The sequence below is a fragment of the Kitasatospora hibisci genome (genome assembly GCF_043950205.1).
Lineage (GTDB): Bacteria > Actinomycetota > Actinomycetes > Streptomycetales > Streptomycetaceae > Kitasatospora > Kitasatospora hibisci.
Genome location: NZ_CP171642.1, coordinates 5213200 through 5268779 on the forward strand (window position 1 = coordinate 5213200; position 55580 = coordinate 5268779).

At 73.5% G+C, this 55580-nt stretch carries 49 protein-coding genes, 1 tRNA gene, 1 other RNA gene, 2 pseudogenes and 1 riboswitch (2 of these 54 only partly in view); of the genes and pseudogenes, 40 read left to right on the forward strand and 13 right to left on the reverse strand.

Annotated features, from left to right (window positions below):
* From ACF9IK_RS22825 to ACF9IK_RS22850, 6 genes are all read left to right on the forward strand, one after another.
* Nucleotides 1-48, forward strand: the 3' end of a protein-coding gene (locus ACF9IK_RS22825; protein ID WP_395295984.1) for a S41 family peptidase. It extends 1098 nt beyond the left edge of the window; only the last 48 of its 1146 coding nucleotides appear in the window; the start codon falls outside the window, past its left edge; its stop codon occupies nucleotides 46-48.
* Nucleotides 49-92: 44 nt separating this feature from the next.
* Nucleotides 93-569, forward strand: coding sequence for an SsrA-binding protein SmpB (gene smpB, locus ACF9IK_RS22830; RefSeq protein ID WP_224282587.1), 477 nt, complete (start codon nucleotides 93-95; stop codon nucleotides 567-569).
* Nucleotides 570-677: 108 nt separating this feature from the next.
* Nucleotides 678-1059: a transfer-messenger RNA gene (gene ssrA / locus ACF9IK_RS22835) on the forward strand.
* Nucleotides 1060-1210: 151 nt separating this feature from the next.
* The gene (locus ACF9IK_RS22840) at nucleotides 1211-3514 is read left to right on the forward strand and encodes a HelD family protein (RefSeq protein ID WP_395295985.1); all 2304 of its coding nucleotides are present in this window, start codon (nucleotides 1211-1213) and stop codon (nucleotides 3512-3514) included.
* Nucleotides 3515-3837: 323 nt separating this feature from the next.
* Complete coding sequence (locus ACF9IK_RS22845; RefSeq protein WP_395295986.1) at nucleotides 3838-5310, forward strand: NAD-dependent malic enzyme; 1473 nt, start codon at nucleotides 3838-3840, stop codon at nucleotides 5308-5310.
* A gap of 508 nt (nucleotides 5311-5818) precedes the next feature.
* Nucleotides 5819-6100 carry an HU family DNA-binding protein gene (locus ACF9IK_RS22850; RefSeq protein ID WP_030059737.1) on the forward strand — a complete coding sequence of 94 codons (282 nt, stop codon included), beginning with the start codon at nucleotides 5819-5821 and terminating at the stop codon, nucleotides 6098-6100.
* 72 nt (nucleotides 6101-6172) lie between these two features.
* Here ACF9IK_RS22850 and murA read toward each other — a convergent pair whose 3' ends face one another.
* Nucleotides 6173-7513 carry a UDP-N-acetylglucosamine 1-carboxyvinyltransferase gene (gene murA, locus ACF9IK_RS22855; RefSeq protein ID WP_395295987.1) on the reverse strand — a complete coding sequence of 447 codons (1341 nt, stop codon included), beginning with the start codon at nucleotides 7511-7513 and terminating at the stop codon, nucleotides 6173-6175.
* A 314-nt stretch (nucleotides 7514-7827) separates the two neighbouring features.
* Here murA and ACF9IK_RS22860 point away from each other — a divergent pair, with 314 nt between their 5' ends.
* From ACF9IK_RS22860 to ACF9IK_RS22885, 6 genes and pseudogenes are all read left to right on the forward strand, one after another.
* Complete coding sequence (locus ACF9IK_RS22860; protein WP_313763989.1) at nucleotides 7828-8412, forward strand: YqgE/AlgH family protein; 585 nt, start codon at nucleotides 7828-7830, stop codon at nucleotides 8410-8412.
* A gap of 108 nt (nucleotides 8413-8520) precedes the next feature.
* Nucleotides 8521-8796, forward strand: a complete 276-nt coding sequence (locus ACF9IK_RS22865) for a DUF3039 domain-containing protein (protein ID WP_238862815.1) — start codon at nucleotides 8521-8523, stop codon at nucleotides 8794-8796.
* Between the two features lie 88 nt (nucleotides 8797-8884).
* Complete coding sequence (locus ACF9IK_RS22870; protein ID WP_395295988.1) at nucleotides 8885-10558, forward strand: beta-N-acetylhexosaminidase; 1674 nt, start codon at nucleotides 8885-8887, stop codon at nucleotides 10556-10558.
* Nucleotides 10559-10876: 318 nt separating this feature from the next.
* Nucleotides 10877-11743 carry an FAD binding domain-containing protein gene (locus tag ACF9IK_RS22875; protein WP_395298657.1) on the forward strand — a complete coding sequence of 289 codons (867 nt, stop codon included), beginning with the start codon at nucleotides 10877-10879 and terminating at the stop codon, nucleotides 11741-11743.
* A 71-nt stretch (nucleotides 11744-11814) separates the two neighbouring features.
* Nucleotides 11815-12387: pseudogene (locus tag ACF9IK_RS37065) on the forward strand ((2Fe-2S)-binding protein); the annotation flags it as partial.
* 671 nt (nucleotides 12388-13058) lie between these two features.
* The gene (locus tag ACF9IK_RS22885; RefSeq protein ID WP_395295990.1) at nucleotides 13059-15386 is read left to right on the forward strand and encodes a xanthine dehydrogenase family protein molybdopterin-binding subunit; all 2328 of its coding nucleotides are present in this window, start codon (nucleotides 13059-13061) and stop codon (nucleotides 15384-15386) included.
* 130 nt (nucleotides 15387-15516) lie between these two features.
* Here the strand turns inward: ACF9IK_RS22885 and ACF9IK_RS22890 are convergent.
* Nucleotides 15517-15591: transfer RNA gene (locus ACF9IK_RS22890), tRNA-Cys, on the reverse strand.
* A 279-nt stretch (nucleotides 15592-15870) separates the two neighbouring features.
* Nucleotides 15871-15936, forward strand: a riboswitch (guanidine-III (ykkC-III) riboswitch).
* Nucleotides 15937-15980: 44 nt separating this feature from the next.
* Between ACF9IK_RS22890 and ACF9IK_RS22895 the strand changes: the two genes are divergently transcribed.
* Nucleotides 15981-16295 (forward strand): DMT family transporter, encoded by a 315-nt coding sequence (locus ACF9IK_RS22895; protein ID WP_395295991.1) that lies wholly within the window; start codon nucleotides 15981-15983, stop codon nucleotides 16293-16295.
* 117 nt (nucleotides 16296-16412) lie between these two features.
* Nucleotides 16413-17849, forward strand: coding sequence for an MFS transporter (locus tag ACF9IK_RS22900; RefSeq protein WP_395295992.1), 1437 nt, complete (start codon nucleotides 16413-16415; stop codon nucleotides 17847-17849).
* Between the two features lie 2 nt (nucleotides 17850-17851).
* Here the strand turns inward: ACF9IK_RS22900 and ACF9IK_RS22905 are convergent, their stop codons facing one another.
* Nucleotides 17852-19177, reverse strand: a complete 1326-nt coding sequence (locus tag ACF9IK_RS22905) for a hypothetical protein (protein WP_395295993.1) — start codon at nucleotides 19175-19177, stop codon at nucleotides 17852-17854.
* Between the two features lie 390 nt (nucleotides 19178-19567).
* Here ACF9IK_RS22905 and ACF9IK_RS22910 point away from each other — a divergent pair, with 390 nt between their 5' ends.
* From ACF9IK_RS22910 to ACF9IK_RS22920, 3 genes are read left to right on the forward strand one after another with little or no spacing between them, the layout of a single operon-like run.
* Nucleotides 19568-20212 carry a class F sortase gene (locus ACF9IK_RS22910; RefSeq protein ID WP_395295994.1) on the forward strand — a complete coding sequence of 215 codons (645 nt, stop codon included), beginning with the start codon at nucleotides 19568-19570 and terminating at the stop codon, nucleotides 20210-20212.
* Nucleotides 20209-21525: an alpha/beta hydrolase gene (locus tag ACF9IK_RS22915; RefSeq protein WP_395295995.1), complete on the forward strand. Its 1317-nt coding sequence runs from the start codon at nucleotides 20209-20211 to the stop codon at nucleotides 21523-21525. Before ACF9IK_RS22910 ends, ACF9IK_RS22915 begins: the two co-directional genes overlap by 4 nt.
* Nucleotides 21522-24092, forward strand: a complete 2571-nt coding sequence (locus ACF9IK_RS22920) for a rhomboid family intramembrane serine protease (protein ID WP_395295996.1) — start codon at nucleotides 21522-21524, stop codon at nucleotides 24090-24092. Before ACF9IK_RS22915 ends, ACF9IK_RS22920 begins: the two co-directional genes overlap by 4 nt.
* Nucleotides 24093-24123: 31 nt before the next feature.
* Here the strand turns inward: ACF9IK_RS22920 and ACF9IK_RS22925 are convergent, their stop codons facing one another.
* Nucleotides 24124-24612 (reverse strand): SsgA family sporulation/cell division regulator, encoded by a 489-nt coding sequence (locus ACF9IK_RS22925; protein WP_395295997.1) that lies wholly within the window; start codon nucleotides 24610-24612, stop codon nucleotides 24124-24126.
* Nucleotides 24613-24934: 322 nt separating this feature from the next.
* Here ACF9IK_RS22925 and ACF9IK_RS22930 point away from each other — a divergent pair, with 322 nt between their 5' ends.
* The 5 genes from ACF9IK_RS22930 to ACF9IK_RS22950 all read left to right on the forward strand — a co-directional run bounded on the left by ACF9IK_RS22930 (nucleotide 24935) and on the right by ACF9IK_RS22950 (nucleotide 29585).
* Nucleotides 24935-26767: a DEAD/DEAH box helicase gene (locus tag ACF9IK_RS22930; protein WP_395298658.1), complete on the forward strand. Its 1833-nt coding sequence runs from the start codon at nucleotides 24935-24937 to the stop codon at nucleotides 26765-26767.
* Nucleotides 26768-27024: 257 nt separating this feature from the next.
* Nucleotides 27025-27270, forward strand: a complete 246-nt coding sequence (locus ACF9IK_RS22935) for a TM2 domain-containing protein (protein ID WP_395295998.1) — start codon at nucleotides 27025-27027, stop codon at nucleotides 27268-27270.
* Nucleotides 27271-27272: 2 nt separating this feature from the next.
* Entirely contained in the window at nucleotides 27273-27716 is a 444-nt protein-coding gene (locus ACF9IK_RS22940; protein ID WP_395295999.1) for a DUF2752 domain-containing protein, read from the forward strand.
* Nucleotides 27717-28090: 374 nt separating this feature from the next.
* Entirely contained in the window at nucleotides 28091-28741 is a 651-nt protein-coding gene (locus tag ACF9IK_RS22945; RefSeq protein WP_238862803.1) for an IclR family transcriptional regulator, read from the forward strand.
* Between the two features lie 37 nt (nucleotides 28742-28778).
* Nucleotides 28779-29585: a S16 family serine protease gene (locus ACF9IK_RS22950; RefSeq protein WP_395296000.1), complete on the forward strand. Its 807-nt coding sequence runs from the start codon at nucleotides 28779-28781 to the stop codon at nucleotides 29583-29585.
* A 57-nt stretch (nucleotides 29586-29642) separates the two neighbouring features.
* On the opposite strand, the gene ACF9IK_RS22955 is transcribed toward ACF9IK_RS22950, so the two are convergent.
* Complete coding sequence (locus tag ACF9IK_RS22955) at nucleotides 29643-30188, reverse strand: Lrp/AsnC family transcriptional regulator (RefSeq protein ID WP_395296001.1); 546 nt, start codon at nucleotides 30186-30188, stop codon at nucleotides 29643-29645.
* Nucleotides 30189-30387: 199 nt separating this feature from the next.
* On the opposite strand from ACF9IK_RS22955, the gene ACF9IK_RS22960 reads away from it, so the two are divergent.
* Nucleotides 30388-30915, forward strand: coding sequence for a VOC family protein (locus tag ACF9IK_RS22960; protein ID WP_395296002.1), 528 nt, complete (start codon nucleotides 30388-30390; stop codon nucleotides 30913-30915).
* Nucleotides 30916-30953: 38 nt separating this feature from the next.
* Here ACF9IK_RS22960 and ACF9IK_RS22965 read toward each other — a convergent pair whose 3' ends face one another.
* The gene (locus ACF9IK_RS22965) at nucleotides 30954-31514 is read right to left on the reverse strand and encodes a hypothetical protein (protein ID WP_395296003.1); all 561 of its coding nucleotides are present in this window, start codon (nucleotides 31512-31514) and stop codon (nucleotides 30954-30956) included.
* A gap of 178 nt (nucleotides 31515-31692) precedes the next feature.
* Here ACF9IK_RS22965 and ACF9IK_RS22970 point away from each other — a divergent pair, with 178 nt between their 5' ends.
* The 4 genes from ACF9IK_RS22970 (at nucleotide 31693) to ACF9IK_RS22985 (ending at nucleotide 37378) form a co-directional block, all read left to right on the forward strand.
* Nucleotides 31693-32433: a response regulator transcription factor gene (locus tag ACF9IK_RS22970; protein WP_395296004.1), complete on the forward strand. Its 741-nt coding sequence runs from the start codon at nucleotides 31693-31695 to the stop codon at nucleotides 32431-32433.
* The gene (locus ACF9IK_RS22975) at nucleotides 32430-33875 is read left to right on the forward strand and encodes a sensor histidine kinase (protein WP_395296005.1); all 1446 of its coding nucleotides are present in this window, start codon (nucleotides 32430-32432) and stop codon (nucleotides 33873-33875) included. The genes ACF9IK_RS22970 and ACF9IK_RS22975 overlap by 4 nt, the downstream gene beginning before the upstream one ends.
* A gap of 291 nt (nucleotides 33876-34166) precedes the next feature.
* Entirely contained in the window at nucleotides 34167-35777 is a 1611-nt protein-coding gene (locus ACF9IK_RS22980; protein ID WP_395296006.1) for a glycoside hydrolase family 18 protein, read from the forward strand.
* A 200-nt stretch (nucleotides 35778-35977) separates the two neighbouring features.
* The gene (locus ACF9IK_RS22985; RefSeq protein WP_395296007.1) at nucleotides 35978-37378 is read left to right on the forward strand and encodes a glycosyltransferase 87 family protein; all 1401 of its coding nucleotides are present in this window, start codon (nucleotides 35978-35980) and stop codon (nucleotides 37376-37378) included.
* A 117-nt stretch (nucleotides 37379-37495) separates the two neighbouring features.
* Here the strand turns inward: ACF9IK_RS22985 and ACF9IK_RS22990 are convergent, their stop codons facing one another.
* Nucleotides 37496-37912: an SsgA family sporulation/cell division regulator gene (locus ACF9IK_RS22990; RefSeq protein ID WP_395296008.1), complete on the reverse strand. Its 417-nt coding sequence runs from the start codon at nucleotides 37910-37912 to the stop codon at nucleotides 37496-37498.
* Nucleotides 37913-38297: 385 nt separating this feature from the next.
* Here ACF9IK_RS22990 and ACF9IK_RS22995 point away from each other — a divergent pair.
* From ACF9IK_RS22995 to ACF9IK_RS23005, 3 genes and pseudogenes are all read left to right on the forward strand, one after another.
* Nucleotides 38298-38399 (forward strand): annotated as a pseudogene (locus ACF9IK_RS22995) (hypothetical protein); the annotation flags it as partial.
* An 897-nt stretch (nucleotides 38400-39296) separates the two neighbouring features.
* A complete protein-coding gene (locus ACF9IK_RS23000; protein ID WP_395298659.1) occupies nucleotides 39297-39998 on the forward strand; it encodes an RDD family protein in 702 nt (233 codons plus the stop codon).
* A gap of 102 nt (nucleotides 39999-40100) precedes the next feature.
* Entirely contained in the window at nucleotides 40101-40859 is a 759-nt protein-coding gene (locus ACF9IK_RS23005; protein WP_395296009.1) for an RDD family protein, read from the forward strand.
* Nucleotides 40860-40897: 38 nt separating this feature from the next.
* Here the strand turns inward: ACF9IK_RS23005 and ACF9IK_RS23010 are convergent, their stop codons facing one another.
* Nucleotides 40898-41158 carry a hypothetical protein gene (locus ACF9IK_RS23010; protein ID WP_395296010.1) on the reverse strand — a complete coding sequence of 87 codons (261 nt, stop codon included), beginning with the start codon at nucleotides 41156-41158 and terminating at the stop codon, nucleotides 40898-40900.
* A 263-nt stretch (nucleotides 41159-41421) separates the two neighbouring features.
* Here ACF9IK_RS23010 and ACF9IK_RS23015 point away from each other — a divergent pair, with 263 nt between their 5' ends.
* The 4 genes from ACF9IK_RS23015 to mycP all read left to right on the forward strand — a co-directional run bounded on the left by ACF9IK_RS23015 (nucleotide 41422) and on the right by mycP (nucleotide 45597).
* Nucleotides 41422-42171 carry an endonuclease V gene (locus ACF9IK_RS23015; RefSeq protein ID WP_395296011.1) on the forward strand — a complete coding sequence of 250 codons (750 nt, stop codon included), beginning with the start codon at nucleotides 41422-41424 and terminating at the stop codon, nucleotides 42169-42171.
* Between the two features lie 129 nt (nucleotides 42172-42300).
* A complete protein-coding gene (locus ACF9IK_RS23020; protein WP_395296012.1) occupies nucleotides 42301-42747 on the forward strand; it encodes a hypothetical protein in 447 nt (148 codons plus the stop codon).
* Nucleotides 42748-42790: 43 nt separating this feature from the next.
* Nucleotides 42791-44230, forward strand: a complete 1440-nt coding sequence (locus ACF9IK_RS23025) for a WXG100 family type VII secretion target (RefSeq protein WP_395296013.1) — start codon at nucleotides 42791-42793, stop codon at nucleotides 44228-44230.
* A 116-nt stretch (nucleotides 44231-44346) separates the two neighbouring features.
* Nucleotides 44347-45597, forward strand: a complete 1251-nt coding sequence (gene mycP, locus ACF9IK_RS23030; RefSeq protein WP_395296014.1) for a type VII secretion-associated serine protease mycosin — start codon at nucleotides 44347-44349, stop codon at nucleotides 45595-45597.
* On the opposite strand, the gene ACF9IK_RS23035 is transcribed toward mycP, so the two are convergent.
* Nucleotides 45591-46163 carry a GNAT family N-acetyltransferase gene (locus ACF9IK_RS23035; RefSeq protein WP_395296015.1) on the reverse strand — a complete coding sequence of 191 codons (573 nt, stop codon included), beginning with the start codon at nucleotides 46161-46163 and terminating at the stop codon, nucleotides 45591-45593. The genes mycP and ACF9IK_RS23035 overlap by 7 nt on opposite strands.
* 369 nt (nucleotides 46164-46532) lie before the next feature.
* On the opposite strand from ACF9IK_RS23035, the gene ACF9IK_RS23040 reads away from it, so the two are divergent.
* Complete coding sequence (locus tag ACF9IK_RS23040) at nucleotides 46533-47117, forward strand: DinB family protein (RefSeq protein WP_395296016.1); 585 nt, start codon at nucleotides 46533-46535, stop codon at nucleotides 47115-47117.
* 96 nt (nucleotides 47118-47213) lie between these two features.
* On the opposite strand, the gene ACF9IK_RS23045 is transcribed toward ACF9IK_RS23040, so the two are convergent.
* Both ACF9IK_RS23045 and ACF9IK_RS23050 read right to left on the reverse strand, forming a co-directional pair.
* Complete coding sequence (locus tag ACF9IK_RS23045) at nucleotides 47214-47795, reverse strand: hypothetical protein (protein WP_395296017.1); 582 nt, start codon at nucleotides 47793-47795, stop codon at nucleotides 47214-47216.
* Between the two features lie 709 nt (nucleotides 47796-48504).
* Entirely contained in the window at nucleotides 48505-49065 is a 561-nt protein-coding gene (locus tag ACF9IK_RS23050) for a hypothetical protein (RefSeq protein WP_395296018.1), read from the reverse strand.
* A gap of 266 nt (nucleotides 49066-49331) precedes the next feature.
* On the opposite strand from ACF9IK_RS23050, the gene ACF9IK_RS23055 reads away from it, so the two are divergent.
* Nucleotides 49332-50399: a hypothetical protein gene (locus ACF9IK_RS23055; protein WP_395296019.1), complete on the forward strand. Its 1068-nt coding sequence runs from the start codon at nucleotides 49332-49334 to the stop codon at nucleotides 50397-50399.
* 219 nt (nucleotides 50400-50618) lie between these two features.
* Here the strand turns inward: ACF9IK_RS23055 and ACF9IK_RS23060 are convergent, their stop codons facing one another.
* Together ACF9IK_RS23060 and ACF9IK_RS23065 are read right to left on the reverse strand one after the other, a co-directional pair.
* Nucleotides 50619-51209 (reverse strand): isochorismatase family protein, encoded by a 591-nt coding sequence (locus ACF9IK_RS23060; protein WP_395296020.1) that lies wholly within the window; start codon nucleotides 51207-51209, stop codon nucleotides 50619-50621.
* Between the two features lie 185 nt (nucleotides 51210-51394).
* Nucleotides 51395-52711 carry a nicotinate phosphoribosyltransferase gene (locus ACF9IK_RS23065; protein WP_395296021.1) on the reverse strand — a complete coding sequence of 439 codons (1317 nt, stop codon included), beginning with the start codon at nucleotides 52709-52711 and terminating at the stop codon, nucleotides 51395-51397.
* Between the two features lie 154 nt (nucleotides 52712-52865).
* Here ACF9IK_RS23065 and clpS point away from each other — a divergent pair, with 154 nt between their 5' ends.
* The 4 genes from clpS to ACF9IK_RS23085 form a co-directional block, all read left to right on the forward strand.
* Nucleotides 52866-53159 (forward strand): ATP-dependent Clp protease adapter ClpS, encoded by a 294-nt coding sequence (gene clpS / locus ACF9IK_RS23070; RefSeq protein ID WP_395296022.1) that lies wholly within the window; start codon nucleotides 52866-52868, stop codon nucleotides 53157-53159.
* 98 nt (nucleotides 53160-53257) lie between these two features.
* Entirely contained in the window at nucleotides 53258-53833 is a 576-nt protein-coding gene (locus ACF9IK_RS23075; protein ID WP_395296023.1) for a DUF2017 domain-containing protein, read from the forward strand.
* 199 nt (nucleotides 53834-54032) lie between these two features.
* On the forward strand, nucleotides 54033-55484 hold the full coding sequence (locus ACF9IK_RS23080) for an amino acid permease (protein WP_395296024.1): 1452 nt from the start codon (nucleotides 54033-54035) through the stop codon (nucleotides 55482-55484).
* Between the two features lie 65 nt (nucleotides 55485-55549).
* On the forward strand, nucleotides 55550-55580 hold the 5' end (the start) of the coding sequence (locus ACF9IK_RS23085) for a Mov34/MPN/PAD-1 family protein (RefSeq protein WP_395296025.1). It continues 392 nt past the right edge of the window; only the first 31 of its 423 coding nucleotides appear in the window; the start codon lies at nucleotides 55550-55552; its stop codon lies beyond the right edge, outside the window.

Genomic DNA, 55580 nt, shown 5'->3' on the forward strand with positions numbered 1-55580 from the left:
GGGGCGCTCGCGCTGCGGGTGCTCGCCGGACTGGGGACGCGCACCTAAAGGGGCTGCCCCGACCCCGGCGGAGGTGCGAGAATGCCTGTGCTATGGCAAAGGAAACCGGACAGAAGCTGATCGCGCAGAACAAGAAGGCGCGGCACGAGTACACCATCCTCGACACCTACGAGTGCGGTCTCGTGCTCACCGGCACCGAGGTCAAGTCGCTGAGGGAGGGGCGGGCCAACCTGGTCGACGGCTACGCCTACATCCAGAACCACGAGGCGTGGATCGACAACGTCTTCATCCCCGAGTACACGCAGGGGACGTGGACCAACCACGCGGCGCGGCGCAAGCGCAAGCTGCTGCTGCACAAGCTGGAGATCCGCAAGATCGAGACCAAGGTCCGGGACGCCGGTCACACCCTGGTCCCGCTCTCGCTGTACTTCAAGGACGGCCGGGTGAAGCTCGAACTCGCCCTCGCCGTCGGCAAGAAGCTGTACGACAAGCGCCAGACGCTGCGTGAGAAGCAGGACACCCGCGAGACGGCCCGGGCCGTCGCGGCGGCCAGGCGGCGCCAGCGCTGACACCTCGGCGCCACGGAGTTAATCCGCTGGACCCTTGCCAGTCGCCTCGCGTACTATGGCGCCAGCAACACGGACGGACACCGTCCGAGCTGTTTCTCAACAAAACATGGGGATGATCGGTTTCGACAGGGGACGTCGAAACAGGAGAAGCGAGCCGAGGAACGCGGCAATGATCTCGTTAACCATCTGTCGCAAACAAATAATCGCCAACTCTAAGAGCGATTCCCAGCAGTTCGCTCTCGCTGCCTAATAAGCACCGATAGCGCTTGGGTGTCAGACCGGGGAGTTCCCGACCCGGACCCTGGCATAATCTAGGGAACTCAACCGTCCGCCCGGGCTGCGGGGGTGGATGGGAAATCAAACAGCAGCTGGGCCTGTTGGCGGCTTGTCCGCGTGACCGCCAGGGCCGAGAAACTCACAGCGGACTGCGCTCGGAGAAGTCCTGAATCCACTCCACTGGACCCGGGTTCGATTCCCGGCATCTCCACCACCCCATGTTCACAGTGAAGGCCGTCCACCGCACCGCGGAGGGCGGCCTTCGCGTTTCCGGCTCCCGGTGCGGCGCGCCAGGGGGGTGGCGGCGTAGGATCTTCCGTCCGCTCGTTTCCCAGAGCCGGACTCCCGTTTCAACCACCGAGGCCATGCAGAGCAATACGGACACCACCGCCGCCACCGACTCCGAGACCGTCCGCGAGCGCGAGATCGCCGGCGAGCAGCGCCACCTCGACACGGTCTACCACCGCCTGGAGGAGAAGCTCGCCGAGGCCGAGTACATCCTGGAGGACGCCGCCAAGCGCGTGCACGTCGGCACCCCGGGCGCGCTCGCCGAGCGCGACGCGCAGGTCTACCGGGCCGGCGCGCACCTCCAGCGGCTCAACAACGAGTTCGAGGACTTCCTGTTCGGCCGGATCGACCTCCAGCAGGCCGACGCCCCGGAGGAGCACGGGATCCCCTCCAACACCCCGCTCGACCCGGCCGACCCGGCCGTCGCCGAGACCCTGCACATCGGCCGGCTCGGGGTGCTGGACGCGGAGTACGGCCCACTGGTGATCGACTGGCGGGCACCCGCGGCCGCGCCGTTCTACCGCTCCACCCCGGTGGAGCCGGGCCGGGTCATCCGCCGCCGGGTGATCCGCTCCAAGGGCCGCAAGGTGGTCGGCGTCGAGGACGACCTGCTCCGCCCCGACCTCACCCCCACCCTCGACGGCCGGGAGCTGGCGGTGGTCGGCGACGGTGCGCTGATGGCCTCGCTCGGCCGGGCCCGCAGCCACTCGATGCGCGACATCGTCTCGTCCATCCAGCGGGAGCAGGACGAGGTGATCCGCGCCGCCGCGGCCGGCGCCACCCTGGTCACCGGCGGCCCCGGCACCGGCAAGACCGCCGTCGCCCTGCACCGTGCCGCCTTCCTGCTGTACCAGGACCGGCGCCGCTACGCCGGGGGCATCCTGGTGGTCTCCCCGACCCCGCTGCTGGTCTCGTACACCGAGGGCGTGCTGCCCGCGCTCGGCGAGGAGGGCCAGGTCGCCATCCGTGCGGTCGGCTCGCTGGTGGACGGCATCGAGGCGGGCACCTACGACACCCCGGAGGCGGCCCGGATCAAGGGCTCGGGCCGGATGGTGCAGCTGCTCCGCCGGGCCGCCCGGGGCGCGCTGGAGCTGCGCGCCCCGCAGGAGCTCAAGGTGGTCGCCCGGGGCGAGGTGCTGCGGCTGGACGCGGGCCGGCTGAAGGCCGTGCGCGGCCACGTGATCGGCTCCGGCGGGACCCCGCTGAACCTGCTGCGCCCGCGGGCCCGCCGGCTCCTGCTGGACGCGCTCTGGCAGGAGGCCACCCGCCACCTGCCCAAGCCCGCCGACCACTACGCCCGCGAGCAGCGCCAGGAGGAGAAGGAGGCGTTCGACGAGTACGTCTCGGACGAGGCGTCGTTCCTGGACTTCCTGGACGCCTGGTGGCCCGCCCTGACCCCGCGCGGGGTGCTCGGCACGCTGAAGCAGAGCCGTCACACCAACCGGATCGCCCGCCGCGCCGTCACCCCGGAGGAGGCGAAGGTGCTGGCCGCGTCCTGGCGTCAGCTGGACGGCCGCGGCGAGGGCGCGTTGTCGGCGCACGACGTGGCGCTGGTGGACGAGCTCCAGGTGCTGCTCGGCGAGGCGGCCCGGCCGAAGGTCCGCGAGGTGGACGCGGTGGACCTGCTGAGCGGCCTGGAGGAGGTCACCACCTTCGCCGACCGCAGCTCCAGACAGCGTGAGCGTATGCCGGTGGAGCGCACCGAGTACGCCCACGTGATCGTCGACGAGGCGCAGGACCTCACGCCGATGCAGTGGCGGATGATCGGCCGCCGGGCCCGGATGGCCACCTGGACCATCGTCGGTGATCCGGCGCAGTCCTCGTGGCCGTTCCCCCGGGAGGCGCAGGCCGCGCTGGACGAGGTGCTCTCCGGCAAGCCGCGCCGCCGCTACACGCTGACCGTGAACTACCGGAACCCGGCCGAGATCGCCGAGGTGGCGGCGAAGGTGCTGGCGCTGGCCGCGCCGGGCACGCCGTCGCCGAGCGCGGTGCGCCACGTCGGCGTGGAGCCGCGGTTCGCCGCCGTCACCGACCCGTCGCCGGAGGCCTTCGGCGCGGCGGCCCGGGCCGAGCTGGAGCGACTGCTGGCGGAGGTGGACGGCACCGTGGCGATCGTCGTGCCGATGGACCGCCGGGCCGAGGCGGCCGGCTGGACCGAGGGCCTGGGCGAGCGCGCGGTGGCACTGGGCAGCCTGGAGGCCAAGGGCCTGGAGTACGACGCGACCGTGGTGGCCGACCCGACCGGGATCGCCGGCGAGTCGGAGGCCGGCCTGCGGGTGCTCTACGTGGCGCTGACCCGGGCGACCCAGCGGCTGACCGTGCTCTCCGGCCCGGACGACCTGCCGGACGCGGCCGGAGTGCCGGCGCTTCTGCACGGCTGACGGTCGGTCCGCCGGGACGGCGAAGGCCCCTCACCGACGGTGAGGGGCCTTCAGACGTTGGATGACACCGACCCGCCATGCTCGCCTCGCGGCAAGTGGTCCCTCGAAGGGACGAAGGTTGGGCCCGGGGGCTTGGATCGAGCCGGTGTCCCGTCCAATGTAACGCATCGGCCCGGAGAGGCAAGAAGTTGTCGGATCCGCACACTCAATGAACGTTATTTCTGGCTACCGCTTGGAAGGTGCGACGATCGAGGTCTAGCATGCGCAGGCGATGCCTTCAACAAAATGTTGAGCCTGCCGATGGACGGAAGAAGGAAGCGTCGATGGCGACGGTGCCCAGTGTCTCCAACTCGATCACGGTGCGGCTTGAGGTCCCGGCCCGGGGCAACGCCGTCAGCGCGATCACCACGGCGGTCGAGTCCTCGGGCGGTTCGGTCACCGGCCTCGACGTCACCGCCTCCGGCCTGGAGGCGCTGCGGATCGACGTGACGGTCGCCGCCTCGTCCGTCGCCCACGGCGAGGAGATCGTCGAGAAGCTCCGCACCATCGACGGCGTGTCGATCGGCAAGGTCTCCGACCGCACCTTCCTGATGCACCTCGGCGGCAAGATCGAGATGTCCTCGAAGCTGCCGATCCGCAACCGCGACGACCTCAGCATGATCTACACCCCGGGTGTCGCCCGGGTCTGCATGGCGATCGCCGAGAACCCCGAGGACGCCCGCCGCCTCACCATCAAGCGCAACAGCGTGGCCGTGGTCACCGACGGCTCCGCGGTGCTCGGCCTGGGGAACATCGGCCCGGCCGCCGCGCTGCCGGTGATGGAGGGCAAGGCGGCCCTGTTCAAGCGCTTCGCGGGCATCGACGCCTGGCCGATCTGCCTGGACACCCAGGACACCGACGAGATCGTGGCCATCGTCAAGGCGATCGCCCCGGGCTTCGCCGGCATCAACCTGGAGGACATCTCCGCGCCGCGCTGCTTCGAGATCGAGGCGCGGCTGCGCGAGGCGCTGGACATCCCGGTCTTCCACGACGACCAGCACGGCACCGCGATCGTGGTGCTGGCGGCGCTCACCAACGCGCTCAAGGTGGTCGGCAAGGGGATCGGCGACATCCGGGTCGTCATGTCCGGCGCGGGCGCCGCCGGTACCGCGATCCTCAAGCTGCTGCTGGCGGCCGGCGTCGAGCACGCCACGGTCGCGGACGTGCGCGGCGTGGTCCACCAGGGCCGCGACGACCTCAACGAGAACCTGCGCTGGATCGCCGACCACACCAACCGCTCGGGCCGCACCGGCAGCCTCAAGGAGGCCGTGGCGGGCGCCGACGTCTTCATCGGCGTCTCGGCCCCGAACCTGCTGGACGGCGACGACATCGCCACGATGGCGGAGGGCGCGATCGTCTTCGCGCTGGCCAACCCGGACCCGGAGGTCGACCCGGCGGTGGCCCGGCAGACGGCCGCGGTGGTCGCCACCGGCCGCAGCGACTTCCCGAACCAGATCAACAACGTGCTGGTCTTCCCGGGCGTGTTCCGCGGCCTGCTGGACGCCCAGAGCCGGACGGTCAACACCGAGATGATGATCGCCGCCGCCCGGGCACTGGCCACCACCGTCGCGGACGACGAGCTGAACGCGAACTACATCATCCCCAGCGTCTTCCACAAGGACGTCGCCAAGACGGTGGCGTCGGCCGTCCGCGAGGCCGCGCTGGCGGGTGCTCAGGAGGCCCCCGCGGCGGCCCGTCCGACCCCGGGCATCGTCGGCACGCTCGACACCGCCTCCTTCCCCTCCGTCAAGCTCTGACGGGACCCCGCGGCCCGTGTCGCGGATCGACCAAATGTCCGAATAGCACGCATGGCGGCCCAGGCCCGCCCCGAACCCTTGCGACACAAGGGCGAGGGGCGTGTTTGGGCTTGTCAGTCCTAGGGCGTACGGTAGCCCTGCACGGGGCAGGCGTGTCCGACAAGTACGGAACGTCCCCCTGGTCTTCCGGCGAGTCGTCCCGACCGCCGTCCGCGCCCGGTCCGCCGGAGCCGACGGAGCGTCACACCTCCAACGGGCGGGCGATGTTCGGGTGGCTCGGTCGGGGCCCGATTGGCTTTCTCGGGGCCGGTCGGGGCAGGATTCGTATTCAGGCAGGCGGGCGGGCCTTCGAAGGCTCCGGCGCGCGGCATCGGGTACGGACCCGGCCTGCGACCACGCATTGCCTGCATGAGCACAGTGTGCGGACCTGCGGCCTATCCGGGTGCCCCCCGGTGGGAGCACCGATGGGCCCCCGCACACCGCAAGCGAACAGACCACAGGAGTACACATGAACCGCAGTGAGCTGGTGGCCGCGCTGTCCGAGCGCGCCGAGGTGACCCGCAAGGACGCCGACGCCGTTCTGGCCGCCTTCGCCGAGATCGTCGGCGAGGTCGTCGCCAAGGGCGACGAGAAGGTCACCATCCCCGGTTTCCTGACCTTCGAGCGCACCCACCGCGCTGCCCGCACCGCCCGCAACCCGCAGACCGGCGAGCCGATCCAGATCGCGGCCGGCTACAGCGCCAAGGTGAGCGCGGGCTCCAAGCTCAAGGAAGCCGCCAAGGGCGCCTGAGCAACCCCTTGAACGCCGAGAGGCCGGGTCCCCGGAAGGGGGCCCGGCCTCTCGCCGTGGGTCGGGTGCCGGTCAGGCGTCGATCAGCTGCTCGGTGGGCAGCTCGACGTGGGCGCCGAGGTCCCGCAGCTTCTCCATGAAGTTCTCGTAGCCGCGGTTGATCAGGTCGATGCCGTGCACGGTCGAGGTGCCCTCGGCCGCCAGCGCCGCGATCAGGTACGAGAAGCCGCCCCGCAGGTCCGGGATGACCAGCTCGGAGCCGATCAGCTTGGACGGGCCGGAGACGACCGCGGAGTGCAGGAAGTTGCGGGCGCCGAAGCGGCACGGGGTGGCGCCGAGGCACTCGCGGTAGAGCTGGATGTGTGCGCCCATCTGGTTCAGCGCGCCGGTGAAGCCGAGCCGCGACTCGTACACCGTCTCGTGCACGATGGACAGGCCGGTCGCCTGGGTCAGCGCGACCACCAGCGGCTGCTGCCAGTCGGTCTGGAAGCCGGGGTGGACGTCGGTCTCCAGCGCGATCGCCTTGAGCTCGCCGCCCGGGTGCCAGAACCGGATGCCCTCGTCGTCCACCTCGAAGGCGCCACCGACCTTCCGGAAGGTGTTGAGGAAGGTCATCATCTCCAGCTGGCGGGCGCCGCGGACGTAGATGTCGCCCTTGGTGGCCAGCGCCGCGCAGGCCCAGGAGGCGGACTCCAGGCGGTCCGGCAGCGCGCGGTGGGTGTAGCCGCCCAGCTCGTCGACGCCGGTGATCAGGATGGTCCGGTCGGTGCCCATCGAGATGATCGCGCCCATCTTCTGCAGCACGCAGATCAGGTCGACGATCTCCGGCTCGATGGCCGCGTTGCGCAGCTCGGTGACGCCCTCGGCGAGGACGGCGGTGAGCAGCACCTGCTCGGTGGCGCCGACCGACGGGTACGGCAGCTCGATCCGGGTGCCGCGCAGCCGCTGCTGGGCGACCAGGTAGGTGCCCTGCGGGTGCTTCTCGATGGTGGCGCCGAACTGGCGGAGCACCTCGAAGTGGAAGTCGACCGGGCGGCCGCCGATGTCGCAGCCGCCCAGGCCCGGGATGAAGGCGTGGCCGAGGCGGTGCAGCAGCGGGCCGCAGAACAGGATCGGGATGCGTGAGGAGCCGGCGTGCGCGTCGATGTCCGCGACGTTGGCGCTCTCCACGTGGGACGGGTCGAGGATCAGCTCGCCGTCCTCGTCGCCGGTGCGCACGGTGACACCGTGCAGCTGGAGCAGTCCGCGGACCACCTTCACGTCGCGGATGTCCGGGACGTTGCGCAGTCTGCTGGGGCCCTGCCCGAGCAGGGCGGCGACCATGGCCTTGGGGACCAGGTTCTTCGCACCACGGACGCGGATTTCGCCTTCGAGCGGGTTTCCGCCGTGGACCAGCAGGACGTCGTCGGTCATCGTTCTCGCAATCCGGGGTGCCAGAGGAGTGGGTGGGGCTCCGGAACGGGAGCCGGGCGGTGGACCGGTCGTACGGGCGCGTTCGGGCCCCCGGCGTGACCGAGTCGGCACCGCATAAGGGCGTCCACCATCAGTAGATGGTAGTGGGCGTCCAGGTGGTTCCCGTGAGCCTCTCCCGTGATGGTGCTCTCGCCGGGTGGTGTCGCGCCCGCCGGTGCGTCCGTACGGGTGTTCGTGCGGCGTGGCGGCGGCGGTCCGGACGGCCTTCGTGTTGCGGTGTCCGCCCCCGGCCGTTCTGCGGGATCATGTGAGGCATGACGGCGGCCCATTCGCACGGAGACCGGTCCCACACCGGCCGTTTGCTCGTCGCGACCCCCGTGCTCACCGACCCGAACTTCGCCCGGGCGGTGGTGCTCCTCCTCGACCACGACGCCGAGGGGGCGCTCGGTGTCGTCCTGAACAGACCGACCCCGGTCGAGGTGGGCAGCGTGCTGGACGGCTGGGGCGGGCTGGTCGGCCGGCCGGCCGTGGTGTTCCAGGGCGGGCCGGTGGCGCTGGACTCGGCGCTCGGCCTGGCGGTGGCACCGGGGGAGCCGGGCACCGTCGAGCCGCTCGGCTGGCGGCGGGTGCACGGCGCGATCGGCCTGGTGGACCTGGAGGCGCCGCCCGAGGTGCTGGCCGGCGAGCTCGGCGGGCTGAGGATCTTCGCCGGGTACGCGGGCTGGTCTCCGGGGCAGCTGGAGGCGGAGATCTCCTCCGGCGCCTGGTACCTGGTCGACTGTGAGCCGGGCGACATCTCCAGCCCGGAGCCGGAGCGGCTCTGGCGCTCGGTGCTGCGCCGTCAGCGCGGCCCGCTGGCACTCCTGGCGACGTACCCGGACGACCCCACGCTGAACTGAGCCCGGACGTCGCCGGCGGGCCGTTCCCCCGTTCGGCCGGGACGCGGCGACCGGCCGCCGGGCCCGACACTGGCCCGGTTTCCCGGACCGCCCATAGACTTGGCACTCATGAGCACTCTTGAGCCCGAGCGCGGCCTCGGCACCGGCACCCTGGTCGAGCCCGTCCCGCAGGTGTCCCACGGGGACGGCGACCACGAGCGCTTCGCGCACTACGTCCAGAAGGACAAGATCATGGAGAGCGCGCTCTCCGGATCTCCCGTGGTGGCGCTCTGCGGCAAGGTGTGGGTTCCCGGGCGGGACCCGAAGAAGTATCCGGTCTGCCCGATGTGCAAGGAGATCTACGACGGCATCGGCAAGCCGCAGGGCGGCGACGGCGACAAGTAGCGGACCGTCCGGCCGGGACCGTTCCGCATCGCGACACGTGCGCGAATTGGTCTATGCCAGTTGACCGCGCCGGGGGCAGGATGACGGGATGGACCTCATTCCCGCCCCCCTGGGCTCCGTCCGCCTCCCGGACCGGGACTTCCCGCTGGACCGCGCCACCACCCTCACCGCTCCGCCCGCACTGGCCGGGGCGGAGCGGTGGCTGCGGTCCGCACTGACCGCCGCGACCGGCCTGCCGCTCACCCCCGGGCGGCCCGGCGAGGGCATCGAGCTGGTCCACGACGAGGCGCTGGCCGGCGAGGCGTACCGGCTCTCGGTGCGTCCGGGCCGTGCCGTGATCACCGCCGGTGGCCCGGCCGGCGCGCTCTGGGGTGCCCAGACGCTGCGCCGGCTGCTCGGCCCGGACGCCTACCGGCGGGCGCCGCTGCGCGCCGGCGGCTGGGTGCTCCCGGGCACCGACATCGAGGACGCTCCGCGCTTCCGCTGGCGCGGCGCGCTGCTGGACGTCGCCCGGCACTTCCTGCCCAAGGCCGACGTGCTGCGCTTCGTCGACCAGCTCTCCACTCACAAGCTCAACGTGCTGCACCTGCACCTGACCGACGACCAGGGCTGGCGGGTGGAGATCAAGCGCTACCCGCGGCTCACCGAGCGGGCCTCCTGGCGGGAGCGCTCGATGGTCGGCTACCGGGCCGGGCGGCGTCGCGACGACCGGCCGCACGGCGGCTTCTACACCCAGGACGACCTGCGCGAGATCGTCGCGTACGCCGCCGAGCGGGCGGTCACCGTCGTCCCGGAGATCGACCTGCCGGGCCACACCCAGGCGGCCGTCGCCGCCTACCCGGAGCTGGGCAACGCCGACGTGGTGGACACCGCGGCGCTGGGCGTCTGGACCGACTGGGGCGTCAGCCACAACGTGCTCAACCCCTCCGAGGCCACCCTGCGCTTCTTCGAGGGCGTGCTGGAGGAGGTCCTGGAGGTCTTCCCGTCCGAGTTCATCCACCTCGGCGGCGACGAGTGCCCGAAGGAGCAGTGGAAGGAGAGCCCGGCCGCCCAGGCGCGGATCCGGGAGCTGGGGCTGGCCAACGAGGACGAGCTGCAGAGCCACCTGATCCGGCACTTCGACCGCTGGCTGGCCGACCGCGGCCGCCGGCTGATCGGCTGGGACGAGATCCTGGAGGGCTGGCCGACCGCCGCCGCGCCTCCGGCGGGCGCGGCGGTGCCGGCCGCCGAACGCCCCGGGGCGGGGTGGTGCTCGCGCGCGGCGGTCTCGTCCTGGCGGGGCTTCGGCGGCGGGATCGCGGCCGCGCGGGCCGGGCACGACGTGGTGATGTGCCCCGAGCAGCACGTCTACCTCGACCACCGGCAGGCCGACGGCCCGGACGAGCCGATCCCGGTCGGCTTCGTGCGCACCCTGGAGGACGTCTACCGCTTCGAGCCGGTGCCGGCGGAGCTGGACGAGGCCGCGGCCCGGCGGGTGATCGGCACCCAGGCCAACCTGTGGAGCGAGTTCATGGACAGTGCCCGGGACATCGACTACCGGGCCTTCCCCCGGCTCGCCGCCTTCGCCGAGGTCGCCTGGTCCGCCCTGCCCGCCGACCCGGCCGCGCGGGACTTCGCCGGCTTCGAGCGCCGGATGGCGTCCCACCTGGAGGTGCTGGACGCGCTCGGGGTGGAGTACCGCCCGGCCGGCGGTCCGCACCCCTGGCAGAGGTGGCCCGGCGTGGCCGGCCGGCCGATCGACGGGCCGCCGCCGGCGGTCTGAATCCCGGCCCGACCCCGGCGGTGGGGGCGGGGGAACTTCTGAGCGGCCGTCGGACGTCAAGAACAGATGAACATCTGCTCCGGTCCGGTCCGGATCGGAGCAGATACCGCCCGGTATCCGTCCCAATCGGGCAGTCCCGTTCGCCGGCCCCGAAATGATCATCGAGCATTGTGTGCCAGAGTTGCCCAACCCGGCCCGATCGCCCGTACCCTACGGGCCAGGCCGGGCTGCCGACGCGGACACCCGGCCGAGGGCCGCGGGCGGCAGGCGATCGATGAGCAAGTGGAGCACGGTGGGACCCAGGTGAACCGGACGATCATGCTGCCGGCCTCCCTCGACGAGGCCGTGGACGCGCTGGCCGCTCACCCGGCCGCGGTGCCGGTGGCCGGCGCCACCGACCTGATGGAGGCCGTCAACGCCGGACGCCTCCGCCCCGCCGCCCTGATCGGCCTCGGCCGGATCACCGAACTGCGCGGCTGGCGCTACGAGGACGGCGGCACCGCCGTGCTCGGCGCGGGGCTCACCCACGCCAGGATGGACCGCCCCGACTTCGCCGCCCTCATCCCCGCCCTCGCCGACGCCGCCCGCACCGCCGGCCCCCCGCAGGTGCGCAACGTCGGCACCCTCGGCGGCAACATCGCCACCGCCGCCCCGACCGGCGACACCCTCCCGGTGCTCGCCGCGCTGGAAGCCAGCGTCACCCTCGCCCGGGCCGGTGCCAGCCGCGAGGTCCCGGTCAGCCACCTGCTCACCGGCCTCGACCCGCTGCGCCCGGGCGAACTGCTCACCTGGGTGCGTGTCCCGCTGCTGCACGCCCCGCAGGTCTTCCTCAAGGCCACCGGCCGCAGCGGCCCGGCCCGCGCCACCGCCTCGGTCGCCCTCGTCCTGGACCCCGCCCGGCGCGCCGTGCGCTGCGCCGTCGGCGCCGTCGCCCCGGTGCCGCTGCGCCCGCTGGAGGCCGAGGCCTGGGTGGCCGGCTGCATCGACTGGGACGGCAGCCGGGAGATCGACCCCGCCGCGACGGCCGCGTTCGGCGAGTACGTGGCCGCCGCCTGCGTCCCGGACGGCTACGGCGCCGAAGGTGCCTGGGAGGCCGTGACCGAGGGGCCGAGCGCGGCCGCCGTCCGGCTGCGGCGTACCGTATCGGTGCTGGCCCGCCGGGCACTGGGAAGGGCGCTGAAGTGACCACTGACCCCATCGAGACCCTCGACGCGGGCGCGTTCGACCACGCGCCGCAGGTCAGCCGCGAGCTGCGCCCCTGCGCCTCGTACACCCTGCGGGTCAACGGTTTCGAACGGCCCGTCACCGACGCCTGGATCGGCGAGAGCCTGCTCTACGTGCTGCGCGAGCGCCTCGGCCTGGCCGGCGCCAAGGACGGCTGCGAGCAGGGCGAGTGCGGCGCCTGCTCGGTGCAGGTGGACGGCCAGCTGGTCGCCGGCTGCCTCGTCCCGGCCGCGCTGGCCGCGGACAGCGAGATCAACACCGTCGAGGGCCTGTCGGCCGGAGGCGGCGCCAGCGACGTCCAGCAGGCGCTGGCCGAGTCCGGCGCGGTGCAGTGCGGTTACTGCGCCCCCGGCATGGCGATGGCCGTGCACGACCTGCTGCAGCGCAACCACCGGCCCACCGAGGTCGAGGCCCGGCAGGCGCTCTGCGGCAACCTCTGCCGCTGCACCGGCTACCGGGGCGTGCTGGCCGCGGTGCAGAACGTCGCCGACGCGCGCGCGGTCGAGGCCGAGGAGGCGGAGGCGGAGGCGGCGCTCGCCGCGGAGGCGGCCGCCGAGGGCGCCGACCCGGCCGCGGCGCAGGAGCCGGAGCAGCCGGCCGACCCGCCGGTGTACACCGACGAGGACGCCTGGATCGAGCACGTCCCGCAACCGCCGGCCGAGGAGACGCCGACCACCGCGGGCACCGGCGTCGGCGTCGGCATGCAGTACGGCACCCCCGACGGCCTGGGCGGCTACGACACCGGCGTCTACGACACCGGGGTGCTGCCGCAGGTGCACGGCATCCCGGCGCAGGGCGGCGAGCCGTCCGGCTACTACCCGCAGCCCGGCTTCCCGGAGCAGGCCGGCTACCCCGAGCAGGCCGGCTACCCGGAGCAGGCCGGCTACGCGCCGGCCGGTCCGGGCAACACCCCGGCCCACGGCACCTACCTGCCCGGCGGCGGGCCCGAGGGCGGCTACCCGGACCAGGGCTACCCGCAGCAGCCCGGCTACGACGCCTCGACCTACGACGGCCCGGTCTACGAGCCGACCCCGGCCCACGGCACCCCGGTCCCCGGCTCCGAGGGCGCCGCCTTCGACGGCCCCGCGTTCACCGGCCCCGCGTTCGACGGCACCGGGTACGAGGGCACCCCCGCGCACGGCACGCCGTACGTCCCCGCGCCCCCGCTCGGCGCGCCGGCCGAGGGCGCCGCCCCCTACGGCGCCAACCCCGCCGGCGTCCCGTACGGCGCCACCCCCGCCCACGGCATCCGGCTCCCCGAGGACGACCACGCATCATGACGTCGCCTACCGACATCGGCGCAGCACCCCAGCAGGACGGCGGCGAGGGCGGCGCACCGGAGCCGTTCGGGCTCGGCAGCTCCCCGCTGCGCAGCGACGCGCTGCCCAAGGCGCTCGGCATCTACCCCTACGCCGCCGACCTCTGGGCCGAGGGCCTGCTCTGGGGTGCGGTGCTGCGCTCGCCGTACCCGCACGCCCGGATCAGGGGCATCGACACCTCCGCCGCGCTCGCCCTGCCCGGTGTGCACGCCGTGGTGACCGCCGCCGACCTGCCCGAGGGCCCGGACGGCAGCCCCGACGGCGCCCCGGCCGGGCCGATCGTCGCCGACCGGCCGGTCCTGGCCGCCGGAGTGGTCCGCCACCACGGCGAGCCGGTCGCGGCGGTCGCCGCCGACCACCCGGACACCGCCCGCCTCGCCGTCGGCCTGATCGCCGTCGACTACGAGCCGCTGGAGGCCGTCACCGACCCCGAGCAGGCCTTCACCGCCGCGCCGCTGCACCCGGACGGCAACCTGTTCCGGCACCTGCCGCTGCGCACCGGGGATCCCGAGGCGGCCGGCGAGATCGTGGTCGAGGGCCTCTACCAGGTCGGTCGGCAGGACCCGGCGCCGCTCGGCGCCGAGGCCGGCCTCGCCGTGCCGCGCCCGGACGGCGGCGTGGAACTGCACCTGTCCTCCACCGACCCGCACGGGGACCGCGACCGCACCGCCGGCTGCCTCGGCCTGGAGCCGGACCGGGTCCGGCTGGTCGTCACCGGCGTGCCCGGGGCCACGTCCGACCGCGAGGACCTCTCCTTCCAGGTCACCCTGGCGCTGCTGGCGCTGCGCACCGGGCGGCCGGTGAAGATGACCCTCACCCGCGAGGAGTCCTTCCACACCCACACCTCGCGCCACCCCGCGCTGCTGCGCTACCGCCACCACGCCGACGCCGAGGGCAGGCTGGTCAAGGTCGAGGCGCAGATCCTGCTGGACGGCGGCGCGTACGCGGACGTCTCGGCCGAGGCCCTGGCCGCCGCCACCGCGTTCTCGGTCGGCCCCTACGTCTGCCCGAACGTCTTCGTGGACGCCTGGGCCGTGCGCACCAACAACCCGCCGGCCGGCCGGATGCGCGGCGAGGGCGCCCTGCAGGCGTGCTTCGCCTACGAGTCGCAGCTCGACCAGCTGGCCGCCCGGGTCGGCATCGACCCGGTGGAGATCCGCCGCCGCAACGCGATGGCCACCGGCGACCCGATGCCCACCGGACAGGCCGTCACGTGCCCCGCACCGGTGGCCGCACTGCTGGACGCGGTCTCCTCCGAGCCGCTGCCCGCGCTCCCGGTGGACGACCCGGACGCCGAGTGGCTGCTGCCGGGCGGTCCGGGCGGCGCCGGCGACCCGGCGGCGGTGCGGCGCGGCATCGGCTACGCGGTGGGCATGGTGCACATGCTGGGCGCCGAGGGCGAGGACGAGGTCTCGACCGCGACGGTGCGGGTCAGCGGCGACCACGCCACGGTGATCTGCGCCGCCGTCGACTCCGGCCAGGGCTTCGCCACGCTGGCCCGGCAGATCGTGCAGTCGGTGCTGGGCGTCAGCGAGGTCTACATCGCCCCGGCCGACAGCGACCAGTCGATCGCCGGGCCCTCCGCGCGCGGCCGGCACACCTGGGTCTCCGGCGGTGCGGTGGAGCGGGCCGCGCTGATGGTCCGCCACCAGCTGCTGCAGCCGATCGCCGCCAACTTCGGGATGTCGGCCGAGCTGCTGCAGATCGCCGACGGCAAGATCACCTCCTACGACGGGGTGCTGGGCATGCCGGTCGCCGAGGCGCTGGAGGGCAAGGAGCTCTGGGCGACCGCGCAGTGCCGGCCGCATCCGACCGAGCCGCTGGACGAGGACGGCCAGGGCGACGCCTTCGTCTCGATCGCCTTCTGCGCGATGCGGGCGGTGGTGGACGTGGACATCGAACTCGGCGCGGTCCGGGTGGTGGACGTGACGGTCGCCCAGGACGTCGGCCGGGCGCTCAACCCGCGTCAGATCGAGGACCGGATCGAGGCGGGCGTCGCCCAGGGCATCGGCCTGGCCCTGCTGGAGGACCTGCGCACCGAGGGCGGCCGGCTGGTCAACCCCTCGCTCACCGGCTACCGGATGCCGACCTCGCTGGACACCCCGGAGGTGCGGATCGCGGCCCTGCTGGAGGAGCGGGACGTGGTGGCCACCTTCGGTGCCAAGGCGGTCAGCGCGGTGCCGGCCGTGGTCGCTCCGGCCGCGGTGGCGGCGGCGGTCCGTGCGGCCACCGGGCTGCCCGTCGGCCGCCTGCCGATCCGGCCCGAGGACGCCGTCACGGCCTGAGCGTGCAGGGCCGGGCGGAACCGCGCCCGGCCCGCCGCCCGCTCCCGGGCGGCCCGCGCGGGAATTCCTGGTCAATTGCACGAAGAATTGCCGGGCGGCGCATTTCGCGCCGACCGGCAATTCGTTTTCGTGGAGGCCACGACGGGATTCGAACCCGTGTAAACCGCTTTGCAGGCGGTCCCCTGAACCACTCGGGCACACGGCCGTGCGGTCGAGCTGGGGCGGAGCCGGGCCGGAGGTGGCCCGAACAGCTGGACTGCGGGCGCGTTCAGGCGCAGCGGCACCAGCCTCAGGCGCAACAGGCGCGACAACAGGCGGGAGCCGCGGCGCAGGTGCGGGGCGCAGCGGGGGCCACCGTCTTCCTGTCCATTTCCGACTCCTGTCGTCGTTCGCCGTTTTGGTGAATTCATCCTCGCGGACGCCGTGGCGGATCGTCAATATCTCCTCGTGAATTCTGCGTGGCGGGCTGTGCTACGGTCGGAGACAGGTGGCCCTTATCCGGCCGCCCCGGACGAGCGCGTCGTACCCGGTGACGACAAGACGGCGCAGTACAGCGGCAACCCGGCCGCTGCCGACTGCGGAGGTCCGATCGCCATGGCGTGGCTCGTTCTGATCATCTCGGGTGTCCTGGAGACCGTCTGGGCGGTGGCCCTGGAGTCCTCCAGGGGCTTCTCCCGGCTCGTCCCCACCCTCGTCTTCGGCATCGCACTGGCCCTGAGCATGGGCGGCCTGGCGTACGCGATGCGCTCGATCCCGATCGGCACCGGCTATGCGGTCTGGGTCGGCATCGGCGCCGTCGGCACGGCCCTCTACGGGATGGCGGTGCTGGGCGATCCCGGCACCCTGGCGCGGATCGGCTGCCTGCTGCTGATCGTCTCCGGCGTGGTGGGTCTCAAGGTGCTGCACTGACCCGGCGGCCGGGCCCGGCCCGCACGGGCGAAGGCCGCGCCAAGGGGCCGCATGAGGAGTCGATCAAGGACTGAAAGTCAGGGGTCATCCGATCGGATGGGTCTTACGATGTCACGTATGACCACAGCCTCCCCCACCTCGGTCGACTCCGTTCCGACACCCGGCGAAGAGACCGACTCGGGCGGGGTGCTCAGCGGCCCGTACCGGGCGCTGACCCTGGGCATCGTCTCCGTGGTCCTGCTGCTGGCCTTCGAGGCGACGGCGGTCAACACCGCGATGCCGGTCGCCGCCCGCCGGCTGGACGGCCTGGGCCTGTACGCCTTCGCCTTCTCCGGCTACTTCACCACCACGCTGTTCGCCCTGGTCGTCTCCGGCCAGTGGTGCGACCGGCGCGGGCCGCTGCAGCCGCTGTTCACCGGCGTCGCGGTGTTCGGCGCCGGCCTGGTGGTGGCCGGGGCGGCGCCCGGGATGTGGGTCTTCGTCGCCGGGCGCGCGGTCCAGGGCCTGGGCGGCGGGCTGGTCATCGTGGCGCTGTACGTGGTGGTCGGCCGGGCTTATCCGGAGCGGCTGCGCCCATCGGTGTTCGCGGCCTTCTCCGCGGCCTGGGTGCTCCCCTCGATCGTCGGCCCGGTGGTCTCCGGTGCCGTCACCCAGCACCTCGGCTGGCGATGGGTCTTCCTCGCCGTCCCGGTGCTGATCCTGCTGCCGCTCGCGGTGATGGGCCCGGCGTTGCGGCGTTCGGAGCGGGCGCAGCCGGCGGCGACGGGCGCGGCCTTCGACGGCCGCCGCACCCTGCTGGCGGCGATGGCCGCGGTGGGCGCGGGCCTGCTGCAGTACGCCGGCCAGCGGCTGGACCTGCTCGGGCTGCTCCCGGCCGCCGCCGGAGCGGCGCTGCTGGTGCCCGCGGTGCTGGGACTGCTGCCCGCCGGGACGCTGCGGGCCGGGCGCGGCCTGCCGACGGTCATCCTGCTGCGCGGGGTGGCGGCGGGGGCGTTCTTCGCGGCGGAGGCCTTCATCCCGCTGATGATGGTCACCCAGCGCGGTCTGTCGCCGACGCTGGCCGGGCTGACGCTGACCAGCGGCGGCCTCTCCTGGGCGCTGGGCTCGACACTGCAGGGGCGGCCGGGCGCGGAGCGGTACCGGGAGGCGATGATCCGCGGCGGGTTCGTACTGACCGCGGTGGCGATCGCGGGGGCGGCGTTGGTGCTGGTCCCGGCCGTGCCGGCCTGGGTGGCGGCGGTGGCCTGGGGCGTCGGCGGGATCGGGATGGGCCTGGCGGTGGCGAGCATCAGCGTGCTGATGCTGCGGCTCTCCGCGCCGGAGGACGCCGGGGCCAACTCGGCCTCACTGCAGATGAGCGACGCGCTCGGCAACGTGCTGCTGGTCGGCCTCGCCGGGGTGCTCTTCGCGGCGCTGGGCGGCGGCTCGCTGGCCGCCGCCCAGGAGGGGACCGGGGGCGCCGGCTCGTCCGGCGCGTTCGCGGCGATCTTCCTGACCATGACCGGGGTGGCGCTGCTGGGCGCCCTGGTGTCCGGCCGGGTGCGGAAGGCCTGACGTCACTTCCCGCCGGCGGGGATGTCGGCGGTCGACGGGGCGGTCGGCGGGGCGGTCGTGGGGCCGCCGGTGGCGGCGGCCGGGCCGGGGGAACCGAGGAACGCCTCCCAGCCGCCGGCCGGGGCCTGGCCCTGGGCGAGGCCCTGCAGCTTGCGCAGCACCGCCGGGTCCTGGGCGTCCAGCCAGTCCACCAGCTGGCGGAAGGAGACCAGCCGGACCTCGGGCCGGCCGGCGATCGCCCTGAGCACGTCCTCCACGGCGTTCATGTAGATGCCGCCGTTCCACTGCTCGAAGTGGTTGCCGATGATGTACGGCGCCCGGTTGGTGGTGTACGCCCGTTCGAAGCCCATCAGGTAGGCGTCCCGGGCCTGCGCCTGGTACGCCGGGTGGAGCGCCGGGTCCGCCTTGGTGTTGCTGCCGGACTGGTTGAACATGATGTTGTAGTCCATCGACAGCACCTGGAAGGTGTGCCCGGGGAAGGGGATGGACTGCAGCGGGAGGTCCCAGAGCGCCCCGCCCTGGATCTTCTGCGGCCAGACCTGGGTGCCGTTGCCGCTGCTGTCGTAGCGCCAGCCGCGTTTGGCGGCGGTCGGCAGCAGGTTGCGCTGGCCCTCCAGGCAGGGGGTGCGGCTGCCGATCAGCTCCCGGCGGTAGTCGAAGGGCAGCGCCGGCAGGTCGGTGAAGCCGGTGTTGGTCCGCCAGTTCATGACGAAGTCCATCGCCTGCTGGATCTCGCTGTCCCACTCCTCCGGCGACCACCTGCCGACGCCGGTGGCGCCGCAGAAGTGCCCGTTGAAGTGGGTTCCGATCTCGTGGCCCTCCAGCCAGGCCGCGTGCAGGTTCTCCAGCGTGTCGCGGATGTGCTGGTCGCTCAGGTAGCCGATGTCGGAGGCGCCGACCTTGTGCTGTGGCGGGCGGTAGAGGTCCTTCCTGGACTCCGGCACCAGGTAGAGGCCGCTCAGGAAGAAGGTCATCGACGCGTCGTGCTCCCGGGCGAGCCGGCGGAACCGGCCGAACAGGCGGTTGTCCAGTTCGCCGGCACCGTCCCAGGAGAAGACCACGAACTGCGGCGGGCGCTCGCCGGGCTTCAGCGGCTCGGCGGTGGGCTGGCGGGGCTGCGGGCCGGTGTCCGAGGTGGAGCCGTCGCCGATCAGGGTGGCCGGGGGCTTCGGGGTGTCGCCCGCTCCGGTCCGGTCCGCCGCCGGGGTGGTCGGCACCGGCGCCGCCTTCCCGCCGGTGCCCCCGCTGCTCCCGGCGCATCCGGCCGCGAGGGTGGCTGCGGTCGCGGCGCCGGCGGCCAGCAGGGACCGACGGGAGAGAGCGTCCATGGTCACTCCGTTCGTGGGGTACCGTCGCCCGGGCCCGTTCGGACAACTGCCCGGTCAGACAAGTGCGGTGATAGACCTTTGAGCGGGGTCAGCATGGCATGTGGGCGTGATCAGTCGTTGATTCACCACGAATGATCGGAATCGATCGCCCGATTGATGCAACCGGATCGCCGCCCTTGGTTGTCGATGGACATGCGGGGCGGGCCTGGCGGCTGTTGCTCCCTCCGGGCGATCACCGTCCCGGTCGGAGCAGACCCGGGACCCGCGACCCTGCCGATCGGCGGGTGCCGGTACGACCATCGTGTGGATGTGTCATAAAGTCCGGTCCGGTTGAATCGTTCCCAGGAAACTCCCAGGAACGGTCAAGACGTCGGCAGAGGGGAGCGCCGGGTGGGTGCCCAACAGAGCAGGAGTCCCTGGCCGGGCACCCTGGCGGTCGGCACCGCGGTCGTGCTCGGCGCCTGGCTGCTGCACGACGGCGGCCGGCTCGCCCTGCCGCCGGTCCCGGCCGCGGGGCAGGCGCTGTCGGGCTTCGCCCCGGTCTCCGTCGTCCCACCGCTCGGGCCCTCGGCGCCGATCCGGATCCGGATCCCGTCCGTCCGGCTCGACGCCCCCGTCACCGACCTCGGGCTGGACGGGGAGGGCCGGCTGCAGACGCCGCCGGAGAACGACCGCAACCTGGCCGGCTGGTACCGCGGGGGCGCCACCCCCGGCCAGCGCGGCACCGCGATCATCGCCGGCCACGTGGACAACCGCAGCGGTCCCGCCGTCTTCTACCACCTCGGGGCGCTGCACCGCGGTGACCGGATCGAGATCGTCCGCGAGGACGGTGCCACCGCCGTCTACCAGCTCTACGCCATCGAAGTGCACGACCGAAAGGACTTCCCGGACGACCGGGTGTACCGCCAGGCCGCCGACGCCCAGCTCCGGGTGATCACCTGCGGCGGCGGGTACAGCGAGGAACACGGCTACCAGGGGAACGTGGTGGCCTACGGCTTCCTGGCCGCCACCACCCGGCCGGGGAAGAACGTATGACGACCACCGAGCTCGCCCTCAACTGGAACCCGATCGACTGGCCGCTCACCCACGGCCCGATCCCGTACGCCGTCCTCGCGGCCGGCTGGATATCCGTCGCCGCGCTCGCCCTCTCCCGCGACCGGCGCTGGCTGACCCTGCGCCCGGTCGGCGCGGTGCTGCTCGGCGGCGCACTGACCGGCCTGGTCGAGGCCGTCGTCGACGGCTGGTGGCACCCGTTCCCCGAAGGCCTGCCCGACTACGTCATCGGGTGGATCGCGCTCGCCCTGTTCGGGATGTCCCTGGCGCTCTTCCGCGCACCGCTGCTCTCCCGCCGCCACCGGCTCTACGCCGCCGGCGCCGCCGCCCTGGTGGTGCTGGCGGCGGCCTCCCAGGTCAACCGGGGCTTCGACCAGTACCCGACCGCGCGGACGATGCTCGCGCCGAAGACCCAGGCGCTGACCGCCGGCCAGGCCTCCGACACCGTCACCACGCCGCCCGACCGGGCGCTGGCCGACGTCTGGCAGGCCCCGCCCGACCTCCCGACCAAGGGCACCGTCTCGAACACCCGAATACCCGGCACCAAGTCCGGCTTCGAGACCCGCGACGCCTACGTCTACCTCCCGCCGGCCTACCAGGCGAGCCCCCGGCCGCTGCTGCCGGTCATGGTCCTGCTGCCCGGCCAGCCCGGCGCCCCGTCCGACTGGATCACCTCCGGCGCCATCCAGGACACCCTGGACGCCTTCGCCGCCGAGCACCACGGCCTGGCCCCGATCGTGGTGGTCGCCGACCCGACCGGGGACTCCTGGACCAACACGCTCTGCCTGGACTCCCGGATCGCCAAGGCCCACACCTACCTGGCCGAGGACGTCCCGGACTGGATCCACAGCCGCCTCCAGACCGCCACCGGCCGCACCTCGCTGGCCGTCGGCGGGCTCTCCCTCGGGGGCACCTGCTCGCTCCAGCTGGCCGTCAACGCGCCCCGGGTGTACGGCACCTTCCTGGACATCTCCGGCCAGTCGGAGCCCACCCTCGGCAGCCATTCCGAAACCGTCGCCAAGGCCTTCGGCGGCGACGAGGCGGCCTTCGCGGCGGTCGATCCGCTGCACCTGATGGCCGCCCGGTCGTTCCCGGACACCGCCGGCGTCTTCGTCGTCGGCGCCAACGACCCGGACTTCCGTCCCCAGCAGGAGAAGGCCTTCGAGGCCGCCAAGCAGGCCGGCATGGCGGTCGACTACCAGACCCTGCCCGGCGGGCACAGCTGGTCCGTCTTCCGGGGGGCCTTCGAGCAGAACCTGCCCTGGCTGGCCAAGAGGATGGGGCTGATCCGGTGATCCAGCTCGGCACGGCGCCGACGGGCACCGCGCAGCGGCGCGCGCCCTCCGTCCCGGCACAGCCCGGACCGCCCCCCGGCCCGTCTCCCGACCCGCAGCCCACCCCGCGGCCCGGCCGGCGCCACGCCGCCCGGCTGGCGGGCCGGATCGCCGGCCGGCTGCGCGCGGCCCCGCTCACCCTCACCCTGCTCGGCGTCCTCTGGGTGGTCGGCGGAGTCACCGGGGCCCTCGCCCACGGTCCCTCCCGGGAACTGCTGGCCCGGATCGGCGTCGGCCTGCCCACCCTCGCCGAGGGCCGCTGGTGGACGCCGTTCACCTCGCTGATCTGGTGCTCCAGTGCCAGCTCGTACGTCTGCACCAGCCTGCTGCTGCTCCTGGTCGGCCCGGTCGCCGAGAACAGGCTCGGCCGGGCCCGCACGCTCGCCGTGCTGGTCGTCGGGCAACTGCTCGGCACCCTGCTCGGCACCGGGCTGGTCGGGGTCGGCGCGCGGGCCGGCGAGCAGTGGACCGGCGCCGTCGCCGACCAGACCGCGTGCGGCCCGGTCACCGGCCTGTTCGCACTGGCCGGGGTGCTCGGCTTCCGGCTCACCGTGCTCTGGCGGCGCCGGCTGCACCTGCTGGTGGTGCTGGTGCCGCTGGTGATGACCCTCTACGTCGGTCACCTGCAGAGCGTCCAGCGGTTCGCCGGCGCGCTGCTCGGCCTCGGCGTCGGCGCGCTGCTCGCCCGGGGGCGGCGCCAGCGCAGCCCGCTGCGCTCCTCGCACACCGAGACCCGGGTGCTGGTCGCGCTCTGCCTGGTGGCAGCCGCCTTCGGGCCGCTGATCGCCTCGCTCTACGACAACGCCACCGGGCTGTTCAACACCTTCTCCGAGCTGTACTTCTCGCACCGGCTCACCCCGGACGAGATCGCCGACTTCTGTGCGCTCTCCGCGCACGACTGCGCCCGCGCGAACGCGGTCGAGCGGATCTTCGACACCCCGGGCCGGCTGATGGCCGCACTCTTCCCGGCCCTGCTGCTGGTCCTCGCCGAGGGCCTGCGCCGCGGGCTGCGGCTGGCCTGGCGGATCACCGTCGCCACCGAGCTGCTCTGGGTCGCGCTGCTGGTCTGGCTGTTCACCGAGACCGGCTCCGCCGGCGGGGGCGTGCTGCAGTACTTCGTCGAGGCGCTGCTGCTGCCGCTGCTCACCACCGCCCTGCTGCTGGCGACCCGGCAACGGTTCGGTCTGCGGCTGCCCGGCGCGGTGCTCGCCCGGCTCGGCGCGGTGCTCGGCGGGGCGCTGCTGATCGCCTCCGCCGCCTACGCGGGCCTCGGTGCGGCCGCAGCCGGGCAGTTCGAGCCGTCCGCGACGTTCCGCGGGCTGGTCGCGGGCCTGCCCGCGCAGTTCCTGCCGCCCGCCTACAACGACCTGCTGCCCGACTACCCGATCGCCGTCGGCCCGTTCGCCCGGCTGCTGGAGGCCAACTGCGGCCTCGCCTTCTGGGCGGTCGCGCTGGCCGCGCTGCTGGTGGCCTTCCGCCGCCCGGTGGTGCACACCGACGCCGCGGACGCCGCCCGGGCCCGGGCGCTGCTCACCGCGCACGGCGGCGGCACCCTCTCGTTCATCTCCACCTGGGACGGGAACCACTACTGGTTCGACGAAGAGGGCCGGGCCGCCGTCGCCTACCGGGTGCTCTCCACCGTGGCGCTGACCACCGGCGACCCGTTCGGCGAGCCGGAGGCCCGCGTCCGCGCGGTGGCCGGTTTCGCCCGGTACTGCGACGCCCGCGGCTGGACGCCGTGCTTCTACAGCGTCACCCCGGAGACCGAGGCCGCCGCCGGGGCGCTCGGTTGGCGCTCCCTGCAGGTCGCCGAGGACACCGTGGTCGCCCTGCCGCAGCTGGCCTTCACCGGCCGCAAGTGGCAGGACATCCGCACCGCGCTCAACAAGGCCGGCAAGCAGGGCATCACCGCCGAGTGGTGGGCCTACCGCGACGCGCCGCTCGCGCTGCGGGACCAGATCCGCTCGATCTCCGAGGAGTGGGTCTCCGAGAAGGGCCTGCCCGAGATGGGGTTCACCCTCGGCGGGCTGGAGGAGCTGGACGACCCGGACGTCCGGCTGCTGGTCGCGGTCGACGCCGAGGGCACCGTGCACGGGCTGACCAGCTGGATGCCGGTCTACGAGAACGGTGCGCCGGTCGGCTGGACGCTGGACTTCATGCGCCGTCGCTCGGACGGCTTCCGCGGGGTGACGGAGTTCCTGATCGCCTCGGCCGCCCTGGGCTTCAAGGAGGAGGGTGCGCGCTTCCTCTCGCTCTCCGGCGCGCCGCTGGCCCGCTCCGGGCAGGACGCCCCGCCCACCGGGCTCCAGCGGATGCTCGACTGGATGGGGCGGGTGCTGGAGCCGGTGTACGGGTTCCGCTCGCTGCTGGCGTTCAAGGCGAAGTTCCAGCCGGAGTACCGGCCGCTGTACATGGCGTACCCGGACCCCGCGGCGCTGCCCAGCATCACCCGGGCGATCGGCAAGGCGTACCTGCCGCACCTGACGGCGGCGCAGGGGGTCCGGCTGATGCGCCGGCTCTCGTCCTGAGCCCCGTCCCCGCCGTGGGCCCCGGCCCCGCTCAGCCGAGCAGCTCGGCCAGCGCCCGGTCGGGGTCCAGGAACAGGTGCTCCTCGCCGTCGGGGACGACGACCCGGCTGCGCCAGAGGAAGCGCCGCAGGTCGGTGCTGTCGAACTGGATCAGCGCGGTCCCCTCGGGCGCCCGCAGCTCGACCATGGTGCGCCGGCCGGTCGCGGGCCGGATGTGGACGTCGCCGAGGCCGGCGGGCAGCTCCAGGCCGGCCGCCAGGAGGTGGCGGGCGAAGACCCAGACGATGTCCCGGCCGCCGTCCGGGTCCGGCCCGTCGCCGGGCCCGTCGGCCGGCCCACCGGCCGGTGCGTCGCCGGGCCCGTCGCCCGGCTCGTCCAACGAGAACTCGGCCGGGAACGCCATCCGGACGGCGAGCGGGTCGTCCGGGCGGTAGGACAGCGTGACCCGCAGCCGGGCGGAGCGGTGGGTGGAGAGGATCAGGCGGGCCTGGACGGTCTCGTCGACGGTGGGGGCGTGCACGGCGGTTCCCTTCTCGGTGCGGCGAGGCCTCGGCGACGGCTGTGGCGGTTGGGGCGGCCTCACCCTGGTGAGAGTCGTGCGGGAGAACGCTCTTACCCGGTTTCCCGGGACAGTCCACGTGATCCGCGTCACATCGATTTCCGGCCGCCGAATGTGCCGCGGCCGGCCCCGCGAGGGCCTGGCCTGGCCGCCCGATCGGCGCCGGGCCGGTACGCTGGGCGGGTTGCCCGATTGCCGCCCGACCGCGGTCCGGGGCCGCAATTCCGCCTCTGACCTGCGACGATCCCCCTCGGAGACCGTGAGTACTGCCGCCGCCTCCTCGATGCCGCTCTTCTCCGACGTGCCGGACCCGCACGCGCCCGTCCGGGCCGTGGCCCAGGCCGCACCGGCCTCCTCGCACCACCTCTCGCCGGCCTTCCCCGGCCGCGCCCCCTGGGGCACCGCCGGCAAGCTCCGGGCCTGGCAGCAGGGGGCGCTGGACAAGTACATCGAGAACCAGCCGCGCGACTTCCTCGCCGTCGCGACCCCGGGCGCCGGTAAGACCACCTTCGCGCTGACGCTGGCCTCGTACCTGCTGCACAACCACCTGGTGCAGCAGGTCACCGTGGTCGCGCCGACCGAGCACCTGAAGAAGCAGTGGGCCGAGGCCGCCGCCCGGATAGGCATCAAGCTGGACCCGGCGTACTCCTCCGGGCCGCTCTCCCGGGAGTACCACGGCATCGTGGTCACGTACGCGGGCGTCGGCGTGAACCCGATGCTGCACCGCAACCGGACCGAAGCGCGCAAGACGCTGGTCATCATGGACGAGATCCACCACGCCGGTGACTCCAAGTCCTGGGGCGAGGCCTGCTTCGAGGCCTTCGAACCGGCCGCACGCCGGCTGGCGCTGACCGGTACGCCGTTCCGCTCGGACACCAACCCGATCCCGTTCGTCCAGTACGAGGCGGGCGGCGACGGCATCCGCAAGTCGGTGGCCGACTACACCTACGGCTACGGGCACGCGCTGGCCGACCACGTCGTCCGCCCGGTGATCTTCCTCTCCTACAGCGGGAACATGCGCTGGCGGACCAAGTCCGGCGACGAGCTGGAGGCGCGGCTCGGCGAGCCGATGACCAAGGACCTGATCGCCCAGGCCTGGCGCACCGCGCTGGCCCCGCAGGGTGAGTGGATCCCGAGCGTGCTGCAGGCCGCGGACCGCCGGCTGACCGAGGTCCGCAAGGCCATCCCGGACGCCGGCGGCCTGGTGATCGCCACCGACCAGACCGTGGCCCGCGCGTACGCCAAGATGCTGCGCGAGATCAGCGGCGAGAAGGTCACCCTGGTCCTCTCCGACGAGGCCGAGGCGTCCAAGCGGATCTCCGACTACTCGGCCGGCACGTCCCGCTGGATGGTCGCGGTCCGGATGGTGTCCGAGGGCGTCGACGTGCCCCGGCTCTGCGTCGGGGTGTACGCCACCTCGATCTCCACCCCGCTGTTCTTCGCCCAGGCCGTCGGGCGCTTCGTGCGCGCCCGCAAGCGCGGCGAGACGGCCTCCGTCTTCCTGCCGACCATCCCGATGCTGCTGGGCTTCGCCAACGAGATGGAGCTTCAGCGCGACCACATGCTGGACCGGCCGAAGAAGGAGGGCGAGGGCCTCTTCGACGAGGAGGACCGGCTGCTCGCCGAGGCCGAGCGGGCCAACGACGGGCCGGACGGCGCCGGCGGCGAGGAGTTCTCCTACGAGGCGATCGGCTCCGACGCGGTCTTCGACCGGGTGCTGTACAACGCCATGGAGTTCGGCATGCAGGCGCACCCGGGCAGCGAGGAGGAGGAGGACTACCTCGGCATCCCGGGCCTGCTGGAGCCGGACCAGGTGCAGATGCTGCTGCAGAAGCGCCAGCACCGGCAGATCCAGCGCAGCAAGGGCAAGCCGGCCGACGAGGCCGACCTGCTGGAGCTGCCGGCCGAGCAGCGGCCGGTCGTGACCCACCAGGAACTCCGCGAGCTGCGCAAGGAGTTGAACGCCCTGGTGGCGGCCTGGCACCACCGCACCAGTCAGCCGCACGGCACCATCCACAACGAGCTGCGCCGTCAGTGCGGCGGTCCGCTCACCGCGCAGGCCACCGCCAACCAGTTGAAGGCGCGAATCACCCGAATCCGGGAATGGGCGAAGTAACGGTCCTTCGGGGATGGTCCGGCGGTATCCCGAAGGCGATATGACGTTCAGGTATACGCGGAGGATTCATAGAGACAGCGGCCTGATCATCCGCTAGTGTTCCGCGTGCCGCGCCGCCTCCGGGCCGTCAAAGCTGCGCTCCGCCCCGTTCGGGCGGCTGCCGCGGCCCCGGTGGACACGGCCGGCACCTCACCCCTGGAGGACGCGACCGCCTTCGTCGCGCCCTCGGACATGTCTTCACAAGGGGCACACCGAACGTGTCGTACCCGCCCTACGCCGCCCCGCAGCCCGAGCTGTCCGACAAGTCGAAGATCGTCGCGGGTATCCTGCAGCTCTTCCTGGGCGGGTTCGGTGTCGGCCGCTTCTACACCGGTCACGTCGGCATGGGCATCGCCCAGCTGCTGACCTGCGGCGGTCTGGGCTTCTGGGCCCTGATCGACGGCATCATGTTCCTCGTCAGCAACGACCGCACGGACGCCCAGGGCCGTCTGCTGCGCGGCTGACCTTGCGCCCACCGCACGCGGCGCGCCGCCCCGGCCGCGACGGCCGGGGCGGCTTCGCCGTTCCCGTCCGGGTGCGCACGGCCCTGCCGCCGCTGGCGGTGGCCGTCGGTGGGCTGGCCGGTGCCGCGTACCTGTGGTCGCGGAACCCGCACCTGCCGGGGCAGGCGCTGCCGTTCTGCCCCTGGCGGAGGGTGACCGGCCTGCAGTGCCCCGGCTGCGGCGGCACCCGGCTGGCGTACGACCTGCTGCACGGCGACGTCGCGGCGGCCTGGCACGACAACGCGGCGCTGCTGCTCGCGCTGCCGCTGGTCGCGCTGCTCTACCTCACCTGGTTGCGGCACGGCCTGGCCGGCCGGAGCTGGAGGCCCGTGCTGGGCCGGGCCGGCACCGCCGCCGTGCTCGGCGCCGCGGCGGCCTGGACGCTCGTGCGGAACCTGGCGCTCTGAGCCCGGCCCCCCGGCCCCCCTCCGCGGATTGCGGGTACCCCCCTCCGGCCCGGTGTCCGGACAGCGGACTGTGTTCGAACTGGCGCCCCCACCCGGCTCGCGGATTGTCGGCATTTGCCCGCATTTGACGGTCGCCACGCAATTGATCTTGACCGAATTTTGGACAACCACTTCCGCCGCGGGAATTCCTTCACTACCTTTCCCACACGCTCTCCCGCCGGGACACCCCCCGCGAGACGGGCTCCGCAGGACCGCCAGGGCGTCAAGGACGACACACCGCGGCCCGAGCGCGGCCACCCCACCTGCGCGCGACACCCGAGTCCCGGACCGGCGCCGCCGCTCCGGCGACCCCGCCGCGGAAAGGAATGCGCGTCGTGACTGCAGAGACATCCCAGACCCTGGACCGTGGCGTCCGGGTCCTCAAGCTCCTCGCCGACTCCGAGCGCGGGCTCACGGTGACGGAGCTCGCGGCCCGGTTGGCCGTGAACCGGACCGTCGTCTACCGGCTGCTGGCCACCCTGGAACAGCACGGGCTGGTCCGCCGCGACATCGGCGGCCGGGCCCGGGTCGGGCTCGGCGTGCTGCGGCTGGCCCACCGGGTGCACCCGCTGCTGCGCGAGGCCGCGCTGCCGGCACTGCGCAGCCTCGCCGAGGACCTCGGCGCCACCGCCCACCTCACCCTGGTGGACGGCAGCGAGGCACTGGCCGTCGCCGTGGTCGAGCCCAGCTGGACCGACTTCCACGTCGCGTACCGGACCGGGCTGCGCCACCCGCTGGGGGAGAGCGCCGCCGGGCGGGCGATCCTGGAGGCCCGCGGCTTCCCGAGCCAGCGCCGCCCGGAGCAGGGCTTCGTCATCACCCGCGCGGAGGAGCAGTCCGGGGCGTGCGGTGCCGCCGCGGCGCTGATCGGGCTGAGCGGGATCGAGGGCAGCGTCGGCGTGGTGATGCTGAACGGCCTGGTCCCGGAGCGGGTCGGACCCCGGGTGGTGGAGGCCGCCACCGAGGTCGCCGACGCCCTGCGGTAGTGCCGGGCACGGGCCCGGGTGTGTTTGGATTTCCCCTGTGTCCGACACCAAGCTGCCCCCGGCCCTGACCGCTCCCCGGACCCGCGCGCTGGCGCTGTGCGGGGCGCTGATCACCGCGCTGTTCGCCGTGGCCGCCTTCGTCCCGCTGCCCTACACGCTGACCTGGCCGGGCGTGACCGCGGACACCCTCGGCAGCTACCAGGGCAAGCCGGTGCTCACCATCACCGGCGCGCCGGTGCGCACCCCCTCGGGCGAGCTGCGGATGGTCACCATCTCGGCGACCAACCCGGGGGAGAAGACGACCTTCTGGCGCTCGCTGCGGGCCTGGTTCGACCAGGACGAGGCGATCCGGCCGACCGAGACCGTCTACCCCCAGGGCGACCCGGCCAAGGCGGAGGAGGTGACCGCCCAGCAGATGGTCGAGTCGCAGGACAGTGCCACCACGGCCGCGCTCTCCTACCTCCACCTCTCGCCGGACCAGGTGAAGGTGAAGGTCGACCTCGGCGACATCGGCGGGCCGAGCGCCGGCCAGATGCTCGCGCTGGGCATCGTCGACAAGCTGGCCGGCGACGGCAAGGGCGGTGACCTCACCGGCGGGCTGAAGGTCGCGGGCACCGGCACCATCGACGACCAGGGCGTGGTCGGCGCGGTGGGCGGCGTGCCGCTGAAGACCCAGGCGGCGGCCCGGGACGGCGCGACGGTGTTCCTGCTGCCGAAGGACGAGTGCGCGGACGCCAAGGTGAACACGCCCGCGGGGCTGCGGCTGGTGCCGGTGGGCACGCTGGGCGAGGCGGTCTCCGCGCTGGACGCGCTGCGCACCGGCGGGGCCGTCCCCGGCTGCTGAGCCGGACAGGGACCGGCCGGCGAGCCGGGCCGGGTGGGACCGGTCCGCCAGGGGCGGCTACTCCGCGGCGGCCTGGTCCACCAGCGGCAGGATCCGGTAGGGCACCGGGTTCTCCAGCGCGATCGCGGTCGAGGACCGGACGATCCCGTCGAAGCCCACGACGCGGTCGATCACCCGCTGCAGATCGGCATTGGACCGGGCCACGATCCGCACCATCATGTCCCCGCGCCCGGTGATCGTGTGCAGTTCCAGCACCTCCGGCACCGCCGCCAGGTGCGCCCGCACGTCCGCCCCCTGGCCCTGGGAGATCTCCAGGGTGGCGAAGGCCGTCACCGGGTAGCCCAGCGCGGCCGGGTCCACCTCCGGCCCGAAGCCGCCGATCACGCCCTTGGCCTGGAGCCGGTCGAGCCGCGCCTGCACCGTGCCCCGGGCCACCTGGAGCCGGCGCGAGCACTCCAGCACCCCGATCCGCGGCTCCTCGGCGAGCAGCCGGATCAGCCGGCCGTCCAACGCGTCGATCGCGTCGTTGGTGCCGCCCCCGGGAGCGGAAGTCCCTTGCCCCTCAGGGGAGTCGGGGTTGATCGGGGAGTGGGCGGGGGGCATCGCGGACTCCGTCCTCCGGTGGGCATTCTGTACAGCGGTGGGTCCGATTCTCCCGCCCCGGCGCACACCTTGACCAGGAGGAAACGGAACAGTTGCGCGGCGGTCGGCTCGGCGCCACCCTCCAGCCACACCCCTGTGCGCCGGGCCCCGCACCGGCTACCGGGGCACACGTGTCCCGTACGCCTACCGGGAGGCCGTCATGACCGACACCGCCGCCGAACCCGTGCTGAGCACCGCGGGCCGGGAGCCCGACCTCCTCCCGATGGGGCGCGCCGACGCGGTGGTCTTCGCGGTCGGCGACGCCGAGCGGGCGGCGCGCCGCTACGCGGGGGCGCTCGGCCTGCGCTGTACCGCCTACGCCGGGCCCGAGACCGGCGAGCCGGAGACCGTCTCGTACGTGCTGAACGCACCGGGCGCCCGCTTCGTCATCACCTCGCTGGTCCAGGTGATCGGGCCGCGCGGCCGGGAGCTCGCCTGGCACCTCGCCCGGCACGGGGACGGCGTGCTGGACCTCGCGGTCACCGTGCCGGACGTCTACTACGCCTTCGACTACGCCGTGGACCGCGGCGCCCGCGCGCTCGCCGAGCCGTACGAGACCGAGGACCGGTACGGGACGGTCGTGCTCGCCGCGATCGGGGTGCCCGGCGGCACCCGGCACACCCTGGTCGACCGGTCCCGCTACCGCGGCCCCTACCTGCCCGGGTTCGTGCCCTTCGAGCGGTGGTGACGGCCGGCTCCGCGGGGAGCCGGCGGTCGGTCGCCCGGTCAGCGGACCACCGTCTCCACCATGGGCGGGTGGCCGTTCCAGGTGGCGAAGACCGAGTTGGCCTGGCCGTCCTTGGTGAAGTCCACCCGGAGCCACTGCGGCTCGTTCCAGATCTGCATCTGCCAGCCCGGATCCGGCACCGCGGACACCAGCGAGGCGCCGTCCGGCCGGAGGTCCAGCGCGACCCGGCCGCCCTGGACCGGGTAGCTGTGGACCGAGGAGGTCGTGGTGGCGGCCGGGGCCGGACGGCGCGAGGACGGCTGGGCGCTCGACGGCGCCGCGGCGCGCGGCGACGTGGCCGAGGCGGTGGTGGACGGCGGGGCGGGCGACTCCGACGGCGGCCCGGCCGGGGCCGGCGTCCGGGACGGAGTCGGGGCCGGCGTGCCGGGGCCCTCGTCCGGCGCGGTCCGCGCGCCACCCGACGCGGAGGGCAGCGGCAGCGCGCTCGGCCGCTCGAACGCCGCGCCGGTCAGCACCGCGTGCACGCCGAACCAGGACAGCGCCACCGCTGCTCCGGTGGCCGCCGCCCAGGCGCCGAGCTGTACCAGTCCGTTCCGCATCGTCCGCACATCCTGCCGTACTCGGCGCCGTGGCAGGTGGGTACCCCTGCCGTTCTGCAGGGAACTTGCACAAACCGGCCGGGGCCGGAGCGAACCGGGCGGAGCGGGCCTGGCCGCCGCCCCGGACGGACCCCCGAGGTACAGACCACCGCGCGCCGATGGCGTACCGTGCAGGGCCATGGCAACAGTGCTCGTGGTCGAGGACGACCCCTTCGTACGATCCGCCCTCATCCGGCACCTGGCCGACACCGGTCACGCGGTCCGCAGTGTGGGCACGGCACTTGAGGCGCTGCGCGAGGTCGCCCAGGTCGGCTGCGACCTGGTGATCCTCGACCTCGGGCTGCCCGACCTGGACGGCAGCGAGGCGCTGAAGATGATCCGCGGCCTCACCAACGTGCCGGTGATCATCTCCACCGCCCGCGACGACGAGGCCGAGATCGTCCGGCTGCTCAACGACGGCGCCGACGACTACCTGGTGAAGCCCTTCTCCGGAGAGCACCTCAGCGCCCGGATGGCCGCCGTGCTGCGCCGACTCGGCGGCGGCGCCGCCCCGGTGGCCCAGGTGCTCCGGGTCGGCGGGCTCGCCATTGACCTCCAGCGCCGCGAGGCCGTCCTGGACGGCCGGCTGCTCGACCTGACCCGGCGTGAGTTCGACCTGCTGGCCTTCCTCGCCGCCCGGCCGGGTGTGGTGGTGCCGCGCAAGGAGATCCTGGCCGAGGTGTGGCGTCAGACCTACGGCGGCGACCAGACCATCGACGTCCACCTCTCCTGGCTGCGCCGCAAGCTCGGTGAGACCGCCTCCAACCCCCGTTACCTGCACACCGTGCGCGGCGTCGGGGTCCGGCTGGAGGCGGCCGGCCACCCGGCGGGGCCGGGGCCGGGTGGGCCGGGGCCGGACCCCGCGGAGCGCCGGACATGAGGCGGTTCGGGCACTCGCTGCGCTGGGCCCTGATCAAGGCCGCCGTGGCCGGGACCACCATGGTCGCGCTGGCCTTCCTCATCCCGCTCGGGCTGATGGTCCAGCAGACCGCGCGGGACCGGTCGTTCACGGCGGCCGAACGGCAGGCGGCGGCGCTCGGCCCGGCCCTCGCCATCACCACCGACCAGGACGCCATCGCCCGCGCGGTGGCCAGCACCGACGCCGGTGCCCAGCGGCGGATGGCCGTCCACCTGCCCGGACCGGCCCCCGCGGAGGCCGTCCCGGGGGCGGCCATGGTCGGGCCGGACGGCGGCGCGACCATCGGCGAGGCCCACGCGGCGTCCGCCGACGTCTCCACCGCCGGCGGCCAGGGCCGCTCGTTCACCGTCGGGGTCCCCGGCGGCTTCGCGCTGCTCCAGCCGGTCGCCGTCGACACCGGCCGGACCGCCGTGGTCGAGGTGTACGTGGCCGACGACGATCTCACCCGGGGGGTCGCCACCGCCTGGCTGGTGCTCTCGGCCGTCGCGCTCGCCCTGGTCGCCATCTCGGTGCTGGTCGCCGACCGGATGGGCGCGCGGATCGTCGCCTCCGCCCGTCGACTGGCCGCCGCCGCCCGTTCGCTGGGCGCCGGCAACCTCGCCGTTCGGGTGCCGGTGGACGGCCGGGCGGGTGCGGGCAGCCCCGAGGAACTGCGCGAGGCCGGCCACGCGTTCAACACGATGGCCGACCGTGTCGTCCAACTGCTCGCCGCTGAGAGGGAGTTGGCCGCCGACTTGTCGCACCGGCTGCGCACCCCGCTCACCGTGCTGCGGCTCAACGCGGCCTCGCTCGGCGAGGGCGATGCCGCCGACGCCACCCGGCACGCCGTCTCCCAGCTGGAGCGCGAGGTCGACCAGATCATCCGCTCGGCCCGCCGGGCGCCCGAGGACGCGCCCGCCGTCACCGTCGGCTGTGACGCCGCCGAGGTGATCCGGGAGCGGGTCGGCTTCTGGTCCGCGCTCGCCGAGGACGAGGGCCGCCGCTGGCAGCTGGCCGGCGCCGACCGGCCCGCCCAGGTGCCGGTCCAGCGCGGCGACCTGGCCGCAGCCGTCGACGCCGTGCTCGGCAACGTCTTCCGGCACACCGCCATCGGCACCGCCTTCTCGGTGGACGTGCTGGCCACCGAGAGCTCGGTCATCGTCCTGGTCGGCGACGCCGGCCCCGGCTTCACCGATCCCGAGTCCGCTCTGCAGCGCGGCCAGGGCCACGGCGGCGACGGCTCGACCGGGCTCGGCCTGGACATCGTCCGCAAGCTCGCCGAGTCCACCGGCGGTGACCTCGCGCTCGGCCGCTCGGCGGTGCTCGGCGGCGCCGAGCTGCGGCTGCGGCTGCAGACCCGGCCCGACGGCGCACCGGGCCGGGGCAGCCGGCGGCGTACCCGCAGCGCGCTCTTCCACCGCTGAGGCCCGGGGCGGTCGGGCCCGAGGCGGGTTCGGCGCTGCCGCGCGGCGCTTCCTGCCGGGGTGGCGCCCCCTTCTTCCTTAAGCGGGCCCTAAGAGACCTTCACCCCTCGCTCAGCAGCCCCGTTCGGGCTGGTCGGCGGCGCTAGCGTCGTCCGCGCCGGTCACCCGACCGAGCCGGGTCACGCCGCCCGCGACGGGTCCACGGACCCGTGCCCGGCGGCCGCGACCCCGTCCGGCCAGCCGCCCCCCGCCACCCGTCGGGCGGGGGAGCCCCCAACGGAGGTACGTCCCATGACGACTCAGCCCCACCGCCGTTCCCGTCGCCGGCGCAGCCGCAAGGGTGTCGTCCTCGGTGCCTCGGCGGTCGCCGCCGCGCTGGTCGCCGGCGGCGTCGTCGTCCTCGCCTCCTCGGCCAGCGCCGCCTCGCTCGGTGCGGTCTACAGCCGCACCAGCTCCTGGGACTCCGGCTACACCGGCCAGTACCTGGTCACCAACCCGGACGCCCGGGCGATCGAGGACTGGACGCTCTCCTTCGACCTGCCGGCCGGGGCGAGGATCGACTCGCTCTGGAACGCCACCTTCACGGCCGAGGGCCGGCACATCACCGTCAAGCCGGAGTCCTGGAGCAAGCGCCTGGAGCCCGGCAAGAGCGTCGTGGTCGGCTTCGTCGCCCAGGGCTCCGGCGGCGCCCAGGCCGAGCCGGGCAACTGCCTGATCAACAACGTGTCCTGCAAGGCCGGCGACGGCACCCCGCCCACGCCCTCCGGTCGGCCGACCGGCACCCCCACCGCCTCGCCGACCGCGACCGGCACCGCCCAGCCGACCGCGACGCCCACGGTCACCGCCACCGCCACCGCCACCGCGAAGCCCACCACCGCATCGCCCAGTCCCACCACGACCGTCCGGCCCACCACCCCGGCGCCGACGCCCACCGCCACCCCGACACCCACCACCACCGCGACCGGCACCCCCGCCCCGGTGGCCGGCGCCGGCTTCGCCCCCTACGTGGACACCTCGCTCTACCCGCCGTTCGACCTGGTCGCCACCGCCAAGGCCACCGGGGTGAAGCAGTTCAACCTCGCCTTCGTGGTCTCCGGCGGCGGCTGCATCCCCAAGTGGGGCGGGGTGAGCGACCTCTCGGCCGACGCGGTGGCCGCGCAGATCGGCGCCCTGCGGGCGATCGGCGGCGACGTCCGGGTCTCCTTCGGCGGCGCCAACGGCAGTGAGCTGGCCCTCGCCTGCACCTCGGCGGCCGACCTCACCGCCGTCTACCAGAAGACCGTCGACACCTTCGGGCTCACCAAGGTCGACTTCGACGTCGAGGGCGGTGCGATCGCCAACACCGCGGCCAACACCCGCCGCGCCCAGGCCGTCGCCAACCTGCAGAGGAACGCGGCCGCCAGGGGCAAGGCCCTGGACGTCTCCTTCACCCTGCCCGCGCTGCCCTCAGGTCTGACCCAGGAGGGCGTGAACCTGGTCGCCGACGCCAAGCAGAACGGCGTCGCGATCGGCGCGGTCAACATCATGGCGATGGACTTCGGTGACGGCGTCGCCCCGAACCCGCAGGGCCAGATGGGCAAGTACGCCATCGCGGCGGCCACCGCCACCCAGGCCCAGGTGAAGAGCGTGCTCGGTGTCGACGACGCCACCGCCTGGCGCAAGGTCGCGGTCACCCCGATGATCGGTGTCAACGACGTGGCCAGCGAGGTCTTCACGGTGGCCGACGCCAAGCAGCTCGCCGAGTTCGCGAAGACCAAGCACCTGGCCTGGCTGGCGATGTGGTCCGGCACCCGTGACAAGGCCTGCGCGGGCGGCGCCAAGGCGTACGCCGACGCCACCTGCAGCAGCATCGTCCAGCAGCCGCTGGACTTCACCCGGGCCCTCGGCGCCTACACCGGCTGACGCCGCAGCGGAGGCCCGCCACCGACCCCTCCCCGGGACCCCGGCCGTCCGTGCTCCGCCCGCAACGGAGCACGGACGGCCGCGGGCTTCCCACCGAGCCTGACGCCCATGTGGTCACGCTCCGTCACCTTCTCGGTCGGGGTGGCCCGCCGGGCATCCGGTATCGTCGCTGGTTGGCCGAACGGTGGACGGAGCGAACAGTGACAGCGGTGCAAGACGAGCGCAGCCCGGTGCGGACCGCACCAGACCCGGCGCCCGCCCCTCTGCCGGACCGCGTCAAGGACGCCCTCGGCGCACCCGTCCGGGCCCTGCGGCAGGCCCCGCGCCGTCCGCTGCTGGCGGTCTCGGCCGTGGCACTGCTGTCCCTCGTGGTCTACGCGGTGGTCCGGCACTTCGTCCACACCTCGATGGTGGACATGGTCGTCTACCGGGCCGAGGGCGCCGCGGTGGCCGACGGCGGCGACCTCTACGGGCTCCGGGTCACCGAGTGGAACCTGCCCGCCACCTACCCGCCGTTCGCCGCGATGCTGTTCGTGCCGACGACCTGGTTCCCGATCCCGTTCCTCCGGGTCGCGATCACGCTCGGCAACCTCGGGCTGCTCGCACTGCTGACCCATCTGTCGTTCAGGCTGGTCGGCTGGCCGCGCCGCGAGCTGCGCCCGCTGGGCGTGATCCTGGTGACCGGCGGCGGCGTCTGGCTCGAACCCGTCTTCACCACCCTGCGCTACGGCCAGATCAACCTCGCCCTCGCCTGCCTGATCCTCTGGGACCTCACCCGACCGGACTCCCGCCGCAGCAAGGGGGTCGCGATCGGCATCGCCGCCGGGATCAAGCTGACCCCCGGGCTCTTCGCCGTCTACCTGCTGCTCACCGGCCGGATCCGGGCCGCCTTCGTCGCCGGCTTCACCTTCCTCGGCACCTTCCTCCTCGGGGCGCTCGTGCTGCCCGACGCCACCTGGGGCTTCTGGACCAAGTACCTCTACGACTCGTCCCGGGTCGGCAAGACCGAGATCGTCGACAACCAGTCGGTCCGCGGCGCCTTCGCCCGCCTGCTGCACACCGCCGACCCCGGCACCCTGGCCACCGTGGGCTCGGGCCTGGTCGCGCTGGCCGGCCTCGCCGTCGCGGCCTGGGCGTCCGCCAGCTCGCGCTGGCTGCCGCGCGCGGAGGCGTGGGGCGTCTGCTGCGCCGCTGTCACCGCGGTGCTGATCTCGCCGATCAGCTGGACCCATCACTGGGTCTGGTGCGTGCCGGTACTCGCCCTGCTCGCCTGTGAGGCCGCGATCGAGCAGGCCCGCCCGGCCGCCGTGCGCAAGGTGCGCTGGCGGGCCGCCTTCGGAGCCACGCTGGTCGCCTTCTTCTCGTTCGCGATGTGGGTCGTGCCGCACCACGGCGACCTCGATCTGCACCTGCCGCCCGTCAGCCAGGCCCCGGCCGCGGTCTACCCCCTGGTCGGGATCTGCTTCCTGCTGGCGGCCGCGCTGCGGACGAGGGCACGCCGCCGGGCCGCCGGCGCTCCGCTGGTCCCCGTGCCGGGGCAGCGGGACGGCGGAAACCCGGGCACCGCACACGACCGTCAGCAGGCCCCCGCGGCCCGCTGAGTCGTGGCGGGCCGGTGACGGCCGCGGGACTGCCGGTCGGACGGGCGTGGTGGTACGGACGGGCGTGCCGGTACGGACGGGCGTGGCGGCGCCGGGGCCTCCGGTCGGCACCCACGCTCACGCGAGCAGTTCGGCGAGCGAGCCGTCCATGTCCAGGGCGGCCATCTCGCTGCCCGGCGGCACCAACCGGTGCGCCCGCTCCAGCCAGGCGGCCACCGCAGGCAGCGGCGCCTCCAGCAGCGCGTCCCCGGCCGGCGAGCTCAGCGCCAGGCAGAGCACGCTGCGCCGGCCCGACCGCGTCGGCCAGATCCGCACGTCCCCCTGCCCACAGGGCCGGAAGGTGCCCTCCACCAGCAGCTCGCGGGCGAACACCCAGGTCACCGGCGAGCCGCTGTCGAGGTGGAAGGTGACGTGCACCGCGTACGGGTCGTGGCTGCCGTAGGACAGCCGCGCCGGGACGGGAACGCTGTGCTCGGGGGAGAGCACCAGGTTGAGCTCCAGCTCCTGTTCGACCACGCTCGTCGCGCGCTCCATGATCGGGTTCCTCTCTGCCTGCGGTTCGTGCCCGGTTTCGGGCCGCGTGACCTTGAAGAGGCCGGTCGGCGGGCGCTCTTACACACGTTTCCGAGACTTCTTCGGGAACCTCCGCGGAAGCCGGGGCGCGGGAGGGGCGCGACCCGAGGCCAGGGGCGCAGGATGGTTGCCCGAGCGCCCCCTCCATTACCCCGGGCGGGCCCGGACTGTCCGGTGAATGGCCAACTTCCAACCTCTGGGCTTCCGAGGTACTACCCTTTGTGACTGCCCGGCGACTGTCCGCCCGTTCGGCGCTACCTTCGCGCGCGCCGGAGGCGAAGCCACCGCCGCGCGTACCGCCTGCCGGGCGTGCCGTCTCGGCCCCCTGCCAGGAAAGAAGACCCGCATGACGGACCGGCCCCTCACCAGCGGCGCCGACACGGCCGTCGGCCCTACGCCGGGTTACTACCCGGACCCCTCGATCCCCGGCTTCGTCCGCTACTGGGGCGGTTCGGCGTGGGTGCCCGGAACCAGCCGGCCCGCCCCGGCGGAGGGCGAGGTACTGGAGCCGCCCCGGTTCGTGGCCCGCCGCGGTGGAGCGGCCGAAGGCGGCGGAGGGGTCGGAGAGGGCGGACGTGCGGGCGCCGGGGCAGGGGCCGGTCCGGGCGTGGGCGTCGGCGCGCGGTTCGTGCCGCCGCCGGTGGTGCCGGCAACGGAGGCGCCGGCAACGGAGGCGCCGGCGGACTCCGGCCCGGAGCGGGCTCCGGAACGTGCGTCCGGGCCGCCCACCGGCGACACCGGGCCGGTGTACCTGGACCAGACGGCGGGCGGGGCCTCGTTCACCGTCGGGCCGCAGCTGGCCGCCGGGCCGGCCTTCCGGGGGGCCGCGGTCGGGGGGTCGGGCGAGGCGGGGAACGGACCGTCGGGCTCGGCTTCGGTTTCGCCCTCGGTTGCGGCCGAGGAACCGGACCCGGCGTCGGCCGAGGCCGGCTCTGTGGCCGGGGCCGGGCCTGCGCAGGAACCGTCCGGTTGGCAGGCGGACCCGCGGGCGCAGCGCGGGCTGATGGAGACGGGCGGATCGCAGCGCTGGGTCTCCTGGGGCGTGCTGCCGACGGCGCAGCCGTCGCCGGGCACGGACGGGGATGCGCGGGCCGAGGCGGATCGCGGGGCGGCGGGCCCGGCGGGGGGCGCCGGAGGCGAGCCGCCCGTGGTGGCCTTGAGGGTCGCCGGAGCGATGCCGGCGCAGTCGCCGGCTCCGGCGCGCGAGCCGGAGCCGGCTGCAGCGCCCGCCCGCGTTCCCGCTCTCGCTCCTGTCGCCCGGACGCTCGCCGCCGGTGCCGGGCCCGTCCGGATCGCCGGGCCCGCGCCCGCACCCGCGCCTGCGCCTGCGCAGGCGTTCGCGCCCGTGCCCGTACCGGCGCCGGTCCAGGAGGCCCCCGCTCAGGCATCCCCCGCACCCGCGTCCGCCCCCGCTCCGACCGCCCTCACCGCCACGGTCGCCGACCGCTCCTGGGCCGCCCCTCGCCCTGGGCCCGCCGCCCGCCCGGCCGCCGGGTCCGCCCAGCGCTCCGGGGCCGCGGCCCGGTCCGCCGCACGCCGCCGGGCCGCGGCGCCCGTCCCGGCCGGGCTGGGGCGCCGACTGGCCGCCCGGTTGGTGGACACCGTCGTGCTCGTCGTCGTCGCCACCGCCGCCGCCGTCCCGCTCGGCAGCTCCGCGCTGACCCACGTCCAGCAGAAACTCGACCAGGCCCGGATGGCCAGCTCGCTCACCCACCGCCAGGTCGACGTCTGGCTGGTGGACGGTGTCGTGGTGGGCAAGGCCGCCGTCCTGCTCGGCATCCTGGCCTTCGTCGGCCTGCTCTACGAGGTCCTGCCGACCGCGCGCACCGGCCAGACCTTCGGCAAGCGGCTGGCCCGGATCAAGGTGGTCGCCGTGGGCCCCGCCGCGACCGGGGCCCGGCTGCCGTTCGGCCGCTCGCTCGTCCGATGGCTGGTCAGGAACGTCTCTGCGGTGCTGCTGCTCGGCCTGGTCTGGCCGGTGTTCGACCGCCCCGCCCGCCGCGGCTGGCACGACCGCACGGCCGGCACCCGCGTCGTCCGGAGCTGACCCCGGGCGCCCGGGGGAGGGCTGCGGCTCCTCGGGCACGTTCGAGGGCAAAACGGACAGAATGTCCGAAGTTCGGTGAATGTGTGATGTTCTACTCGGGGCATGAGCACCTACAATCCCTCAGGCCCCGAACCGGAGGGGGGCGGCCAGCCCTCCTTCGACAAGCAGCCCCCGCAGCCGAGTGGCGGCACGCCGGAAGGTGCGCCGTCCGAGCCGGACGGAACTCCGCCGCCCGGCTCAACCCCGCCACCCGGACCGACCCCGCCGCCATCCGGCAGCCCGTACGACCGGCCCGGCGCGTACGGGGGCAACTACGGTGGTGCGCCCGGTGGTTCTCCGTACGGCCAGAGCCCCTACGGGCAATCGCCGTACGACCAGCCGCCGCCCGGCCAGGGCCCCACCGGCTACGGCACGCCCGGCGCCGGCCCGGTTCCCGGGATGCCGCCGCTCGGCAGCTGGCCGAACCGGATCCTCGCCACGGTGATCGACTACCTGCTGGTGCAGATCGTGGGCCTGATCGTGGTACTGCCCTTCGCCAGTCTCAGTGACCGCTCCGGCTCCGCCGGCGCCTTCTGGGTCGCCTGCGGCCTGTACCTGGTCTACCAGGGTGTGATGTTCAGCCGGGACGGCCAGACCTTCGGCATGAAGGCGATGAAGATCCGCGTCGCCATGCTGGTCGACGGCAACGTGCCGACGCCGGCCGCCGCCTGGACCCGCGCGGCCGTCTTCATCCTCCCGGCGGTACTCTGCTGCGCCGCCCTCTGGTGGGTGATCGACGGCCTGTTCGGCGTCTTCGACAAGCCGTACCGCCAGTGCATCCACGACAAGGCCGCCAAGACCGTCGTGGTCTCGACGGCCTGAGCGGGTCTCATCGTCCCGGGCGAGCGCCCGGTGGCGCCTCAGCGCTGCCGGGCGTAGCCGTGCCCGGCGGGCGCGGAGCCGGGCGCGGGCTTGGGCGAGGGCGCCGACCCGGACACGCCCCGCCGGGCGGCGGTGGACCGCGGCAACAGCGTCACCAGCGTCCCGAGCGTGAGCGCGAAGCCCACCAGTACCGTGACCTCCAGGACGCCTGCGGCGCCCGAGACGGCCAGCAGGGCCACGGTGGAGACGACGACGGTGAAGGTGCCGAGGCAGATCCGGGCGGTGGTCGGGCGCGGCATGGCGTCGGTCCTTCGCGCGTCGGGGGGAACGGGCGGGTGGTGTCGTGGGCAACTGGTGCCGTAATGGATGTCCTACCCGGTGGGGGAGCCCCGTAAGTGCAGCCTGACCCGTCGAACCCGGGGCACGGGGGGCGCACGGGCTCACCGCGGGGTCGTCCGCCCCGGTCGGTACGGTGAGGCGGGACCGGACCGTTCCGCGTCCCGCACCGTCCCGCACCGTCCCGCACCGTCCCGCACCGTCCAGGCACCCAGGGGGAGACACCGTGCCCGCTTTCGCATGGTCCACCGCCGATCGGCCCACCAACGAGGCCGCGGCGATCGCCGAACAGGAGCGGCTGCGCCCACTCGTCCGGCCCTACGGCCCGGCGCCGTCGCCCGACCCGGGTGTGGCGTCCGGCTCCGGGGCGACGCCGGACGACCGCCTGATCGCCGGGGTCGACGTCGCCTACGACGAGGAGCGGGACCTCGTGGTCGCCGCGGCCGTGGTGCTGGACCTCGACACCCTGGCCGTGGTCGAGCAGACCACCGCCGTCGACCGGGTCGCCTTCCCCTACATCCCAGGCCTGCTCGCCTTCCGGGAACTCCCCGCGGTGCTCGGCGCCCTCGGCCGGCTCGCCCGCACTCCCGGCACGGTCGTCTGCGACGGCTACGGTCTCGCCCACCCGCGCCGCCTCGGCCTGGCCAGCCACCTCGGTGTACTCACCGGCCTGCGGACCATCGGCGTCGCCAAGACCCCGTTCACCTTCGACCACCACGAGCCGGACGCACCCCGTGGCTCCTGGAGCCCGCTCACCGACCCGGCCACCGGCGAGGAGGTCGGGCGCGCCGTCCGCACCCGGGCCGGCGTCAAGCCGGTGTTCGTCTCGGTCGGACACCGCATCGGTCTGACGGAGGCCGTCGACACCACCCTGGCCCTCGCCCGCCGGTACCGGCTGCCCGAAACCACCCGTCACGCCGACTCGCTCTGCCGCCGGACCCTCGCCGGGCTGCAGCGGGGGACGCCCACGAACTGACGGCGCGCCAGGCGGCTCGCGGAACGTCCGGAGCCCCGTTCTGTCGGGGCGGGCCATGTGTTACACATGTCTCTCCGGCAGCAGTACGGGACAGTGGGCTACGGACGCACGAACGGGGGAGGCGCCGACATGGCTACGGGGACCGGATCGACCGGCGGGGGCGGCAACGGCTACCGCGTCGAGGTCGAACAGCTGAGGGCCTTCGCGGCCCAGGTGCGGCTGCTGCTGGCCGAGTTCCAGCGCCATGCCGACGGCACCACGACCCACGGCCAGAGCGCCGTCGGCAAGAGCGCCTTCGGCACCTTCGCCGAGGCCGCCGAGCTGCACAACCGCTACCAGGCCATGCGGGACGGCCTGCGCGACGTGCTCAACCAGCTCCAGGAGGCTGTCGACGACGCCCAGAAGAGGGCCGAACTCACCGCCACCAACTACGAGGAGCAGGAGCAGCGCACATCGGGCAAGCTCAAGCTCGGCGACGACGGCTGGTCGGTCGCCACCCCGTCCGCCACCAGCACCGCCGCCTACACCCGGACCGTGGCCCCGGCCCGACACCACGGCGGGAAGTCCGAGCGGTGAGCACTGAACGTCCGGACCCCGGAGAGAACGGAGGCGGCCGCCGATGAACGCGATGGACTACACCAAGTTCAACGACTACAGCCACGCCGAACTCCGGAGGATGGCCCAGGCCCTCGACCCCGGTGGGGTGATGGCCGCCAGTGACCCCTGGCGCCGCGCCTCCGACACCCTCAAGGCGATCCGGGCCACCCTCACCCGCGCCAGCACCGAGACGGCCCTCACCTGGGAGGGCGCCACCAGTGACGCCTTCCACAGCCGCATGCTCCACCTCGCCAACACCATCAACAATGCGGCCTCCTACGCCAACGACGCCGCCAACACCCTCAAGTCCCTCTCCGAGGCCATCGCCAAGGCCAAGCGCGACATGCCCGAAGAGCCCAGCGGCTGGGACCAGTTCACCGACGGCGTCGGCGACACCGTCTCCGCCCTCTTCGGCGGCGACGACGAGGACACCAAGACGGCGATCGCGCAGCAGAAGAAGGTCGAAGCCGCAGCCGTCATGCAGACCCTCGCCATGCACTACCGCGTGGCCGCCCCTATCCTCAAGCCCCCACTACCCCCACCCCCACCGCCGAAGTACCGCGACGACGTCCGTGATGTTTCGCCGACCGATTCTTCTGACGGTGCGCCCGCGCTGAGCGCCGTGATGACGGGAATCGGCTATGCCGGTACAGGATCAGTGCAGTCTCCTTCCAGTAGCCCTGTGCCTCGGTTGCAGAAGGCTGGCGGGGCGGAACCGAAGGCGCCGACTGTGAAGGCAACGTCGCCAGCACCGACAGACTCCGGCATCAAGGGGGGCACGGCGCAGTCCGCTCCCAAGCCGCTGTCCGTCGTCCACCATGGGCCAGGCACGGGAGCCGATGGGGCGAGGGCCACGGCTCCCCTCACGTCGGGGACCAACGTCCTCTCCACCACACCTGGGAGCCCTGCCACCCCTGGAATTCTTGCAGGTCCCGGCGGGAGCGGTCCGGGTGTCCCCGGACCCACCGGCGGTGGTGGACCAGTTTTTGGCCCGCCGGGTGGAGTTCCCGGAATCCAGGGAAAAGCTGGGGCACAGGGCGACGGGTCCGGCCGGACCAATGCCCCCGGACGGGCTTCTGCTCAAGCTGGTACGACGTTCGGCGCGGGCGAGGTCTATGAGGGGGGATACCGCGCGGGCGGTCGAGCTGCCGCCGGGGAGCGCTCTGCTGCATCTCTGCCGGGGAGGTCTGGAACAGCTTTCGGTGACGCCGGCCGTTCTGGCGGCGGCTCCGGTGCGAAGCAGGCCTTCACCGAGGGTGGATCCGGCCTCGGGGCTAGGAACCGGGTGAGGTCGGAGTCGAGCACGAATGCCGCGAGCGGTATGGGAACGGGGATGCCGCTCACCGATCGCCAGCGGCGTAAGAAGGATGAGGAGAGGGGCGGTAAGCGCCCGGACTATCTCACCGAGGACGAGGAGACCTGGGCGTCGGACAAGCCCGTGAACCCGAACGTGGTGGAATGACCCTGTCCGGCACAGGACAGACCGATGAACGGCCGTCCCGCAGACCATTTATGGGGACGCTTCGCTGAGTGGGGTGAGCGGGCTTGACGAGCAGTCGAGTAGGGCGCGGGACAGCCGTGCTTGCTGCTGGAGCCTTGTTGTGGGGAACGGCAACGTATCCGGCAGGCGCCGACCAGATTCGAGATTCGCAGTGGCCTCTGAAGAAGTACCAGGCCGAGACGAGGATATGGCCGGTCAGTCAGGGTGAGGGCGTCATCGTCGCAGTTGTGGACGGTGGTGTCATGGGAGAGCACCAGGACCTCGCCGGGCAGGTGCTGCCCGGCGGTGACTTCTCAGGGGGTCGAACGGACGGCCGGGTCGACAGTGATGGTCACGGCACCGGGATGGCGAGCCTGATCGCAGGCACTGGACATGGTTCCCGGGCCGGGATCATGGGCCTCGCACCAAAGGCGAAGATCCTGCCCGTCAAGATCAGGGCCAACGGCGAATCCCCCGAGCTGCAGCAGTCCGACGTTTCGCTGGCCGTGAGATTTGCGGTGGATCACGGGGCCAGGGTCATCAATATGTCGATCGGAGGCTCTGGGCGACTCGATTCCGAGGCGCGGGCTGCGATCGCCTATGCGGTTTCCAAGGACGTTGTTCTCGTCGCATCCACCGGGAACAACGGAGACAAGGGCGCGGGGGTCGAGTACCCGGCCGCCTACCCCGGAGTGATCGCGGTGGCAGCAGTGAATGAACAGGGAGTGGTGTGGGAGAAGTCCACATCCGGACCTGAAACCACATTGTCAGCACCAGGTGTCGAGGTCTACCGTGCGACGGCCAAGTCGGCCAGTAGTTATGGGATCGGTGATGGCACCTCCGATGCAACAGCCTACGTTTCCGGCACGGCAGCACTCATTCGCTCGAAGTATCCCAATCTGTCAGCCGGGCAGGTCATCAATCGGATGATCAAGAGTGCTTCTTCCCCGGCGGATGGCTCGTCGGTGCCCAATGCACACTACGGTTATGGGATTGTTGATCCCGCCAAGGCTCTGGAGCCCAATCCCGCCGTGGATGGTGGGCCCAAGGAGAATCCGCTGCTCGGGCGGGGGGAGTCGCAGGGGGCGCCGGCGGCCGGGGATCCTACCGATGACGCGGTCGCGTTGCCGCCGGTTGATGTGCCGGTGGCCGGGGCCGAGGGGAATCCCGGGATCACGTACACGCTGATCGGGGCCGGAGTGCTCGGGGTGCTGGTGGTCGCCGGGGTGGCCGTGGGGCTGCTGGTGCGGTCGCGGCGGCGGGCTGCTGCCGCCGCCTATCCGCCGCCGCCCGCCCACCCGTACGCGGGGGCGCAGTCTCCGCCGCGACAGGTGCCGCCGTATCAGTGAGGCGTGACGTCCGCGGCGAGCCATTCGTCGCGCAGGGCGGCCATGTGGAGGACGTCGTGGAAGCGGCCGTCCCAACGGTGGGCCTGGCGGGCGCGGCCTTCGAGGGTGAAGCCGGCCTTCTCGTAGGCGCGGGCGGCGCGCGGGTTGTAGTCGTAGACCTCCAGCGAGACGCGGTGGAGGCGGACCTCCTCGAAGGCGTGGCGGAGGAGGAGACGGGTCGCGGCGGTGCCGATGCCGCGGCCCGTGCTCTCGGGGGTCAGGGCGATCCGGAAGCTCGCGGACGCGTTGTCGCGGTCGAGGCCGTTCAGGGCGAGTTCGCCGAGGAAGCGGCCGGTGGCGGGGTCCTCGATGGCGAGGTCGAGGCGGTCCGGCTGATCGGGCCGGGTGGTGCACCAGTCTTGGATCTCGTCGCGGGTGAAGGCCCGGCGGTTGCCGGTGAGCCGGTTGGTCTCCTCGTCGAGGACCGCCTCCCACACGGACTCGCTGTGGCGGGCGCTCAGCGGGACGAGCGTGACCAACGGGCTGTGCAGGGTGGGCTTCTCGACGAGCGCGGCGTCGTTGATCACGGTGGTGTCCCTCGGGCTTCCCGGTCGATGGCGGGCGGCGATGGCCTGCGCCGCGGATGATCCTCGGGGTTAGCATGGCCCGCGCCTCCGGCCCCCGACCACGGATTTTCGGGGCCACGCGAGACCCGCCGCCCTCCCCCCCCACTACCCGGCGACGGCGATCTGCTCCCGGTGGTGGGTCGGTGCGGTGAGCCGGTCGACCAGTGCTCCGGCGAGGTCGGCCCGGGCGATGCGGTCGCCGATCACCTGGGGGGCCACCCGCGCCGCCTAGAACACGGCATGGGGCCGTGGCCCGGCTGGCAGGATTTCGGTGCCGGCTGGCGCTGACGCCGCTGGTGGCAGGGCGACCGGCCCGGCCATCCTGGACGCATGACCACCCCTGAGCAGCAGCCCGACGCCACCGACGGCACCGCCCCCTCCGAGGGCATCGTCCCCGACACCAAGGACTGGACCTGGGTCCTGGAGCGGCCCTGCCCGGACTGCGGCCTGGACTCCGGCGCCGTGACGCGCACGGCCGTCCCCGGGCTGATCCGGGCCAACGCCGAGGCCTGGGTGACCGTACTGGCCGGGGACGGGGCGGAGCTGCGCCGCCGGCCCGCTCCGGACACCTGGTCGGACCTGGAGTACGCCTGCCACGTGCGCGACGTCTTCCGCCTGTTCCGGTTCCGGCTGGACCTCATGCTCGACCAGGACGGCCCGGACTTCCCGAACTGGGACCAGGACGCGACGGCCGTCACCGAGCGGTACGGGGAGCAGGTGCCGAAGACGGTCGCGGCCGATCTGGCCGAGGCCGCGCGGGTCCTCGCGGACGCGTTCGAGCGGGTCGAGGGCGAGCAGTGGCTGCGCACGGGCAACCGCAGCGACGGTGCGCGGTTCACGGTCGAGTCGTTCGCCGGCTACCTGGTCCACGACCCGGTCCACCACCTCTACGACGTGACGGGTGAGCGCGCCTGAACCACCGCACCCGCCCTCCACGTCCCGCCCGCCACGCGATCACCCGCTACGCGACCACCTCCCACTCCCTCGCCCGCCACCCGGCCGTCCCCGGGGTCACCAGCCGGAGGCCTCGCGCAACATGGTGCGGCGGAGCCGGCCGGCCACGCTGGCGGTGTCGGTGCCGATGACGTCGGCGATCTCCGGAGCGGCGAGGCCGACCACGTAGTGCAGGATGGCGAGGTCGTCGTCCGGCGGGCGGTCGGCCCGGTCCACGGTGCTCAGGTACGCACCCAGCCCCGGACCGGTCCCGCCGTCCGCGGTGCGGCCGTCGGTGGTCCCGCCGTCCGCGGCCGGCCCGCCGGCGGCGAGGTCGTCCGTGGTCCGGCGGTCAGTGCCGGCGGAGCCGGCGCCCACCGCCCCGCCGGTGCTGTGAGCGGCGACGGTTTCGCGCAGGATCTGCCAGGCGTGCGCCGTCGGATTCGAACTTCCCAGCAACTCTCGCCAGTGGACGGCTATTTCGGCGAAGGCCTGTTGGACCGCTGCGGCAGCCTCGGCCCGCTCGGGCAGCCAGACCCGGGCATAGCTGAGGTAGCGCGGCCGGTGCAGCTCGCAGAACGCCGCGAACTCCAGCGGTACGGCCGGCGTTTCGCCGAGCCCCGGGGGAGGCTCGGCACCGCTGTCGTGACGATTGGTCATCTCGGCTTCTCGGCAAGTGAGATGGGAATCTGACGGTCGATCATCTGTGCTCACTCTACGGTAGGCGCTCGGTGCGCTGGGTGACCAATCGGATTGAATGCCCAGAAGGTGCCATCGCGCGGCCGGTTCCGGTGGTGGCCGGGGGCGGGGCCGGCGGCCGACGGGTCGGCGCGGGGCGCACAGGGTGGAGCGAGGGGAGCGGGGCGGCCGGCGGCGGGGTGGCGAGGCCGGTGGCCGAGGTGACGTGCGGAGCTGCCGGGAGCCTTGGCGTGTGGGCGTCGTGGCCGGTTGGCAGGGAGTGACCGGCGGGGGTGGGTGAGGAGTGGGCGCAGGGTGTTGAGGGGCCACCGTAGGCGGTCCGCCGGGTCGCGTCCACACCTACGGCGTGAAGCCGCACCCGCGCTCCCGGTCGCGCGCGGGGCGGTGGAGGCGGGTGCGGAAGTGGGCGTGCGGGCGTGAGGGCGCGCTCCCATGGGTGGTGGCGCGCCGGGTGGGTGGCACGGTCGGGGAGGAGGTGTGGCGCGGGCCGGGCGCGGGGCCGTGGCGCGAGCCGATGGCAGGGGCGGCTGGGTGTCCGCGGTCGCTCGCCGGTCGGCCCCGTGGGCGGCGGACTGCCGTCCGGTGCTGCCGCCGCGGAAGGACCGCGGCGGGGTCGGTGACGGGGGCGGCGGGGGCGGCGAAGGGTGTGCGCCCGCGGAGTGACGTTCGATCAGTGTGGCTGTCGGGCCTCCGCGGGGGATGCCAGGCCGTCCGTCACGGCGCACCGTTCGCGCTGGGTGGGGAACGCCTCGACGGCCCGCCGTCGGGCCAGCTCGGCCCTGGCGGTGGCCGCTGCCGTCGCCGCCGCTGCCGCCGCCGCGGTGGCCGCCGCCTCTACCGCGTCCGCCGCCGGAACGGCGTGCTTCCCGACCTTGCGGGCGGTTTCGCCGGTGCTGCGCCGGCCGCGGCCGGCCGCCCGGGTGGCGTGTTCCTCGGCCGCCTCTCTGGCGGCCAGGTAGGCCTGCACGGCGGCCATCCCGTACACCGGCTGGATGAGCTGATGGCCTTTGAAGAAGGGTCTGGCGGGGGCGAATCCGGCGGCGACCACCAGATCGCGGATCTCGGCTATCTCCGCTTCGCTGCGGGCGGTGAAGCGGACCTCCCAGCCCTTTTTGTACGTATGGCCCTCTGCGCCGCTGCGGCGGGCCGGGTCCGGCCGGCGGACGTATCCGGGCAGGCGGCCGAGGCGGAGCTGGGCCGCGCGGAGGCCGGCGGTCTCGTCACGTGACATGAACTAAGGGTAGGCAATCCAGGGAGCGGGAGTGACGCGCGGAGGGTGTTTTCCGTATGCCCTTGGTCACTCACGGTCAGACGACCTGGTCGTGGGAACAGCGGATGATGGGGCGGGAGTAAAGATGACAACCATATAAGCGCTAATACTCCGAATGGGTGAGGGTATGAGGACTTTAGTGCGGAGTGGTCCCGGTTTCGCGACGGTTGGGTAACAGTGCGTCAGGTGGCCGATGGGCCGCCGGAGCTGTTGGGGATGGTGTCCGCATGAGCTACCGGATTCCCTCGCCGCCCCCGTCCCTGGAGGAGCTGGCGAAGCGTCAGCAGAACGTCGTCACCGCCAGCCAGCTGCGGGCCCGGGGTGTGCCGGCACGGATCATCACCGAGCACTGCCGCCGGGGCGGCCCCTGGCAGCGCCTGCTGCCCCGGGTCTACCTGCTGCAGTCCGGCGAGCCCGCGCCGGAGCAGCGGATGTGGGCCGCCCTGCTCTACGCGGCGCAGAACGGCCGGGAGGAGGGGCGTCGGGAGGGGGCGGTGATCACCGGAACCGCCGCGCTCGCGCTGTACGGCTTCGCTGCGGTGCCCCGGTTGCCCGCCGTCACCGGGGTGGACGTTCTGGTGCCCCGTCAGCGTCGGCTGAAGGATGCCGGCGAGGTCCGGATCCGGCGCACCGAAAGGGAGTTGGTGGCCCGCTCGGTGCACGGCCTGGCCTGTGCGCCGGTCGCCCGGGCGGTGGCCGACGCGCTGGCCGAGTGGACGGCCGACGGGGTCACGGAGGGGGCTGCGGAGGGGGCCGTGGAGGGGGCCGCCCCCGCGTTCGGCGCGGGCGTCGCGCTGCCGATCCGCGAGGTGTTGCGGGAGGCCGTGAGCCGCCCCGAGATCCGCTGCACGGTAAGGGAGTTGGCCGCCGAGCTGACCGAGTCCGGCCTGGTCGGCGACGCCCGGGTGCGGGCCGCGCTGGACGAGCTGCTGGCCTCCGAGCGGGAGGCGGTGCTGGAGCGGCTCGGCGCCCTGGTGGACGAGTGGCTGCTGCCCGCCCCGCTGGCCGGGCCCGAGCTGCGGATGCGCGGCGGTACCTACATCGCGGTACCGGACCTCTACTGGCCGCAGGAGGGCGTCGCAGTGGAGGTGGACTCGGACCTGCGGTGCGTCAGCGAGGGGGAGGCCGCCTGGGTGCGCGGCGGCCAGCACCGGATGGAGTACCTGGGGATCCGGGTGGTCTACCTCTCCGGCGCCCGGCTGGCCGCGGAGCCCGACGCCGTCGGCGCCGAGCTGCGGGAGGCCTTCCGGGAGGGCGGCACCGACGTGGTGGAGCTGCTGGTCACCGAGGGCTGACCTGCGCGGATGCGGGGACCGGGGTGTTCGCCCCGGTGGCCAGGTCGCCGTCCCCACCGGCCAGGCCGCCCGCCCAGCCCGCCCAGCCGTGCCCCGCCCGCCCGCTCGATCCACCCGACCTGCCGCGCCATCCGCCCCACCCGCCCCACCCGCCCCACCGAATCCGGCGGTCAGGTGAGACCAGGTGTCAGGTGGCCGAGCGGCCCCGGCCCCGGCGGGTCAGCCCTGCACCACCGGCGCACCGACCAGCTCGACCCCGGCCGCCCGCAGCTCCGCCAGCGCGGCCGCCGTGGTCTCCGGCGCCACCCCGGCCGTGAGGTCCAGCAGGACGCGGGTGGTGAAGCCGGCCCGGGCCGCGTCCAGGGCAGTGGCCTTGACGCAGTGGTCGGTGGCCAGCCCGACCACGTCCACCTCGGTGACCTGACGCTCGCGCAGCCACTCGATCGGACCGCGGTTGTTCTCGTCCACGCCCTCGAAGCCGCTGTACGCCGCCGAGTAGGCGCCCTTGTCGAAGACCGCCTCGATCGCGCCGGAGGTCACGGACGGGGCGAAGTTGGGGTGGAAGCCCACCCCTTCGGTGCCAGCCACGCAGTGCACGGGCCAGCTGGTGACGTAGTCCGGGTCGTCGGAGAAGTGGTCGCCCGGGTCGATGTGGTTGTCCCGGGTGGCGAGGACGTGGTGGTAGCCGGGGCTGGACTCGGCGATCAGGTCGGTGATCGCGGCGGCGACCTCGGCCCCGCCGGCGACGGCCAGGCTGCCGCCCTCGCAGAAGTCGTTCTGCACATCGACGACGATCAGTGCCCGGTGCATGGCTCGCATCCTCGGTAGTGGGGGACGGTTGCGCTTGTTCTGTGCGCTTCCGGTGGGAACTCTAAGGTCGACTGTAGGCAGTGGCACCCGGAGGCGGAAGGCCCGGGAGGGCCCGGCGGTGCACGGACCTCCGCTTGTCGCGCCCGCCCGTCCCGCCGCCCGCCCGTGGCCACCGCCGCCGGCTGTCAGAGGATCAGCTCGGTCGCCAGCACCGGGTCGCCCTTGGAGAGCTGGGTGGCCGACAGTGGCAGGGCCGCCCGTGCCCGGACGTGCCGCTCGCGCGCCGCGCTCAGCGGCTCACGGCCGACGACCTCGCCGGCCAGCACCAGCGGCACCTGCAGCAGGTGCGGCTCCAACTCGGCCGGGACCGGCCCGGTGCCGACCACCTCGGCCTCGGCCACCCCGTCCGCGTCGGGCCGGCGGGCCGCCCACTTGCGCCCGCCGACGCTGGTCTTGCCGCCGGCCGCCCGCTTGGCGACGGGCACCAGCGGACCGTCCGCGGTCCCGGCCCGCGCGACCAGCTTGTAGACCATCGCGCAGGTCGGGTGTCCGCTGCCGGTGACCAGGCTGGTGCCGACGCCGTAGCCGTCGACGGGGGCGGCCGCCAGCGCGGCGATCGCGTACTCGTCCAGGTCCGAGGTGACGATGATCTTCGTCTGGTGGGCGCCGAGCTCGTCCAGCTGGCGGCGGACCCGGTGGGCGAGCAGGGTGAGGTCGCCCGAGTCGATCCGGACCGCGCCCAGCTCGGGGCCGGCCACCTCGACGGCGGTGCGCACGGCCTCGCGCAGGTCGTAGGTGTCGACCAGCAGCGTGGTGCCCTTGCCCATCGAGGCGATCTGCGCCTGGAAGGCGTCCCGCTCGCTGTCGTGCACCAGGGTGAATGCGTGCGCCGCGGTGCCGGTGGTCGGGATGCCGTGGGTGAACCCGGCCTGCAGGTCCGAGGTGGCGGAGAAGCCCGCCACGTACGCGGCGCGGGCGGCCGAGACGGCGGCCTGCTCGTGCGCGCGCCGGGCCCCCATCTCGATCACCGGCCGCCCGCCGGCGGCGGACGTCATCCGGGAGGCGGCGGCCGCGATCGCCGAGTCGAAGTTGAGGATCGACAGGATCACCGTCTCCAGGATCACCGCCTCGGCGAACGTGCCCGAGACCGTGAGAAGCGGCGAGCCGGGGAAGTAGACCTCACCCTCCGGGTAGCCGTGGACGTCCCCGGTGAAGCGGTAGTCGGCCAGGTAGCGCAGCGTGTCGTCGTCGACCACGCCCTGGCCGGCCAGCCAGTCGAGCTGCGCCGCGGTGAATCGGAAGTTCTCGACGGCGTCCAGCACCCGGCCGGTGCCGGCCATCACGCCGTACCGGCGGCCGCTCGGGAGGCGGCGGGTGAACACCTCGAAGACGGAGCGGCGGTGCGCCGCTCCACTGCGCAGGGCGGCCTGCAGCATGGTGAGCTCGTAGCGGTCGGTGAGCAGCGCGGTCGAACCGGCCGCGGGCAGTGAAGTGGCGTCCATGAAGATGATGCTACTACCACTTAGCGTCAGAGTGACGATTTCTCTCCCCGGGCCCTCGCGAGCCCCGGGGGTGGAATCGCCCGGAGGTCCCCCGGATGGCAGCATGGGGGCTGAAGGGGTATGTGCGAGAAGAGCGGCTGAGAGGAACCCGGCGGTGAGTGTCGCGCCCGTGGAGATCGAGCGCCCGGAGGTCGAAGGCCTGCCGGTGGCGGAGCCGGACACGCCCTGGGTGACCATCGTGCACAACGACCCGGTCAACCTGATGAGCTACGTCCAGTACGTCTTCCAGGCCTACTTCGGCTACCCGAAGGACAAGGCCCGGAAGCTGATGATGGAGGTGCACAACAAGGGCCGGGCGGTGGTCTCCAGTGGCTCGCGTGAGGAGATGGAGCGGGACGTGCAGGCGATGCACGGCTACGGGCTCTGGGCGACGCTGCAGCACGACTGACGCGCCCGGCGCGCCCGGTCGTGCCGGGCGGCTCCCGTGCGCCCCGCACACCACCACCGAAGACGACCGAGACGACGAAGACGGGCTGACCGATACAGATGGCTGGGTTGTTCGAGAGTGCCGGCGGCGGCAGCGCGGTGATCGCGCTGGACGAGTGGGAGGCCTCGATCCTCCGCTCCCTGGAAGTGCAGCTGCTGGAGCGGATCGGCCCGGGCCCGGGCGGAGGGGGCGGTGACCCGCTCGCCGCGCTGTTCGCCGAGGGGCCGACCGAGGCGCCCGCCGATCCGGCACTGGCCCGCCTCTTCCCCGACGCGTACGGGGATCCGGGGGAGCGGCCGGACGCCGAGAGCAAGGCGGCCTCCAGCGAGTTCCGCCGCTACACCGAGCTCGACCTGCGCGCCCGCAAGCGCGAGGACGCGCTCCAGGTGGTCCGGGCGCTGGACGGGCTCGGCGGCGAGGGCGGGGTGCTCAAGCTGCCCGCGGCCGACTGCCTGCGCTGGCTCGGCGCGCTGAACGACCTGCGACTGACCCTGGGTGTACTGCTGGACGTCACCGAGGAGGACGAGCAGGGCCTCTACAACCTGCCGGACTCCGACGAGCGCAAGCCGCTGGTGATGGCCTACCTGTGGCTGGGCGCCCTGCAGGAGTCGCTCCTGGAGGCGGTCGCGGACTGATCCCGAGGCCCGATCCTGCCCGGTCTCCCGGGCGCCCCGACCCCCCGTCCGCATGCTGGACGGGGGGTCGGGTCATATCCGTCCGAATCGGGCGAAACCATGCGACTCCATGCTCAAATATCGCTCAGATGGTCACCGGTATCCGGACCCTGCGTGGTACGACTGCTCCACTCCACGAGAACCACCAGGACGGTGCACCATGGCCGAGCAGCTGTACGACCAAGAGGTCCATACCGGGCCCGCCGCGCAGGACGAGGAGGGCTACCAGCGGGGGCTGGGCAGCCGCCAGATCCAGATGATCGCCATCGGCGGCGCCATCGGAACGGGCCTCTTCCTCGGCGCCGGCACCGCGATCTCCAAGTCCGGTCCGAGCCTGATCCTGTCGTACGCCGTGGCCGGCGTGGTGATCTTCGCGATCATGCGGGCGCTCGGCGAGCTGCTCACCTACCGACCGGTCTCCGGCAGCTTCGCCGAGTACGCGCGGGAGTTCCTCGGCCCGTTCGCCGGCTACGTGACCGGCTGGACGTACTGGCTGTTCTGGGTCGTCACCGGCATGGCGGAGACCACCGCGGCCGCCGTCTACGTGAAGTTCTGGGCGCCGGGCATCCCGCAGTGGGTCAGCGCGCTCACCTTCCTGGTGGTCCTCTACGCGGCCAACCTGATCTCGGTGAAGCTGTTCGGCGAGATCGAGTTCTGGTTCTCCATGGTCAAGGTCACCGCCATCATCGGCATGATCCTGATCGGCATCGGCGTGCTCACCCTCGGCTTCAGCGACGCCGGTGACACTGCCTCGGTCACCCACCTCTGGGCGGACGGCGGCTTCTTCCCCAAGGGCATCGGCGCCACCGTGATGACCCTTCAGATCGTCATGTTCGCCTACCTGGGCGTCGAACTCGTCGGCGTCACCGCGGGCGAGAGCGAGGACCCGCAGAAGACCCTGCCGCGCGCCATCAACACCCTGCCCTGGCGCATCGCGCTGTTCTACATCGGCGCCCTGGTGGTCATCCTCTCGCTGGTCCCGTGGACCGAGTTCCAGCCCGGCGTCAGCCCGTTCGTCGCCGCCTTCGGCAAGATCGGCATCCCCGCCGCGGCCGGCATCATCAACTTCGTGGTGCTCACCGCCGCGCTCTCCTCCTGCAACTCCGGCATGTACTCCACCGGCCGGATGCTGCGCGACCTCGCGCTGCGCGGCCAGGCCCCCAAGGGGCTGACGACGCTCAACTCCCGCCGCACGCCCGCCGCCGCGATCACCCTCTCCTGTGCGCTGATGGGTCTCGGCGTGCTGCTCAACGCCTTCGTCCCGGCGCGGGCGTTCGAGTACATCACCTCGGTCGCCACCGTCTGCGGCCTCTGGACCTGGGCGATGATCCTGATCAGCCAGATCCGCTACCGCCGGGCCTGGACGAGCGGCCGGCTGCCGGCACCCACCTTCAAGGCGCCCGGCGGCGTCTGGGGCAGCTGGGCCGCGCTCGCCTTCCTCGCCATGGTGGTCGTGCTGATCGCGCTGGACGAGGACAACCGGATCTCGCTCTACGTCTTCCCCTGCTGGGCCGTGGTCCTGGTGATCGGCTACCAGGTGCTCAAGCGCCGCCGCCCGGAGGCCGTCGACGCCGTCGCCCACGGCCAGCTGCACGCCGGGAGCGGCAGCTGACCGACAGGTGGACCACGCCGTGGACACCCGGCGGGCGGCCGCCGCGGCGTGGCTATCCTGACCGCATGCTGACCATCACACGAGAACTGCGCGACG

Excerpts from the sequence above, each read along its gene's own strand:
- ACF9IK_RS22850 (WP_030059737.1), top strand. The coding sequence starts at position 5,819 with ATGAACCGCAGTGAGCTGGTGGCCGCGCTGTCCGAGCGCGCCGAGGTG.
- ACF9IK_RS22885 (WP_395295990.1), top strand. The coding sequence starts at position 13,059 with ATGACGTCGCCTACCGACATCGGCGCAGCACCCCAGCAGGACGGCGGC.
- ACF9IK_RS23045 (WP_395296017.1), bottom strand. The coding sequence starts at position 47,795 with ATGACCAATCGTCACGACAGCGGTGCCGAGCCTCCCCCGGGGCTCGGC.
- ACF9IK_RS22915 (WP_395295995.1), top strand. The coding sequence starts at position 20,209 with ATGACGACCACCGAGCTCGCCCTCAACTGGAACCCGATCGACTGGCCG.
- murA (WP_395295987.1), bottom strand. The coding sequence starts at position 7,513 with ATGACCGACGACGTCCTGCTGGTCCACGGCGGAAACCCGCTCGAAGGC.
- ACF9IK_RS22955 (WP_395296001.1), bottom strand. The coding sequence starts at position 30,188 with ATGCCCCCCGCCCACTCCCCGATCAACCCCGACTCCCCTGAGGGGCAA.
- ACF9IK_RS22860 (WP_313763989.1), top strand. The coding sequence starts at position 7,828 with ATGACGGCGGCCCATTCGCACGGAGACCGGTCCCACACCGGCCGTTTG.
- ACF9IK_RS23055 (WP_395296019.1), top strand. The coding sequence starts at position 49,332 with ATGAGCTACCGGATTCCCTCGCCGCCCCCGTCCCTGGAGGAGCTGGCG.
- ACF9IK_RS22875 (WP_395298657.1), top strand. The coding sequence starts at position 10,877 with ATGCTGCCGGCCTCCCTCGACGAGGCCGTGGACGCGCTGGCCGCTCAC.
- ACF9IK_RS23065 (WP_395296021.1), bottom strand. The coding sequence starts at position 52,711 with ATGGACGCCACTTCACTGCCCGCGGCCGGTTCGACCGCGCTGCTCACC.
- ACF9IK_RS23020 (WP_395296012.1), top strand. The coding sequence starts at position 42,301 with ATGGCTACGGGGACCGGATCGACCGGCGGGGGCGGCAACGGCTACCGC.
- ACF9IK_RS22840 (WP_395295985.1), top strand. The coding sequence starts at position 1,211 with ATGCAGAGCAATACGGACACCACCGCCGCCACCGACTCCGAGACCGTC.
- ACF9IK_RS22970 (WP_395296004.1), top strand. The coding sequence starts at position 31,693 with ATGGCAACAGTGCTCGTGGTCGAGGACGACCCCTTCGTACGATCCGCC.
- ACF9IK_RS22870 (WP_395295988.1), top strand. The coding sequence starts at position 8,885 with ATGGACCTCATTCCCGCCCCCCTGGGCTCCGTCCGCCTCCCGGACCGG.
- ACF9IK_RS22905 (WP_395295993.1), bottom strand. The coding sequence starts at position 19,177 with ATGGACGCTCTCTCCCGTCGGTCCCTGCTGGCCGCCGGCGCCGCGACC.
- ACF9IK_RS23025 (WP_395296013.1), top strand. The coding sequence starts at position 42,791 with ATGAACGCGATGGACTACACCAAGTTCAACGACTACAGCCACGCCGAA.
- ACF9IK_RS23005 (WP_395296009.1), top strand. The coding sequence starts at position 40,101 with ATGAGCACCTACAATCCCTCAGGCCCCGAACCGGAGGGGGGCGGCCAG.
- ACF9IK_RS22865 (WP_238862815.1), top strand. The coding sequence starts at position 8,521 with ATGAGCACTCTTGAGCCCGAGCGCGGCCTCGGCACCGGCACCCTGGTC.
- smpB (WP_224282587.1), top strand. The coding sequence starts at position 93 with ATGGCAAAGGAAACCGGACAGAAGCTGATCGCGCAGAACAAGAAGGCG.
- ACF9IK_RS22975 (WP_395296005.1), top strand. The coding sequence starts at position 32,430 with ATGAGGCGGTTCGGGCACTCGCTGCGCTGGGCCCTGATCAAGGCCGCC.
- ACF9IK_RS23050 (WP_395296018.1), bottom strand. The coding sequence starts at position 49,065 with ATGTCACGTGACGAGACCGCCGGCCTCCGCGCGGCCCAGCTCCGCCTC.
- ACF9IK_RS22895 (WP_395295991.1), top strand. The coding sequence starts at position 15,981 with ATGGCGTGGCTCGTTCTGATCATCTCGGGTGTCCTGGAGACCGTCTGG.
- ACF9IK_RS23060 (WP_395296020.1), bottom strand. The coding sequence starts at position 51,209 with ATGCACCGGGCACTGATCGTCGTCGATGTGCAGAACGACTTCTGCGAG.
- ACF9IK_RS22980 (WP_395296006.1), top strand. The coding sequence starts at position 34,167 with ATGACGACTCAGCCCCACCGCCGTTCCCGTCGCCGGCGCAGCCGCAAG.
- ACF9IK_RS22900 (WP_395295992.1), top strand. The coding sequence starts at position 16,413 with ATGACCACAGCCTCCCCCACCTCGGTCGACTCCGTTCCGACACCCGGC.
- ACF9IK_RS22845 (WP_395295986.1), top strand. The coding sequence starts at position 3,838 with ATGGCGACGGTGCCCAGTGTCTCCAACTCGATCACGGTGCGGCTTGAG.
- ACF9IK_RS22960 (WP_395296002.1), top strand. The coding sequence starts at position 30,388 with ATGACCGACACCGCCGCCGAACCCGTGCTGAGCACCGCGGGCCGGGAG.
- ACF9IK_RS23040 (WP_395296016.1), top strand. The coding sequence starts at position 46,533 with ATGACCACCCCTGAGCAGCAGCCCGACGCCACCGACGGCACCGCCCCC.
- ACF9IK_RS22930 (WP_395298658.1), top strand. The coding sequence starts at position 24,935 with ATGCCGCTCTTCTCCGACGTGCCGGACCCGCACGCGCCCGTCCGGGCC.
- ACF9IK_RS22965 (WP_395296003.1), bottom strand. The coding sequence starts at position 31,514 with ATGCGGAACGGACTGGTACAGCTCGGCGCCTGGGCGGCGGCCACCGGA.
- ACF9IK_RS23010 (WP_395296010.1), bottom strand. The coding sequence starts at position 41,158 with ATGCCGCGCCCGACCACCGCCCGGATCTGCCTCGGCACCTTCACCGTC.
- ACF9IK_RS22990 (WP_395296008.1), bottom strand. The coding sequence starts at position 37,912 with ATGGAGCGCGCGACGAGCGTGGTCGAACAGGAGCTGGAGCTCAACCTG.
- ACF9IK_RS23080 (WP_395296024.1), top strand. The coding sequence starts at position 54,033 with ATGGCCGAGCAGCTGTACGACCAAGAGGTCCATACCGGGCCCGCCGCG.
- ACF9IK_RS23075 (WP_395296023.1), top strand. The coding sequence starts at position 53,258 with ATGGCTGGGTTGTTCGAGAGTGCCGGCGGCGGCAGCGCGGTGATCGCG.